The organism is Natrinema hispanicum (genome assembly GCF_900111485.1).
GTDB classification, from domain to species: Archaea; Halobacteriota; Halobacteria; order Halobacteriales; family Natrialbaceae; genus Natrinema; species Natrinema hispanicum_A.
The window spans coordinates 56693-110953 of sequence record NZ_FOIC01000010.1 but is presented as its reverse complement, the minus strand read 5'-3'; the positions used below and the strand labels follow the sequence as shown (position 1 = coordinate 110953).

At 62.6% G+C, this 54261-nt stretch carries 62 protein-coding genes and 1 tRNA gene (2 of these 63 only partly in view); 23 read left to right on the top strand and 40 right to left on the bottom strand.

From position 1 onward, the window contains the following. From BSG09_RS11290 to BSG09_RS11280, 3 genes are all read right to left on the bottom strand, one after another. Nucleotides 1-709: the 5' portion of a pyridoxal phosphate-dependent aminotransferase gene (locus BSG09_RS11290; protein WP_092933153.1), read on the bottom strand. 449 nt of this gene lie to the left of the window's left edge; the window shows 709 of its 1158 coding nt (coding positions 1-709); it begins with the start codon at nt 707-709; the stop codon falls past the left edge of the window. A 2-nt stretch (nt 710-711) separates the two neighbouring features. Further along, nucleotides 712-1197, bottom strand: a complete 486-nt coding sequence (locus BSG09_RS11285) for an Lrp/AsnC family transcriptional regulator (protein WP_092933151.1) — start codon at nt 1195-1197, stop codon at nt 712-714. 133 nt (nt 1198-1330) lie between these two features. After that, nucleotides 1331-2026 carry a hypothetical protein gene (locus BSG09_RS11280; protein WP_092933149.1) on the bottom strand — a complete coding sequence of 232 codons (696 nt, stop codon included), beginning with the start codon at nt 2024-2026 and terminating at the stop codon, nt 1331-1333. A 266-nt stretch (nt 2027-2292) separates the two neighbouring features. On the opposite strand from BSG09_RS11280, the gene BSG09_RS11275 reads away from it, so the two are divergent. Beyond that, nucleotides 2293-2520: a hypothetical protein gene (locus BSG09_RS11275; RefSeq protein ID WP_092933147.1), complete on the top strand. Its 228-nt coding sequence runs from the start codon at nt 2293-2295 to the stop codon at nt 2518-2520. 63 nt (nt 2521-2583) lie between these two features. Here the strand turns inward: BSG09_RS11275 and BSG09_RS11270 are convergent, their stop codons facing one another. Beyond that, nucleotides 2584-3033 (bottom strand): pyridoxamine 5'-phosphate oxidase family protein, encoded by a 450-nt coding sequence (locus BSG09_RS11270; protein ID WP_092933145.1) that lies wholly within the window; start codon nt 3031-3033, stop codon nt 2584-2586. Between the two features lie 202 nt (nt 3034-3235). Here BSG09_RS11270 and BSG09_RS11265 point away from each other — a divergent pair, with 202 nt between their 5' ends. Next, nucleotides 3236-3799 (top strand): thioredoxin family protein, encoded by a 564-nt coding sequence (locus BSG09_RS11265; protein WP_092933143.1) that lies wholly within the window; start codon nt 3236-3238, stop codon nt 3797-3799. Between the two features lie 162 nt (nt 3800-3961). Here BSG09_RS11265 and BSG09_RS11260 read toward each other — a convergent pair whose 3' ends face one another. Beyond that, on the bottom strand, nt 3962-5062 hold the full coding sequence (locus BSG09_RS11260) for an NADH:flavin oxidoreductase/NADH oxidase (protein WP_092933141.1): 1101 nt from the start codon (nt 5060-5062) through the stop codon (nt 3962-3964). 118 nt (nt 5063-5180) lie between these two features. Between BSG09_RS11260 and BSG09_RS11255 the strand changes: the two genes are divergently transcribed. Beyond that, a complete protein-coding gene (locus tag BSG09_RS11255; protein WP_092933139.1) occupies nt 5181-6020 on the top strand; it encodes a BtpA/SgcQ family protein in 840 nt (279 codons plus the stop codon). Here the strand turns inward: BSG09_RS11255 and BSG09_RS11250 are convergent. The 4 genes from BSG09_RS11250 to BSG09_RS11235 form a co-directional block, all read right to left on the bottom strand. Then, the gene (locus tag BSG09_RS11250; protein WP_092933138.1) at nt 6003-7241 is read right to left on the bottom strand and encodes a tripartite tricarboxylate transporter permease; all 1239 of its coding nucleotides are present in this window, start codon (nt 7239-7241) and stop codon (nt 6003-6005) included. The genes BSG09_RS11255 and BSG09_RS11250 overlap by 18 nt on opposite strands. A gap of 147 nt (nt 7242-7388) precedes the next feature. Continuing rightward, a complete protein-coding gene (gene rpl12p / locus BSG09_RS11245; protein WP_092933136.1) occupies nt 7389-7733 on the bottom strand; it encodes a 50S ribosomal protein P1 in 345 nt (114 codons plus the stop codon). 21 nt (nt 7734-7754) lie between these two features. After that, entirely contained in the window at nt 7755-8795 is a 1041-nt protein-coding gene (locus tag BSG09_RS11240) for a 50S ribosomal protein L10 (protein ID WP_092933134.1), read from the bottom strand. A gap of 1 nt (nt 8796) precedes the next feature. After that, nucleotides 8797-9429 (bottom strand): 50S ribosomal protein L1, encoded by a 633-nt coding sequence (locus tag BSG09_RS11235; RefSeq protein ID WP_008010406.1) that lies wholly within the window; start codon nt 9427-9429, stop codon nt 8797-8799. 249 nt (nt 9430-9678) lie between these two features. Here BSG09_RS11235 and BSG09_RS11230 point away from each other — a divergent pair, with 249 nt between their 5' ends. Then, complete coding sequence (locus BSG09_RS11230) at nt 9679-10287, top strand: hypothetical protein (protein ID WP_092933132.1); 609 nt, start codon at nt 9679-9681, stop codon at nt 10285-10287. Between the two features lie 224 nt (nt 10288-10511). Here the strand turns inward: BSG09_RS11230 and BSG09_RS11225 are convergent, their stop codons facing one another. Both BSG09_RS11225 and BSG09_RS11220 read right to left on the bottom strand, forming a co-directional pair. Continuing rightward, complete coding sequence (locus tag BSG09_RS11225; RefSeq protein WP_092933130.1) at nt 10512-11597, bottom strand: signal peptidase I; 1086 nt, start codon at nt 11595-11597, stop codon at nt 10512-10514. A gap of 77 nt (nt 11598-11674) precedes the next feature. Then, nucleotides 11675-13060 (bottom strand): nitrous oxide reductase accessory protein NosL, encoded by a 1386-nt coding sequence (locus BSG09_RS11220; RefSeq protein WP_092933128.1) that lies wholly within the window; start codon nt 13058-13060, stop codon nt 11675-11677. Nucleotides 13061-13291: 231 nt separating this feature from the next. Between BSG09_RS11220 and BSG09_RS11215 the strand changes: the two genes are divergently transcribed. Beyond that, nucleotides 13292-13717, top strand: a complete 426-nt coding sequence (locus tag BSG09_RS11215) for a hypothetical protein (RefSeq protein WP_092933126.1) — start codon at nt 13292-13294, stop codon at nt 13715-13717. A 489-nt stretch (nt 13718-14206) separates the two neighbouring features. On the opposite strand, the gene BSG09_RS11210 is transcribed toward BSG09_RS11215, so the two are convergent. From BSG09_RS11210 to BSG09_RS20190, 5 genes are all read right to left on the bottom strand, one after another. Next, complete coding sequence (locus BSG09_RS11210) at nt 14207-14689, bottom strand: 50S ribosomal protein L11 (RefSeq protein ID WP_092933124.1); 483 nt, start codon at nt 14687-14689, stop codon at nt 14207-14209. An 82-nt stretch (nt 14690-14771) separates the two neighbouring features. Further along, nucleotides 14772-15074 carry a divalent-cation tolerance protein CutA gene (gene cutA / locus BSG09_RS11205; protein WP_092933122.1) on the bottom strand — a complete coding sequence of 101 codons (303 nt, stop codon included), beginning with the start codon at nt 15072-15074 and terminating at the stop codon, nt 14772-14774. A gap of 76 nt (nt 15075-15150) precedes the next feature. Continuing rightward, a complete protein-coding gene (locus tag BSG09_RS11200; protein WP_092933120.1) occupies nt 15151-15342 on the bottom strand; it encodes an HEWD family protein in 192 nt (63 codons plus the stop codon). A 167-nt stretch (nt 15343-15509) separates the two neighbouring features. Beyond that, nucleotides 15510-17021 (bottom strand): phosphoenolpyruvate carboxykinase (ATP), encoded by a 1512-nt coding sequence (locus BSG09_RS11195; RefSeq protein ID WP_092933118.1) that lies wholly within the window; start codon nt 17019-17021, stop codon nt 15510-15512. 554 nt (nt 17022-17575) lie between these two features. Continuing rightward, nucleotides 17576-17707, bottom strand: coding sequence for a rubrerythrin-like domain-containing protein (locus tag BSG09_RS20190; RefSeq protein ID WP_139246210.1), 132 nt, complete (start codon nt 17705-17707; stop codon nt 17576-17578). A gap of 289 nt (nt 17708-17996) precedes the next feature. On the opposite strand from BSG09_RS20190, the gene BSG09_RS11190 reads away from it, so the two are divergent. After that, the gene (locus BSG09_RS11190) at nt 17997-18179 is read left to right on the top strand and encodes a DUF7501 family protein (RefSeq protein ID WP_092933116.1); all 183 of its coding nucleotides are present in this window, start codon (nt 17997-17999) and stop codon (nt 18177-18179) included. Nucleotides 18180-18291: 112 nt separating this feature from the next. Here the strand turns inward: BSG09_RS11190 and BSG09_RS11185 are convergent, their stop codons facing one another. Then, nucleotides 18292-18762 (bottom strand): hypothetical protein, encoded by a 471-nt coding sequence (locus BSG09_RS11185; protein WP_092933114.1) that lies wholly within the window; start codon nt 18760-18762, stop codon nt 18292-18294. A 143-nt stretch (nt 18763-18905) separates the two neighbouring features. Here BSG09_RS11185 and BSG09_RS11180 point away from each other — a divergent pair, with 143 nt between their 5' ends. Continuing rightward, nucleotides 18906-19685 (top strand): HAD-IIA family hydrolase, encoded by a 780-nt coding sequence (locus tag BSG09_RS11180; protein ID WP_092933112.1) that lies wholly within the window; start codon nt 18906-18908, stop codon nt 19683-19685. A gap of 95 nt (nt 19686-19780) precedes the next feature. After that, nucleotides 19781-20008 (top strand): glycine zipper 2TM domain-containing protein, encoded by a 228-nt coding sequence (locus BSG09_RS11175; RefSeq protein WP_008010388.1) that lies wholly within the window; start codon nt 19781-19783, stop codon nt 20006-20008. Nucleotides 20009-20023: 15 nt separating this feature from the next. Here BSG09_RS11175 and BSG09_RS20185 read toward each other — a convergent pair whose 3' ends face one another. Further along, a complete protein-coding gene (locus tag BSG09_RS20185) occupies nt 20024-20179 on the bottom strand; it encodes a rubrerythrin-like domain-containing protein (protein ID WP_008010385.1) in 156 nt (51 codons plus the stop codon). 294 nt (nt 20180-20473) lie between these two features. Between BSG09_RS20185 and BSG09_RS11170 the strand changes: the two genes are divergently transcribed. The 3 genes from BSG09_RS11170 to purM all read left to right on the top strand — a co-directional run bounded on the left by BSG09_RS11170 (nt 20474) and on the right by purM (nt 23961). Further along, the gene (locus tag BSG09_RS11170) at nt 20474-22243 is read left to right on the top strand and encodes a TraB/GumN family protein (RefSeq protein ID WP_092933110.1); all 1770 of its coding nucleotides are present in this window, start codon (nt 20474-20476) and stop codon (nt 22241-22243) included. Next, entirely contained in the window at nt 22243-22896 is a 654-nt protein-coding gene (locus BSG09_RS11165) for a zinc metalloprotease (protein ID WP_092933108.1), read from the top strand. The genes BSG09_RS11170 and BSG09_RS11165 overlap by 1 nt, the downstream gene beginning before the upstream one ends. An 81-nt stretch (nt 22897-22977) precedes the next feature. After that, a complete protein-coding gene (gene purM / locus BSG09_RS11160; protein ID WP_092933106.1) occupies nt 22978-23961 on the top strand; it encodes a phosphoribosylformylglycinamidine cyclo-ligase in 984 nt (327 codons plus the stop codon). A 175-nt stretch (nt 23962-24136) separates the two neighbouring features. On the opposite strand, the gene BSG09_RS21290 is transcribed toward purM, so the two are convergent. The 6 genes from BSG09_RS21290 to BSG09_RS11135 all read right to left on the bottom strand — a co-directional run bounded on the left by BSG09_RS21290 (nt 24137) and on the right by BSG09_RS11135 (nt 27424). Then, on the bottom strand, nt 24137-24547 hold the full coding sequence (locus BSG09_RS21290) for a hypothetical protein (RefSeq protein WP_223174690.1): 411 nt from the start codon (nt 24545-24547) through the stop codon (nt 24137-24139). Nucleotides 24548-24575: 28 nt separating this feature from the next. Further along, on the bottom strand, nt 24576-25340 hold the full coding sequence (locus tag BSG09_RS11150) for an enoyl-CoA hydratase/isomerase family protein (protein WP_092933104.1): 765 nt from the start codon (nt 25338-25340) through the stop codon (nt 24576-24578). Between the two features lie 141 nt (nt 25341-25481). Next, nucleotides 25482-26150, bottom strand: a complete 669-nt coding sequence (locus BSG09_RS11145) for a helix-turn-helix domain-containing protein (protein WP_092933102.1) — start codon at nt 26148-26150, stop codon at nt 25482-25484. A gap of 215 nt (nt 26151-26365) precedes the next feature. Then, nucleotides 26366-26500 (bottom strand): hypothetical protein, encoded by a 135-nt coding sequence (locus BSG09_RS21580; RefSeq protein ID WP_262488513.1) that lies wholly within the window; start codon nt 26498-26500, stop codon nt 26366-26368. Further along, nucleotides 26497-27162: an MBL fold metallo-hydrolase gene (locus BSG09_RS11140; RefSeq protein ID WP_092933100.1), complete on the bottom strand. Its 666-nt coding sequence runs from the start codon at nt 27160-27162 to the stop codon at nt 26497-26499. The genes BSG09_RS21580 and BSG09_RS11140 overlap by 4 nt, the downstream gene beginning before the upstream one ends. Nucleotides 27163-27350: 188 nt before the next feature. Next, a tRNA-Lys gene (locus BSG09_RS11135) sits at nt 27351-27424 on the bottom strand. Nucleotides 27425-27581: 157 nt separating this feature from the next. Between BSG09_RS11135 and BSG09_RS11130 the strand changes: the two genes are divergently transcribed. Further along, nucleotides 27582-29039 (top strand): DHH family phosphoesterase, encoded by a 1458-nt coding sequence (locus BSG09_RS11130; protein ID WP_092933098.1) that lies wholly within the window; start codon nt 27582-27584, stop codon nt 29037-29039. A 73-nt stretch (nt 29040-29112) separates the two neighbouring features. On the opposite strand, the gene BSG09_RS11125 is transcribed toward BSG09_RS11130, so the two are convergent. From BSG09_RS11125 to BSG09_RS11115, 3 genes are all read right to left on the bottom strand, one after another. Continuing rightward, on the bottom strand, nt 29113-29406 hold the full coding sequence (locus tag BSG09_RS11125; protein WP_008010367.1) for a PRC-barrel domain-containing protein: 294 nt from the start codon (nt 29404-29406) through the stop codon (nt 29113-29115). A 199-nt stretch (nt 29407-29605) separates the two neighbouring features. Beyond that, nucleotides 29606-30742, bottom strand: a complete 1137-nt coding sequence (locus tag BSG09_RS11120; protein WP_092933096.1) for a phosphotransacetylase family protein — start codon at nt 30740-30742, stop codon at nt 29606-29608. Further along, nucleotides 30739-32850: an acetate--CoA ligase family protein gene (locus BSG09_RS11115; RefSeq protein WP_092933094.1), complete on the bottom strand. Its 2112-nt coding sequence runs from the start codon at nt 32848-32850 to the stop codon at nt 30739-30741. The genes BSG09_RS11120 and BSG09_RS11115 overlap by 4 nt, the downstream gene beginning before the upstream one ends. Before the next feature lie 171 nt (nt 32851-33021). Between BSG09_RS11115 and BSG09_RS11110 the strand changes: the two genes are divergently transcribed. Next, nucleotides 33022-33483: a hypothetical protein gene (locus BSG09_RS11110; protein WP_092933092.1), complete on the top strand. Its 462-nt coding sequence runs from the start codon at nt 33022-33024 to the stop codon at nt 33481-33483. Nucleotides 33484-33572: 89 nt separating this feature from the next. Here the strand turns inward: BSG09_RS11110 and BSG09_RS11105 are convergent, their stop codons facing one another. The 6 genes from BSG09_RS11105 to BSG09_RS11080 form a co-directional block, all read right to left on the bottom strand. Continuing rightward, complete coding sequence (locus BSG09_RS11105; RefSeq protein ID WP_092933090.1) at nt 33573-34592, bottom strand: metal ABC transporter permease; 1020 nt, start codon at nt 34590-34592, stop codon at nt 33573-33575. Next, nucleotides 34592-35329, bottom strand: coding sequence for a metal ABC transporter ATP-binding protein (locus BSG09_RS11100; RefSeq protein WP_092933088.1), 738 nt, complete (start codon nt 35327-35329; stop codon nt 34592-34594). Before BSG09_RS11100 ends, BSG09_RS11105 begins: the two co-directional genes overlap by 1 nt. Further along, a complete protein-coding gene (locus BSG09_RS11095) occupies nt 35326-36393 on the bottom strand; it encodes a metal ABC transporter substrate-binding protein (RefSeq protein ID WP_092933086.1) in 1068 nt (355 codons plus the stop codon). Before BSG09_RS11095 ends, BSG09_RS11100 begins: the two co-directional genes overlap by 4 nt. 195 nt (nt 36394-36588) lie before the next feature. After that, entirely contained in the window at nt 36589-37011 is a 423-nt protein-coding gene (locus BSG09_RS11090; protein ID WP_092933084.1) for a hypothetical protein, read from the bottom strand. 57 nt (nt 37012-37068) lie between these two features. Next, nucleotides 37069-38241 (bottom strand): YhjD/YihY/BrkB family envelope integrity protein, encoded by a 1173-nt coding sequence (locus BSG09_RS11085; RefSeq protein WP_092933082.1) that lies wholly within the window; start codon nt 38239-38241, stop codon nt 37069-37071. A gap of 81 nt (nt 38242-38322) precedes the next feature. Then, the gene (locus BSG09_RS11080; protein WP_092933080.1) at nt 38323-39279 is read right to left on the bottom strand and encodes a carbohydrate kinase family protein; all 957 of its coding nucleotides are present in this window, start codon (nt 39277-39279) and stop codon (nt 38323-38325) included. A gap of 127 nt (nt 39280-39406) precedes the next feature. Here BSG09_RS11080 and BSG09_RS11075 point away from each other — a divergent pair, with 127 nt between their 5' ends. Continuing rightward, the gene (locus BSG09_RS11075) at nt 39407-40567 is read left to right on the top strand and encodes a hypothetical protein (protein WP_092933078.1); all 1161 of its coding nucleotides are present in this window, start codon (nt 39407-39409) and stop codon (nt 40565-40567) included. Between the two features lie 74 nt (nt 40568-40641). Here BSG09_RS11075 and BSG09_RS11070 read toward each other — a convergent pair whose 3' ends face one another. Beyond that, nucleotides 40642-42111 (bottom strand): aldehyde dehydrogenase family protein, encoded by a 1470-nt coding sequence (locus BSG09_RS11070; protein ID WP_092933076.1) that lies wholly within the window; start codon nt 42109-42111, stop codon nt 40642-40644. Nucleotides 42112-42315: 204 nt separating this feature from the next. On the opposite strand from BSG09_RS11070, the gene dpsA reads away from it, so the two are divergent. Beyond that, entirely contained in the window at nt 42316-42861 is a 546-nt protein-coding gene (gene dpsA, locus BSG09_RS11065) for a DNA starvation/stationary phase protection protein DpsA (RefSeq protein WP_092933074.1), read from the top strand. 248 nt (nt 42862-43109) lie between these two features. Here the strand turns inward: dpsA and BSG09_RS20825 are convergent, their stop codons facing one another. After that, entirely contained in the window at nt 43110-43283 is a 174-nt protein-coding gene (locus tag BSG09_RS20825; protein WP_008010337.1) for a hypothetical protein, read from the bottom strand. Nucleotides 43284-43532: 249 nt separating this feature from the next. Here BSG09_RS20825 and BSG09_RS11060 point away from each other — a divergent pair, with 249 nt between their 5' ends. The 3 genes from BSG09_RS11060 (at nt 43533) to BSG09_RS11050 (ending at nt 44994) form a co-directional block, all read left to right on the top strand. After that, nucleotides 43533-43856, top strand: coding sequence for a hypothetical protein (locus BSG09_RS11060; RefSeq protein WP_092933072.1), 324 nt, complete (start codon nt 43533-43535; stop codon nt 43854-43856). 72 nt (nt 43857-43928) lie between these two features. Next, a complete protein-coding gene (locus BSG09_RS11055; RefSeq protein WP_092933070.1) occupies nt 43929-44468 on the top strand; it encodes a macro domain-containing protein in 540 nt (179 codons plus the stop codon). A 103-nt stretch (nt 44469-44571) separates the two neighbouring features. Beyond that, nucleotides 44572-44994, top strand: a complete 423-nt coding sequence (locus tag BSG09_RS11050; RefSeq protein WP_092933068.1) for a universal stress protein — start codon at nt 44572-44574, stop codon at nt 44992-44994. A 90-nt stretch (nt 44995-45084) separates the two neighbouring features. Here BSG09_RS11050 and BSG09_RS21575 read toward each other — a convergent pair whose 3' ends face one another. The 4 genes from BSG09_RS21575 to pyrB all read right to left on the bottom strand — a co-directional run bounded on the left by BSG09_RS21575 (nt 45085) and on the right by pyrB (nt 47851). Next, on the bottom strand, nt 45085-45207 hold the full coding sequence (locus tag BSG09_RS21575; RefSeq protein ID WP_277613171.1) for a hypothetical protein: 123 nt from the start codon (nt 45205-45207) through the stop codon (nt 45085-45087). A 68-nt stretch (nt 45208-45275) separates the two neighbouring features. Continuing rightward, nucleotides 45276-46121: a hypothetical protein gene (locus BSG09_RS11045; RefSeq protein WP_092933066.1), complete on the bottom strand. Its 846-nt coding sequence runs from the start codon at nt 46119-46121 to the stop codon at nt 45276-45278. A 307-nt stretch (nt 46122-46428) separates the two neighbouring features. Beyond that, a complete protein-coding gene (gene pyrI, locus BSG09_RS11040; protein WP_092933064.1) occupies nt 46429-46917 on the bottom strand; it encodes an aspartate carbamoyltransferase regulatory subunit in 489 nt (162 codons plus the stop codon). Next, complete coding sequence (pyrB, locus tag BSG09_RS11035) at nt 46910-47851, bottom strand: aspartate carbamoyltransferase (RefSeq protein ID WP_092933062.1); 942 nt, start codon at nt 47849-47851, stop codon at nt 46910-46912. The genes pyrI and pyrB overlap by 8 nt, the downstream gene beginning before the upstream one ends. Before the next feature lie 168 nt (nt 47852-48019). On the opposite strand from pyrB, the gene BSG09_RS11030 reads away from it, so the two are divergent. After that, nucleotides 48020-48646, top strand: a complete 627-nt coding sequence (locus BSG09_RS11030) for an RAD55 family ATPase (RefSeq protein WP_092933060.1) — start codon at nt 48020-48022, stop codon at nt 48644-48646. Between the two features lie 246 nt (nt 48647-48892). Here the strand turns inward: BSG09_RS11030 and BSG09_RS11025 are convergent, their stop codons facing one another. Then, entirely contained in the window at nt 48893-49858 is a 966-nt protein-coding gene (locus BSG09_RS11025) for an FKBP-type peptidyl-prolyl cis-trans isomerase (RefSeq protein WP_092933058.1), read from the bottom strand. A gap of 88 nt (nt 49859-49946) precedes the next feature. Here BSG09_RS11025 and cyaB point away from each other — a divergent pair, with 88 nt between their 5' ends. The 4 genes from cyaB to BSG09_RS11005 form a co-directional block, all read left to right on the top strand. Beyond that, nucleotides 49947-50489, top strand: a complete 543-nt coding sequence (cyaB, locus tag BSG09_RS11020) for a class IV adenylate cyclase (RefSeq protein ID WP_092933056.1) — start codon at nt 49947-49949, stop codon at nt 50487-50489. A gap of 84 nt (nt 50490-50573) precedes the next feature. Beyond that, nucleotides 50574-51779, top strand: a complete 1206-nt coding sequence (locus tag BSG09_RS11015; protein ID WP_092933054.1) for a methionine adenosyltransferase — start codon at nt 50574-50576, stop codon at nt 51777-51779. A gap of 215 nt (nt 51780-51994) precedes the next feature. After that, nucleotides 51995-53251 (top strand): MFS transporter, encoded by a 1257-nt coding sequence (locus BSG09_RS11010; protein ID WP_092933052.1) that lies wholly within the window; start codon nt 51995-51997, stop codon nt 53249-53251. 81 nt (nt 53252-53332) lie between these two features. Further along, a protein-coding gene (locus BSG09_RS11005; protein WP_092933050.1) for a tRNA sulfurtransferase crosses the window boundary here: on the top strand, nt 53333-54261 show its 5' portion. The gene runs 250 nt beyond the window's last position; only the first 929 of its 1179 coding nucleotides appear in the window; the start codon lies at nt 53333-53335; the stop codon falls past the right edge of the window.

The following is a 54261-nucleotide window of genomic DNA, read 5'->3' as shown; positions in this document are numbered from 1 at the left end:
CGTGGGCCTTCGAGAAGCCGTTGAAGACGATGGTCCGCTCGCGCATCCCCTCGAGGCTCGCGATCGAGATGTGCTCGCCGTCGTAGGTGAGTTCGGCGTAGATCTCGTCGGAGAAGACCGTCAGGTCGTGTTCGCGCGCGAACTCGGCGATCGGCTCTAAGTCCTCCTCGGGCATGATCGCCCCCGTCGGGTTGTTGGGATAACAGAGGACGAGCACGTCCGCGTCGGCCGCACCGGCTTCCTCGAGGCCCTCGACGGTGAGCCGGAAGTCGTCTTCCTCCTTGGTTGGGACCGACAACACCTCGCCGCCGGCGAAGATCACGCCGGGCTCGTAGGAGATGTACGCCGGCTGGGCGATCGCGACCGTGTCACCGGGGTTGACGAACGCTCGGAAGGCGAGATCGACGGCTTCGCTCGCGCCGGCAGTGACGATGATCTCCTCGTCGGGATCGTAGCCCAGTTCGAACCGGTCGGCGACGTAGTCGGCGATCGCCTCGCGGAGTTCTCGCTTGCCACGGTTTGCCGTATACGAGGTTTTGCCCTGCTCTAAGGAGGTGATCGCGGCGTCGCGGGCCGCCCACGGCGTCGCGAAGTCGGGTTCGCCGACGCCAAGCGAAATGACATCGTCGCGTTCCTCGGCGATTTCGAAAAACCGGCGGATGCCCGACGGTGGGACCGCCTGCACCCGGTCTGACAGTTCGAACGTCATGGTCAGGGTGAGAACGAAAGGCGGTCGTCGTCCTCGCCATCACCGAGTTCGATCCCGTTTTCCTTGTAGGAGGTCATCACGTAGTGGGTGACCGTCTGGGTGATCTCGGGGACGGGCGCGACCTTCTCGCTGATGAATTGGGAAACCTCGCGGATGGAGTCGCCTTCGACTTCCATATCGAAGTCGTAGTCGCCACTGACCAGCCGCAAGGCCGTGACCTGCGGGAACCGTGCGAGGCGCTCTGCGATGTCGTCGTAGCCCGTCTCGCGGTCGAGACGGACGTTCAACTCGACCTCGGCGCGGACGCGCTCGTCCTCGAGCCGATCCCAGTCGACGACCGCCTGGTAGCCACGTACCAGACCTGCTGCCTCGAGTTCCTCGATGGCTGCCTCGACCTCGTCTTCCTCGAGGTCGGTCATTCGCGCGATATCGGCCGCCGAGTATCGCGCGTTCTCACGAAGCAACTCGAGCACCTCGCGTTCGCTCATATCCCTTCGAAGCGCGAGCGTGAGTAAAGGTCTAACGTTCTTCTCGCGTTCGTCGCGCCGACGACAGGCTGCGTTCCCGCGTGACTGCCCGCCCGGGTGAGACGAAGACCGGACAGTACTCGTGGTCGAGGTATCAGCGGTAATTCTTGAACAGTAACGCCCGCACGTCGTCTTTCGTCTGGACCTGTTCGGTCGAGCCGTCGGGGAGGTCGACGGCGTACCGGTAGTCTGCTGAACTCGATTCCTGCCACTTGTCGTCGTGGGTCTCGAGCAGGCTCATCATCTCGTTTAACATATCGTCGTCGTCGGCCGATCCATTCCCGCCGCTGTCGTCGTCGGTCGAGCCGCTCGCATCAGTGTCATCATCAGTGCTGTCCGTAGTCGCGCCTGTGTCGACATCCGTCTCGATTCTGTCGGCTGCGTCCGATCCAATACCCAATTCGTCGTCTCCGTCGTCCGTCTCCGAGTCGTCCTCTACGGATTCGTCGTCGGTCGCCGTCGCGTCAGTCACCCCGGACTCGCGGTCGGCGTCGTCGTCCGGTTGCTCGTCGCCCGTCGCCTCATCTTCGATGTAGGAGACTTCCTCGAGTTCGTGGGGATCGTCGTCACCGTCGATGGCAGCGCCGACGGAGGCTGCGACGTCGTCGGTCGCCGAGGAGTCGAACTCGTCGGCATCGAGTTCGATCTCGCCGTCGAGATTGTCGATCAGGAACTGGACGGCGTCGCGTTCGCGGACGAAGCCGTACTTGCCAACGACGGATTCGGAGATTTCCTCACGGAGATACTGAATGCAGGCGTACTGTTCGTCGGTGACCTCGAGTGTCTTCATACCCCGTTGATGACCCTGAAGGTACAAATATGTGAGTCGTCGCAACCTGTGGGTCGGTGTCAGTAGATCGATCTCGAGACGATAGCTGCGTTGCCACGGCTCATACTGCCGGACAAAACGGTTCAGACCTCGATCGCACCCAAGACGCTGTCGCCGACGGCGACAGCCGTCGAGACGCGATCGAGTAGTCACTGACTGTTGTCCGGTAGTATCAGAATGGTCGAGCACTGGATTCAAGTGATGTGAGTTGACATATTCAGTCGGCTATGGACGATGTGCTCGAACTCGTCGATCTCGTCGCCGATTCGGAACTCGAAGGCGTATTCGTCTGGCTGCTTCGGCTGGTCGGATTGGTTGCGGTGGTAGCCGGCCTTGGACTCTGGCTGCTGACCGACATGGGGATACTCGTCTTGCCGCTCATCCTAATCGTCGTCGGGATCGCCTTGCTCGTCGTTCCAAGCGTCCTGCTCTCGATCGCTGAACTGTTCGGCTAGCACCGGGCTGCCGACTCGTCGGCTACTGCGTCGAGTTCCGGTTCGGGAGCTATCGCAGATCGATCAGGACCGAGATGGTACCTCTTTCCGTCCCGTCAGCGTGTCGGGATCGAGGCTGAAAAAGTGGAACGTGACCTCGTCTCGCGGCCGTTCGAAGATGTCGACGTGTGGGATCTGAATCGCCCACATCCCCTGTACCGCACTGGATTCGTACGGTTTCTCCTCGATATCGTCGAGCGTGCCCGTCGCGATGACACTTTCCCACTTGCCGTCGGATCTGCCGTAGACGACAAAAGAGACGGGCTGGTCGATGAGATCACTCTTCCGGCTGTCTTCGGGCGTCGACAGCTGATAGTACAACCGTTTCTCATCCGCGTTGTAGCCGTAGGACACCGGTATCGAAACCGGCGGCTCGTCTGACCCGGGGGCAAACGAAAGGACGCCTGTCCCACCACGACCGAGGAAGTCAGCGATCTCGTCATCGCTCATCTGGAGCCAGCGCAACCCTTGCATATCCCGGTTGACGATGCGAGCGAAGAAAAGAGGTTGTCACGACAAGCCTGACAGTCAGCACAGGCTGTCGATCCGGCTGCCACCCAGACGACGGCCCCGATCAGTAACGAGCAGCCAGTCACGTGCCTCCGTCACCGACTAGTTACTCGAGCCAGCCAAGCCGAGCGGGAGCGTTAAGGACGAACGACCCGAACAATCTGGCATGGTACTGACGGAATCCGAATCCGAACTCGAGGCCGGCGACGCCGCGCCAGACTTCGAACTCGAGGGTGTCGACGGAACCACCTACTCGCTCGAGTCGTTTGCCGACAACGAGGCGCTGTTGGTCGTCTTTACGTGCAATCACTGTCCATACGCACAAGCGAAGTTCGACCTGTTGAACGACCTCTCGACGGAGTACGACGACGTTGCGATTGTCGGAATCAACCCCAACGATGCCGAGGAATATCCCGACGACTCGTTCGAGGCGATGCAAACGTACGTCGACGACGGAACAATCGACTACGACGCCTATCTCCGTGACGAGAGTCAGGCGGTTGCCCGGGCGTACGGTGCAGTCTGTACGCCGGATCCGTTCCTCTTTGCTCGTTCGGACGGCGAGTTCCAGCTGGTCTATCACGGCCGCCTCGACGACGCGCTGAATCCCGACGACGAGCCAACCAGGTTCCACATTCGGGAGGCGATCGATGCCGTACTGGCCGGCGAGGAAGTCGACCTCGAGTGGCAGCCGTCACAGGGCTGTTCGATCAAGTGGAAAGACGACTAAGGGATAGCATACGGACCCCTGTCTATCAGTGCCGGCCGGCCGCGATCGTCCTGCGGTCGGGCCGGGACAGCGAGACAGCAGCCCGTCTCAGTCACCGACCGTCTCGACAGCTGTCCTGTCGGGATCCGTTGTAGCGTTCGACGACGGCAAGCGAGTACCGAGCTATTTGTGGACGGCCCGCCGGTACTGAACCGGCCACTGTTCTGTGATGTCGTCCGGGTCGCGCTCGAGATCGCCGACAGCACGGAGCCCGAAGTACGGATCGCGCAGGAACTCCCGTCCGACGAGCACAACGTCGGCGCGACCGTTGCGAACCAGCGCGTCGGCCTGTTCGGGCTCGGTGATCCCGCCGACCGCGCCGACGGCGACGTCGGTCCCCCTGCGGACGCGTTCAGCCAGTGGCACCTGGAAGTTTGGACCGCCAGGAGCCTCCTGTTCGGGGTGAAGTCCGCCCGAGCTAACGTCAATCAGATCGACGCCGAGGCGAGCAAGATCGTCGGCCAGCCGCATGGACTGTTCGATATTCCATGACTCTCGAACCTCGAGCCAGTCGGTGCCGGAAATGCGGACGAAAAGCGGCTTCTCTTCGGGCCAGACCTCGCGGACTGCGCTGACGACCTCGCGGAGCAGTCGGGTGCGGTTCTCGAAACTGCCGCCGTAGTCGTCCGTCCGGCGGTTCGTGACCGGCGAAAGGAACTCGTGGAGCAAGTAGCCGTGGGCTGCATGAACCTCGGCGATCTCGAAGCCAGCCTCGAGCGAGCGCTCGGCCGCGGCGCGGTAGGCGTCGATCACGCCCTGAATGTCGTCGGCGTCGGCCTTGCACAGTGCCGGCCGATCGCCATCGAACGGTGGATAGGCACTCGGCGACGGCGAGAGCACTTCCCACCCACCTTCGTCGAGCTGTTTCGGCACGTTACCCTCCCACGGCCGCGTTTTGCTCGCCTTGTGGCCTGCATGGGCGAGCTGGATCCCCGGCACGGAACCCTGATTGCGGATGAACTCGGTGATCGGCTTGAGCGCTGCCGCGTGCTCGTCGCTCCAGATCCCGAGGTCGTGGGGCGTGATGCGACCGCGTGGTTCGACTGCAGTTGCCTCAGTCATGACGATGCCAGCACCGCCGACAGCGCGGCTCCCGAGATGAACCTGATGCCAGTCGGTCGCCAGCCCGTCGGGCTCACAGGAGTACTGACACATCGGAGAGACGGCGATGCGATTCGGGATCTCCGTTTCGCGCAGCGATAACGTGGAGAGCAAGTCGGCCATCGGAAAGAGATAGCCACGGCGGAGAGAAAACAGCCGTGGTGGGGGAGGAGATTGCCGGCTCGAGCCAATCGGTCTCGCTACCATAGCACGTTACCCTGCTCGCGCTCTCAGCACTGGTATGACCACGCGGACAGCACTGCTCGAGCGCTTCGATACCCACCGGCCCGCCGTCGGCATGGTTCACCTGCCGGCACTGCCCGGCGCACCGGAGTTCGACGGCGACCGCGATGCCGTGCGAGCCCGTGCGCTTGCGGATGCACGCCGACTCGCAGCTGGCGGCATCGACGGAATCGTCCTCGAGAACTTCGGAGATGCACCGTTCTATCCGGATAACGTGCCGAAACACGTCGTCGCCGAAATGACGGCGATCGCGACGGACCTGACCGACGCTGTCGACGTGCCGGTCGGCATCAACGTACTTCGCAACGACGCTGAGGCAGCGCTGTCGATCGCCGCAGCCGTTGATGCCGCGTTCGTCCGTGTCAACGTCCACGTCGGCACCGCTGCGACGGACCAGGGGGTCATCGAGGGCCGCGCCCACGAAACGCTTCGGCTCCGTGATCAGCTCGCAACCGACGTCGCGATCCTTGCGGACGTCCACGTCAAACACGCGACGCCAGTCGGCGAACAACCGATCGACCGGGCAGCGCTCGAGACGGTCGACCGCGGCAAGGCAGACGGTGTGATCGTCTCCGGGCCGGGGACCAGCGTCGAAACGCCGCTTGCAGACGTCGAACGTGTCGTCGACGGACTCGCAGCACACGGTCACGACCGGGTCCCGGTGTTCGTCGGCAGCGGTGTGACGAGTGAAACGGTCGGTGACTGTCTCGCGGCGGGCGCGGACGGCGTCATCGTGGGGACCGCGCTCAAAGCGGGCGGGGAGACGACTGCACCGGTCGCCAGCGAGCGCGTCGCGGACCTCGTCGCTGCGGCTCGGAACTCAGAGCCCGAGCAGTAGCGGGCCGATCAAGACCCCCATCAGATGAACGCGACGGGCCCCCAGTTGAACCGGCACCATCCCAACCGCGGTCGCAGCGAGGAAGATCGCGATGCCCACCACGCCGGTAAACAGATACGAAAGGACGAGCAACAGCGCGAGAACGGCTACCGATAGCTGCCAGTAGGGAAGTCGACCGACGAACTCGAGATAGGCATCCCCAACGACGAGCACGAGCGCGAAACCGGCGAGTCCCGCGAGCACGACCGCGGCAAGCAGGATCGGTATCTCGAGTGGCACGCCCAGACTGTCGACGGCGACCAACACGCCGGTCCGGGGCTGGCCGATGGCAACCAGCGCAAAGAGCGCGAAAATCGTGTTTGCAGTGTCGACGCCGCTGGTCGCGACGATATACCCTCGATCGGTGGCTCCGTCCGGAACGACGACGAGAACCGCAACGGCCGCGATCGCCGCCGTGATACCAGGCAGATAGCCGACTGCGGCACCCGCGAGCGTCCCGGCAAGCGCCGTTATCCCGACGAGCCCGCGCGACATCGTGATCTCGCAGCCGTTCTGACGGGGAAGCCCGCTCCCACGAACGGCGTCGATCAACACCGGTGCGCCGAAGAGGCCGGCAAACAGCGGCGCGAGGGTGCCGCCGGCCTTGAGCGGGGCCGCTGGCGACAGATTCAGCGTGAGCGCACCGAGTCCGGCAGCCAGCGCAAACGAGAGTAGGCCGCCAAGGCGGCGTCGCCATGTCGGCTCCGACGCGACCAGCGCGGTCACGATCATCGCAAGTACCAGTGACAGCTGTGCCCGTATCGTCGGGTAGACGGCCGTTATCACCCGGGTTACGGGAACAGCAAGCGGCACCGCGGCGAGGACAGCGAGCAGACTGCCGAGCGCAGAGAGCCTGATCGCCTCGTAGCCCCGTCCCTCGAGGACCAGCCGATGACCCGGCAGCGCAGTGACGGCCATCTCCGCATCGGGAACGCCGAGTGCCATCGCCGGCACGGCGTTCAGGAAGGTGTGGACGACACCGGCGGAGAGCATCGCACAGCCGACGAACAGCGGTGGGCCGGGGACTGACGGTGCGATTCCCGCCAGCAGGAGTGCGAAGTTGTTGGCATGAAGTCCCGGAACGAGTCCGCTACAGGTCCCACACAGCGATCCGGCGAGCACCCACGCGAGCAACTGCAGTGTCAGCGCCGGCTTGACGATGACCTCGACCGGGGCAGGCATCGCTGACTCTGGCCGCGCCTTCACGTATAAGTACTCGGCCACGCGGAGCCGCGGGTCAGTGCCTCCAGCCGCGGGTGTCGCCACTCATCCGCGAGTCCAAGAAAAAATCGGTGTGTGCAACTCGTCGAAACCGGGTCGACGGAGACGTTATCCGAAGAGTTCGCCGAGGCCCTCGCCGCTGGCCTCTTCGTCCTCTTCTTCTTCGTCTTCGTCCGCCGTGTCCGGCACGTCGCTGGTCTCTTCAGCCTCGTCGCCGTCATCGTCGCCACCTTCCGCGGCTGCGGCACCGCCTGCGGCGGCTCCGCCAGCGGGAACGGCAGCGGCTTCCTCGACAGCCTCGTCGATGTCGACGTCCTCGAGCGCGGCGACGAGCGCCTTGACGCGGGACTCTTCGACGTCGACGCCGGCAGCGTCGAGCACGTTCGTGAGGTTGTCTTCGTTGATCTCTTCGCCCGATTCGTTCAGGATGAGTGCAGCGTATACGTATTCCATTGGTGTATCCTCCGTTAGTTGTTATCCGAACATTTCGCCGAGACCGGCCGCGCCGTCGCCGTCGTCTTCGTCGTCATCATCGTCGGCGTCGGCGTCCTCGGTCTCAGCCTCGTCTTCGGTCTGGTCGTCTGCCGATTCGTCCTCGTCGTCGGCTGCCGCCGGAGCGGCCGCCTCGACGTCCTGAAGCTCCTCAGGGAGTGCCTCCTCGTCGTCGATCTGAGTCGCAAGCGCACGCAGCTGTGCGTCGGCCTTGCTGACGAGGTCGGGCATGAGGGCTTCGTCCTCGATCGCGGCCTGCAGGCCGAGGCTCTTGGCCTCGCCCGTGGCTTTGGCGATGAGCGTCGGTGCGGTCGCCGCGGTCGGGAAGCTCGCGTTGATCGAGAGGTTCTGGGCGCGAGCAGCGGCCGTCGACACGTCGCTCTGGTAGGCCTCGACGTCGATGTCGAGGTCCGCGGGGTCGAACAGGACACCGTCAGCGATGACGGCGCGCAGGTCGAGTCCGACTTCCTTGGGCTCGATACCCAACTCGTTGAGGACGTTCGATAGATCCGCAGAGACTTCCTCGCCGGCCTCTAAGACCGTCGAGTCCTCCATGACCTGGATCGACCCCTCTTCGATGCGTGCGTTCGCGCCGATGCTCTGGAGTTCGCCGACGAACGGCCCCGGGTCGACACCGGTGTCCCCTTCGGGGATCACGATGTCGTTCGGAGCGACCTCGCCCTCGTTGATCGGAGCGGGCGTCTTCGACGCCTCGAGCTCCTTGTACAGCGAGAACGGGTTCTCGTTCGTGCCGACGATGCCGACCTGTCCCTCGATGTGCTCGACGAGGTCGCCAAGACCGGCGTCCTCGAGCGCACGCGTCTGCAGGGTGTTGCGGCTGACGCGCAACTCGGCGGTGCCGTGCAGGTCGCGGCGCATGTCCTGAAGCTGCTTCGAAGGAATGCCGGCGATGCCGACGATGCCGACGCTCTCGTACTCGCTGATGATCTCGGCGAGTTCGTCGACTTCCTCTTTCTTCCACTGGGGAAGGTTCTCGGTTTTGCGTTCAGCCTGTGCGCTCATTCTAGGCCACCTCCACGGACGGCCCCATCGTCGTCTTCACGTAGACGGCGTCGATGTTCTGGGGCCCCTTTTCGAGGTCGGCGTGCAGGCGACGCAGGATGACGTCGATGTTGTCGGCGATCGCTTCGGCATCCATGTCTTCGGCACCGACGAGGGTGTGGAAGGTTCGTCGGTCACCGGAGCGAAGCTGCACGGTGTTTTTGAGCCGGTTGACGGTTTCGACGACGTCGTCGTCGGGTGCGAGCGGGTCCGGCATCTTCCCACGGGGACCGAGAATGGTACCCAGGTGCCGGGCGATGTCTTGCATCATCGCCTCTTCGGCGATGAAGAAGTCCGTCTCGTCGGCCATGTCCTTGGCCTCGTCGTCGTCCAGATCGGCCACGTCGTCTCCCGAGAGGACCTCGTCCGCTGCCTCTTCGGCGCGGACTGCGGTTTCTCCCTCGGCGATGACGACGATGCGAGTTTCCTGTCCGGTTCCGGACGGAAGGACGATCGACTCGTCAACGCGGTTCGACGGTTCGTTCAGGTCTAAGTCGCGCAGATTAATCGCGAGGTCGACCGTCTCGGTAAAGTTCCGATCGGGCGAATCCTCGAGTGCGCGGGCTACTGCTGTTTCGATATCCGAATCTGCCATCGTTCACCTCCGTAGTACGCAGGAGTGCTCCTACGGGTCAGTGAAACAGGCGATGCCTGTCTCCGTTGAACCAAGTGTCATCGCAGACTTAAACCCGTCGAACTACCCGCGTGCTCGGGTGTGACCGCGTCTCATCACGATCGTCCCCCAAGTGAAGGCGGACCGATACGGACGACCGTCTCGATGTCAAACGGAATGTCATCCTGACAATCAAAAGTTCTATTATAAGATCCCGTGTAATATACGTCGATGTGGCCATTAGACTTATATACTATCGGTGGGCGCCCGGGGCTGGGGTCGGCCGTCTCGCTGTCCGGCGCGGGTAGCATGATCACAGCGTATCGATCGCTCGAGCCGTTCGTTCGGGTTGGAATCCAGTTCGCCGTCGCTGTGCTCGTCACGACGATCGTGCTCGGGTTGCTCCATCGTTACGGGAGCAAAGCGGTACGGAAATCGCGACGGAGTCCCGTCATCTCGATCGGGATTGGGGGCCCGAGTCTGCTCGTCGTCAGCGCTCTCGCGGGGACGGGCTATCTCATCGTCGACACCAGTATCGGGGTGTTCTTCGGCATCCCGCTGGTCATTCTCGGAGCGGCGGTCATTCCGGTGGTGCTTGCGATCGGGCTCACCGCGATCGGCCGGACGATCGCCTCACGGTTCGGAACCGACCGGCTGTGGGCCGGCATCGTCGTCGGCTCGCTCGTAAGCGGGGTCGCCGGGCTGGCGCTCCCGGCGACTGTCGCGGTTGCTGGCCTCGCCGGCGCGCTCGGGCTCGGTGCGAGCATTCGCGTGCTGTTTGGCAGTGCTGGGACGGCACGACCCGACGAGCGAACCGTCCCGCCCGCGAACAAAATATAAGGCTCTCGTGAATCGCGAGGCAGCACTGACGCACTCCGTTGCTGTTGCTTTGGTACTCTTTCTAATACTGTCGGACAGAACTATTTGAAGATCGCTCGCTCATATTCGGCCGTCATCGCCGGCAACAGCCGGTTTTCGCGAGCGACTTCTCACTGACTGCTGTCCGACAGTATAAGCCTTGTATTCGGTTCGCAGACGAATGTTGAATCTAGTAAGCGGGTGGTTCAGTCACGATCACGGATCTGCTCAATGACGAGGAGGCGACCGAAGACGTATGCGCCACCGCCAAGCGAGGCGACGATCATACCGTATGGCAGCCATGGGTGAACGTCGTAGAACCAGCCGATCACGGATCGCGGCAACACGTGGATATACCGTCGCTCGTAGATCGATCGCTCGAAGTGGCCCGTTTCTTCAGGTGCCTCGAGCGTTGCCTCAACGGCCGTGCTATCTTTCCCCGACACGACCACTGTCTCTCGTTCGAGGGTGACTCCCTCGCTCGACTCGAGGTAGACGACGATCGGCGTGAATCCGGTATTCGAGATGCGATACGTCGTCTCGGTAGTCCCACCGGGCTCAACAATCAGATCACCGTCGGGTGCCGGCTGTGAGCTTACGAGTGTCATCGATTGCGCTCCTGCGGGAACAAGCATCGCTGCCGCCGCACCGACCATCATAACGAGTGTGAACGCGATAACTAGCTGATGGAAACTGGGATCCAGCTCGTCGATTCGCTCTCGCGTGTCAAGCGCCGACTGATCCCTGTCGCGGACGGTTTCGACGGCGTACCCGACGATCGAGATTACGAGAAGCGCAGTGGCGACGCCGTTGATACCATTGAGCTGGCTGCCGGGCATGTTCCACACCCATTGCTGTGCGGTAATCACAGCCGCATCCAGGTTGGCCGCTGCCGCTCCTAACGCAGGGATCGTGAGAACCGTTCCGCCGAGTTGCATAGCCCTCGCAACGATTCGATCCTCGGTGACGGGTGGATCACCCTGGTCTTGATCGGTCACTGGGTTCGCATCGCCACGTGTTACGTAGCCGGCTGCGGTCTCATTGACAACACGATGGGTTACTAGTTGGCCGTCGGTTGCCTCGTAGACGATGACATCACCCGGACTCGGGTCCCCTGTGACGGCGGCCGGAACAGCGACAAAGCCGTCGTTGGCGTCGATTGTTGGCTCCATACTGTCGCTGGTGACGTAGCCGAGCAGGATCGGCTGGCCGAGTAACTGGCCGACAAGGAGCGCCGCAACTGCGAGAATCAAGATTATCTTGAGCAGCCGTGTGGTAGTTCGGAGTATCATGGTGTGTCGGTCTACGAGAGCGGCCAGCCGCCGACGAGCGGCGGTCGGCGCGGCTCGCGGTGCTGGAGCAGGTATGCTTAGTTGAATCTAGGGCGATATTTTTCAGCGATGCCGGCGTCGAAGTTGTCGAACGTGATTATAGCTTCCTCACCGAGGTCATCGTCGCTGTTGACGTAGCCGACGGCGTCGTCGTTGGTAGTAAACGCACGTGGATTTCCGCCCATCGCCCCGTATGAGGTGTCATAGTCGAGGACGAAGTACGCCTCGTGTGCGTTGATGAGATCAGTCCCGTCGCCGGCGCGCTCGCCACTGCTGTCAAGGTCGGTGTAGTCGACGACCCAAGCCCCTTCAATTGGTTCATCGGGGACATCAACATGGTTGCCGTCGTACTTCATGGGGTCGACAGCGTAGGTAACCAGACAGCCAGTGGAGCAAAACTCCATCCGGTCGCCGTTCACGTGGGTTAGTTGCGCGTGGGCAGTATCCCACATTTTCGTATCCATTCCGCAGACGGCACACTTTGCGTTGCCGAACGTGATTGGCGCGTCCTCAACTTCCAGAGTCCCGCTGGCCTCCGCCGTCGACTCGCCGTATTCGACCCCAGCCGACCAGTCGGTTCCGTCGAAGCGCAGTGGACCGTGGCGGCCGGTCACGATGTTCCCCTCCTCCAGATCGTTATAGACTGTCGGGACATCGAATGTCGCTTCCGCTGGTCCGTCTTCGGGTACCGTAACGGTCTGTTCATCGACAAGCTCGTCTTCCACATTGAGGGTCACGGTCGCCTCGCCGCTGTAGTCGCCGTCGGAGACGGTCGCCGTGGCGGTGAAGTGATTGTCCGAGCCGACGGTGACTTGACCGGGCGCGCTGACAGAGAGATTCTCGCCACCTTTGGTAACCTCCTCTTCATCGCTCTCGTCTCCAGTTCCTCCGTTAGCGTCACCGGGCGAGGCAACGAACATTACAGTTCGATCCCCATCGTCGGCTTCAGCGTCAGGTAAGGCCTGTTGAAGATCGTCGTGATCGGTCGTGTCGGCGCGAACAGTGATCGGCATGCTGTTGTCGCCCGAGACACCTTCGAGCGGGACACTGTTTTCCTTGCCAACGATCGAACTGCCGTCGTACCGATAATCGAGAACAGCGTCCGTATCGTCGCCGAGCCAGTCCTGATCCTTGACGTGGACGTTGATCGGCTGCGTTTCCGTGTTCGTCACCCGAAGCAGGTCGTCGAATCGAATCCAACCGTGCTTGTGAAGGTCGTCGAGAATCAGCCTGATTGGATTGGTGTCCACGACGTACTCGCTTGCGTCTCCCGCATAGTCGTCGTTTAGTTCGACGTGAAAGTGGCCGTCTCCGGTCCCGATCGAAACGGTGTGGCCGACACCGGACGCACTGAATGCACTTGTGCCGAACAGCAGTCCAGCGCCACCAGTCGCCGACCCAAACAGGAACAGACGTCGTTTCATGCTAGATCCCCCCGGTCGATCGTCCGCAGCGTTCCGTCGGTCGAGCCTGAATCGCCCGTTGACTGTCGTTTGTCGCCATGCTGTAATTGAGCGGTTCAGCCCATATTGATTAACAATTTGTGGTGTATATCTCGAATGAGTAGACTTTATTGTGAAAATATCTGGTTCTTCAAATGATTGTTCGACGGTTGGACCACAACGATCATAATAGACGAAGCGGCTCACTTCAGAATGATGAACCTAACACGACGGCGGCTGTTCGCTGCGCTTGCGGCCGGGTCATCGATTCCACTTCTCGTCGGGACCGGCAGCGTCTCCCGTGTCGGTGCCGGCCACACGGCCAGCATCGACACGTCTGAGAGCGAATCGTACCTCTCCGTTGCGGGTGCCGCCCTGCAGGAGCCGGTCGCCGAATCGGAGGCGACGGTGACGATGGATTCCCAACTCGAAGACATGACGGTAACGACACTTGACGCCGACGCGTTCGCATTTGATCCGGCTCCGCCAATTTCGCTCGAGGAGCCAGTCTCCGTGGAGGTCATGCTCACTGACGCGGAATCTGGTGTCGTCACTGATACCGTCACGATCGGTCTCGAAGGGCCAAGCGTTCGCGCTGTCGTCGAACAGGACCTTCACGTCGAGGGACAACAGGAATAGATTCGTCACAGCTTCTCCTCCTAGCCACCGAATCACTTTCCTAGCAGGTCAAACCGGGCGGACTGACCCCTTTCCAAAGCGGCTCAATCGCGTTCACCGTCGCTGAACATGGCAGAATGAAGACGAACGCGATGCCGAGTTGGCGGCCTGCTGCTTTAGGTCTCGTGCGTTCGACCTGTCTATCGAGCGGAACAGGTACTCGTGGCTAGTTGACGCCTAGCAACACGAACACGACGATTGAGTCCCTTACAGCCGGATGTAGTCACGACGCAAACCGAACCTCTCACCATCGCGGTGGGCTCTACAGGCGACACGCTCGGTCGTCGAGCACTGTGAAAACACGTTGTGAACTCGAGAGTGTGTTCAACGTGATGTGTCCGCACGTGCAAAGACGCTGCGACGTGCGAGGTATCCACCGTCGATGGTCGGTCGACTGTACGGGTACCATCACAAGAGAAGCAGGCACCCGCGTGCCGAACGGGGCCGTGATTAGGCGTCAGCTGCAAGCACGTCGTCGTACTCGCCGCTGTCGACGCGCTCTTTGAACTCGCGAGCGTCGTTGCCCTCGATGGTGACGCCCATCGAGGCACAGGTACCGACGACCTCCTTCGCGGCGTTGATCGTATCGTAGGCGAGCAGGTCGGGGTGTTTCTGCTCGGCGATCTTCTTGACCTGATCGACGGAGAGATCAGCGACGAAGTCCTCCTGGGGCTCGCCGCTGCCGGTCTCGAAGCCGGCCTCGTCCTTGACAAGCGCCGCCGTCGGTGGGACACCGACGTCGATCTCGAAGGAACCGTCGTCCTCGTAGTCGACGGTGACGGGGACTTCGGTCCCGTCGAACGCCTCGGTCTGATCGTTGATCTCCTGTACGACAGCCTGCACGTCGACGGGGGTCGGTCCGAGCTCGGGACCGAGCGGTGGGCCAGGGTTGGCCTGGCCACCCGGAACGAGCACTTCGATGGTTCCAGCCATACCCATCACAACCCGTGCGCGAGTTTTAAGGGTTGCTAATTCAGCCAATCATCGTCTGTGACCGTCTGTCGCACCCGCGTGACTACTCGACGCTGTCTGCTCGCCACGCCGCAAACGACTCGAGGACATCACACTCATCGAATCGCTCGATGCAGGGGACGTCGTACGGATGCAGCTCCTGAACGCGTGCGACGAGGTCGTCGGAGGCGTCGCCAGTCGTCTTCGCCAGCAGGATCACTTCCTCGTCGTGATGGACGTCGCCCTCCCAGCGGTACGTCGATGTCGTCTCGAACTGGTTGACGCAGGCGGCAAGTCGCGCGTCGACGAGCTGTTTGGCGATGTCGTCGGCCGCCTCTGGTGGGGCCGTGATGTAGACGGTTGGCATAGCAGGGGCTACGCTCGAGCCGGAGAAAAACGCACTGTCGTCGCGCGGCTATCGCTGTCGTGTGGGTTGTCGGCAGTTAGCTATCGGAATCGTCGACCGGGTTGAACGTGCCGTTGATGTCCCACTCGTGGAGGCAGTGTGGGTTGCCAACCTGTTTGTCGCCGTCTTCGCGGGCAAGTTGCCACGCTTCCAGGTCGTCATCCCATACTTCGCTGCGGCCGCAGATTTCGCAAACTCGTGCGGTCGGTGTTCGTACCTGTGCGCTCATTACCCACCCGTGAGAACTCGACACATATAACAGTATTCGTGTGCGGCAAGCACAGATCCGTCGCTCGCGGGTCGGTAATCCCACCAGAAATCAAAGTTCATGCGATCACGCAGGTCGGAAGACGTTCCGCAACGCATCTCCGCTCGGATAACCGAGTGCCCAGCAGTTCAGTAAACGGCGTCTTTGATCTCGTCGCGGAGTTGCTCGAACTGATCGAGATACTCTCGGCGTTCGGCACGCAGGTCTGCAAGCGCCTCGTCGTAGTCGTCGACGTGGTCCGGTACGTAGAACTCCTCGATGTCGATGCCCGGAACGGTTTCGGGGATCGTCAGCCCCATCTCTTCGTCGTCGGTCCACTCGATGGTGCCGCGAGCGGTCTCGGTGAGGATTGTCACGGACTCGGTGACACCGATATCCTGGGACTTCTGGCCGAGATAGCCCGTGTTGATCACGTAACAGTCGACGTCGAGGATGTCGATCAGTTCGTGGAAGATGTTGCCCTCTTCACCTTCGGAGCCGATGATGAAGGGGTTGGTCCCGACGACGCGGATCGACTCGCCGGCGCGGGAGGGATCGCCCGCGCTTGTCTCGATTGACTCGCCGAGCATGAACGCGACGGCGGCCTGCTCCTCGTTTAGTTTGGCGACCGGCGGCATCAGGGGGTTGCGCGTAATAAAGAAGACCTGATCCATGCTGCCGAGGTCGATCTCTTCGTCGGCGCTCTCGAGTTCGTCACGCTGGATGATCGCTCGGGAGTTCGCGGTATAGCGGTCCTCATCGAAGTGGACGGTCCCGTCGTCGTCGACGGCGACGTTCTCGAGAATGGCCGACTCGTCGGTCGCAGCCTCGTAGAGTTCGGGCTGTTCGTCTTCGCCGAGGCCGATCGTCTTGATGAACAGCCCCTGTCCTTCGCTACCAGCGACGGAGCCGTCCGAGAGCAGCCCACAGACGTCGTCTTGCAGCATGGACGCGTCTTCGGGGTCCTCGAGCCAGCAGCCGTGGGAGGTGAGCGTAGACTTGCCGGTCGCGGACAGGCCCATGAACACCTGCCCGACGGTCTGGAGGTCATCCTCGTCATTGCGGACGCGGACGCGTTTGCTGCCCGCGTGGAGACCGAGGCCGCCCTGCTGTTTGATCCGGTACATGAACAGTCGCAGGAACGACTTCTTAGCTTCACCGGTGTAGTCGCTGCCCAGGACGGCGGTAAAGCCGGTGTCGGGCAGGACGCGAATCGCAGTCTCGTCGTAGTCGGGGAGTTGGACGGTGTAGAGGTCGGGGTCTTCCCCGTCGGCGGGCTCGAAGAGGTTCGCCCACGCGTAGGCGATCCGAGCGTGTTCGACGGGAACGAACAGGCGACAGCAGAACGAGGCGTCCGGATGACGGCCCATCAGCCGGTCGACACAGACCAGTTCGACGTCGGAAGCCAGATCGACGGCATCGTCGATCAGTTCCTGATCGTGATCGGTGAATTCGTCATCGACGGCGTTTTTCGTCCGATCGGAACTCCGTGAGCGAAACTCGCTGACGTACGACGGCGACCCGAACTCGGTCGTCGTCTCGTCGGGTTTGGCAAGTTCGCGCAGCTCCTCGAGCGACGGGTTGTACCGGACGTTCGACGCTGCCGCTGGATCGGGAAGTTGCCGGACCAGCGGACGAGACTCCGTCCCGGTTTCAGACATACACATAAACCACCACCAGCCTGATAGATAAACGTGAGGATTTCGCTCTTTGTGTGGCATGGCGTACCCAGTGACGAGATGACGTACGGTGCGTAGACCCTGAGTAGCCGGCAATACGCTGGTTGCCACGCCACTGTGATACAGCTGCCATGACACCCCTCCACAAGTATTCAGATTCGAGATAATTCTGCTCGACACACCGCCGGATTTCTGAATCGAGTGCTGTTCGATAGCCGTCTATGACCGTCCGCTCACGCCTCGCCATCTCTCGCCGTCAGCGATTGTGCCTCGCAGCTCCTCCGTGCCGTCCGACCGCACTACATCTGGTAGTCCAGGTAAATCACAAGAGGGTGGTTTGGGTTGCCGAGAGCATACTGTCGAACAACAGTCTGTGAGACGGATGACTGTCGGTCAGTACCGGCCGGCCGCGACCACCCTACGGGCTCGCGGGACATCGGAACACTAGACCGTATGATGGCTCGATCGAACGTGGGAGATGAGCGATGTGTAAGCCGTGTTGTCCGGCAGTATGAAGAGGCGAAAGCCGAACCCGATTATCCGCGGATCGGGTCGGCGTTTCGCATTTCGGCCCCACACCGTTGGCAGGTACTGAGAAGCGCATCACCGACAGTCTCTTGATGGCTACACCGAACGCAGACGTACTCGCGCTCCCTCTTCTGTGTCATACAATAGCATATCTCACAATGTGTATTAACTCTTACTGTGGTAAATCACTGCTGGAGGCGACGATTGAGATGCCGAGTGTGATCAGTGCAGTAGCCGCCAGTCTGCGAATCCGTCGACTTCAGTTCACACCTGCGACTTCGACCGGTGCCCGTGTCGCTCCTGTCGGCATCGCCAACAAGCTGTGCGAAGACACTCTCGACAACATATGTTGTCATTAAATGCCATAATATTGTAATAGTCCTTAACAGGATGAGTTTATATGAAGGTTCCTGATAGACTATCGTACGAATGGCAACTAACACGACCACAGATTGGAGCGATCCAGTCGCCTGTCCGTTCTGCGGAGCCGAGCTCACATCGCCCGGTGCCGGGTTCGTCGATCACATCGACGACAACGCCGACTGTGAGGACGGATTTGAACACTGGCGAGCGAACATCGCCGGTGACCTCGCAGGCGAGTGGACCGGATAACGGACCCACCCTGTCTGCCGAACTCGCATACGGCCTACTGTACCGATGTCCCGGTAAGCCCGTAGGACGGGCACGGATGTACCGGCCCCTGCTGTGCTGACAGGTGTCCGTCTCAGTCGAAATCGGGCAGATCTTCAGGTGGCTCGTACTCGGCTTCCCAGTCGACGTACTCCTCTTTGAGTGTCACCGAGACGATCTGCCCGAACTCCGTCAGTTCGGCATTGATCGCCGAGACTGTCCCCCAGGTGTCGAGGTCGGGATGATATTCCCGTGCTTGCCAGTCCTCGGGAATCCCCGGCGCGTGATAGCCGACGCGGTCGGCAAAGTCGTCCCAAAAGAAATCGAACCCTCCGAAAAGCTCGAGGTCGCGGGCGATTTCGTACTCACGCTCCGTGAGATCGGTATCCGCGCGCCACTCGTCGAACGCTTCCGTCCACGCTCCCTCTTCGAGAAACGCCTGCAGTTCCTCGCGACGGTAGTCGATCTCGTCGGTCCCGTCGGCGCTAATCGTCGCGTCCTCGTACTCGTTCGGATCGACGAACTCCAGCGTCGGTGGCTCGGGGGGTTCGACCTCGAGTGTCATACGCGGCCGTAGGTCGGGTCATCGGATAAGAATTCCCACCGGTCGTACCGGCAGGCCGAGTTGGGTGTGCTGTCCCGCCGTGTCCTATCGACGGCCGTCTCTCAACCAAACACTCAATCGCCAGCCGCTCTTACTGTCGAGCAATGACAGCGTACGAGGCGGTGGTCCTCGATGTCGATGGAACGATCGTCCGGGGCGAGGAGTTACTCCCCGGTGTGATCGACGGCCTGCGAGCGCTCGAGGCGGCGGGCTGTTCGCGACTACTGTTCTCGAACAATCCAACGCGTGGGCCCGCCCACTACCGGGAGAAACTCATCCCTCACGGGATCGACATCGATCCGGAGGCTGTCCTCACCTCCGCGACCGTCTCGGCGGAGTATCTTGCAGCGACCCACCCCGACGAACGCGTCTTTCTCGTCGGCGACGGGCGACTCGAGGCGATCCTCGAGGACGCAGCCGTCGAGTTGACGAGCGATCCCGACGCGGCTGAGGTCGTCTTGGGATCGTTCGACAGGGAGTTTTCATTTAAAACGCTCTGGGAGTCGCTCCGAGCGCTCGAGGACGCAATTCCCTTTTATGGTACCGATCCCGACGTGACGATCCCGGTCGACGAGGGCGAAATTCCGGGGACGGGGGCGATCCTTGCTGCGATGGAGGCTGTCGCTGGCCGCGAACCGGATGCGATTCTTGGGAAACCGTCCTCGATCGCGGCCACAGCGGCGAGAGATCGGCTGGACGCCGATCCCGCGAACACGCTCGTCGTCGGCGACCGGCTCAACACCGATATCGCACTCGGGAACCGTGCCGGTATGGAAACGGCTCTGGTACTCACCGGCGTCACCGACCGGGCGGCGCTGGCCAGTTCGTCGATCGAACCTGACCACGTCCTCGAGTCGCTCGCCGCAGTCGACACGCTCCTGTAGGCCTCTCTGCCGATGCTGCTCGTTGACCCTGTTACCTTCGGCATTGCGCGCACTCGAGAGATATATTTATCACCGACAGTCACAACGTACGACACATGAGAGAACGTCTCAGCGAAGTGTTGCTGCGTGCGCGATATGCAGCCATTGGTGCAGCGATCGGTGCGGCGATCGGCAGCGTCTTCAGCCGGAACGCCGCGAGTACTGGCGGTGCGATCGGCGGCCTCGTCGGCGCAACCGCTGCCGACACCCGTGGAACCATCGAGGACCTGCTCGAGACTGTCGAGGAGTACGATCCGCGGTCTAAAACGGCTGACACGGAGTAACGGTCGACCGCGCGGTTACTCGAGCGATTTTGCTCGATTGTGGAATTCGCCACCACACTCACATGTCCCCGGATTGGTCGTGGCTTTGACGACAGTCCCACACTGGAGACATTCGTATGTCGACGCGGAGTCCGGATCGTTCGCACCTTCGACGTCTTGGTCGTGAGGCATACGGGAAAGTTGTACGTCCATTTTCATAAGTGTGGTTCCCGGCCCACGCTACGACCGAAACGGGATCCATCAGTAATATCGTCTGCTGTCCCGATGTCCCGGTAGGCCCGCATGACGAGTCGCGGGTGCGCCGGGACTGACAGTAGTCCGTCTGACTCCCGGCGCGTCCACGCGGTGGATCGCGGGGACGCCAGCACTGCCAGCGATCGATTGCTAACAGTCTGTTTGACAGTCACTGATTGGTTCGACTCCATGTCCGATACTGGTAAAAGTCGCCGCCGAGTTGAGCCTGTAATGAGCGATGCAGGCGAGGCCGACGTGCCGGAGCCGCCAGCACCACCCGATGGCGACAGCGGCTCCGTCGAAGTCCTCGGGACAGCACACGTCTCGCAAGCGAGTGTCGACGAAGTGCGCGAAACGATCGACCGGGAGGATCCCGATGTCGTCGCCGTCGAACTCGACGAAGGACGGTACCGCCAGATGCAAGGCGGCACGCCGGACGACATCGAAGCCGAAGACCTCCTGTCGGGCAACACCGTCTTCCAATTTTTGGCCTACTGGATGCTCTCGTACGTCCAGTCGCGGCTGGGCGATCAGTTCGACATCGAGCCCGGTGCCGACATGCGAGCCGGCATCGAAGCCGCCGAGGCAAACGGCAGCGGCGTCGCACTGGTCGACCGCGACATTCAGGTGACGATCCAGCGGTTCTGGAGTCGGCTGTCCGGTGTCGAGAAGCTGAAGATGGTCGGCGGACTCGCACTCGGGATCACCGAACCGCGGACGCTCGGGTTCACGTTCGGTGCAGTTGGCGGTGCGCTCGCTGGATTCGTCATCGGCGCGTTTCTCGCTCCACTGCTCGGTATCGGTGATCTGCTATTGGTCGGCTTGTCCGGTCCCACACTGCTGCAGTATGCCGGCGGCGGCGCGGTCGGCGCGCTCATCGGTGCGTTCGTCGGCCTCGCAGCGCTCCCCTCTCTCGAGTCTGCAGGCCGGTACGCCGGCGGCTATCTCTCGGGATTCACGATACGGATTCTCGCCGGGATCGGCCTCGGCATCGCTGGCGGGCTCACGCTGGTCGCAACCGGCACGTTCGTTGGCCCGTTCTCGGCTGTGACTCTCGAGAGCGTCGGTCTCTACGCGGTTCGCGGTACGACCGGGACCCTCGCCGGACTCGGTGTTGGCGTGACGGTCGGTATCCTGCTCGGGCTCACCCTCGACGCAGTAAGCGGTGACGTCGACGACATCGACGAAATCGCCATCGAGGAGATGACCGACGGCAACGTCGTCGACGCGATGATGGAGGAGTTTCGTCAGTTCAGCCCGGGCGGCGCAAACGCCCTGATCGACGAACGCGACGCCTACATCGCACACAATCTCCACGATCTGCGCGAGCAGGGCTACGATGTCCTCGCTGTCGTCGGTGCTGGCCACAAAGCCGGCATCGAACACTACCTGCGAAATCCCGACGCGCTGCCGGCGCTCGAGTCGATTTCGGGCACCGCCTCGAGCAGCCGATTTTCGCCGTTGAAGATCGGTGGCTACCTGATTATGGTGGGCTTTCTGGCCTTCTTCTTCCTGCTGATCATGGCGGGAGTCAGGAACACATTCCTGCTGAAGCTGTTCGCCGCCTGGTTCCTGTTCAACGGCGTCTTCGCCTTTGGGCTGGCGCGGCTGGCTGGCGCGCGCTGGACCAGCGCGGGTGTCGGCGGTGCGATCGCCTGGCTGACGAGCATCAATCCGTTGCTCGCGCCGGGCTGGTTCGCCGGTTACGTCGAGCTCAGGCACCGTCCGGTCAACGTCCGGGACATCCAGACGTTAAACGAGATCGTCGACGACACCGAACGGCCGATCGACGAGGCCCTCTCGGCGATGTTCGACGTCCCGCTGTTTCGGCTGATCATGATCGTCGCGCTGACGAACATCGGGAGCATGATCGCGACGTTCCTGTTCCCGTTCGTGGTACTGCCGTGGCTGGCTCCTGAGATCGGCGGTGTCGATGCGTTGATGGGGCAGCTCCTCCAAGGGGCCAAAAACAGCCTCGAGCTACTTCGGGGACTCCTCTAATGAGCCATCGCACGACGCACGCCCAAGAGCACGAGCTGACGTTTAGCGACAGGGAACTGCGCGATCTCGCTGTAGCCTGGGTCGCGCTCAGCGTGGCGTTCGCGCTGGTTCGCGCGCCGTTTCATCGCGGGCTCGCCAGCTTCGAGATGTTCACAATCTCGGTCGGCATCAGCTTCCTGACCGTCGGCGTCGGCTTCCTGCTGCACGAACTCGCACACAAGGTCGTCGCGATCGAACACGGTCAGATCGCAGAGTTCCGCGCAGACTACCAGATGCTCTTTCTGGCACTGGTCGGTGCAGTCGCGGGGTTCCTCTTTGCTGCACCCGGCGCTGTCTACCACCGGGGCCAGATCACGACGCGAGAGAACGGACTCATCGCCGTCGCCGGCCCGGTGACGAATCTCTTGCTCGCCGCACTCTTCGTCCCGTTGCTGATGTTCGCTGCGACGCCCGGCTTCCTGCCGAGCCTGCTGACAGCGATCGGGCAAATGGGGGTTGGGATCAACCTCTTTCTGGCCGCGTTCAACATGATCCCCTTCGGCCCGCTGGACGGGAAATCCGTCCTCGCGTGGCACAAGGGCGTCTTTGCGATGGTGTTCGTGCCGAGCGTGGTGCTTGCTGGCTACGTTCTCTTCTTCGTCGGGCTCTTTTGAGCCCCCACGAAACTCCCGTGCCGACCGTGATGGCTCCGCCGGACCGGTGACCTTTTGCTCGCCCCGAGAGGTCGTTCGAGTATGACCGACACGGACGATGCGGACCGACTCACCTACGCCGAGACCGGCGTCGACATCGAGGCAAGCGAAGACGCGACCGCGGCACTGCTCAAGGCCTTCGGCAGCGATCTGACGACCGAGTACGCCGGCCTGATCGACATCGGCGACCGGTATCTGGCGCTGGCGACCGACGGCGTCGGCACGAAGCTCATGGTCGCGGAAGCGATCGAGGACTTCTCGACGATCGGCATCGACTGTATCGCGATGAACGTCAACGATCTCGTCGCGGCAGGTGTCGAGCCCGTCGGATTCGTCGACTATCTGGCGATCGACGAACCCGACGAGGAACTCACGAATCAGATCGGTGAAGGGCTCGCGGTGGGCCTAGAGCAGGCCGATCTCACCATGCTCGGCGGCGAAACGGCGGTCATGCCCGATGTCGTGAAAGGGTTCGACCTCGCGGGCACCTGTGCGGGGCTGGCCGAGAAAGACGACATCTTCGCGGGTGAGGCCGAGGTCGGCGACGCGCTCGTTGGCTTCCCCTCGAACGGCATCCACTCGAACGGGCTAACCCTAGCCCGCGAAGCAGTGACTCGCAACTACGAGTACACTGACACGTTCCCGCTGGACCCCGAGCGAACGATCGGCGAGGAACTGCTGCGACCGACTCGGATTTATACTGATTTGCTCGAGCCGATGCGCGAGTACGGCGTCCGCGCGGCAGCCCACGTCACGGGCGGTGGCTGGACGAACCTGCTGCGAATGGGCGAACACGAGTACGTAATCGACGACCCGCTGCCTGCGCAACCGATCTTCGAGTTCATCCAGGAGGAAGGCAACGTCACCGACTCGGAGATGCACCGGACGTTCAACATGGGGACCGGCTTCGTCGTCGCGCTCCCCGAGGATCGCGCCGCAGAACTCGTCGCAGAAACCGATGGGCAGCTCATCGGCCACGTCGCAGACGGCGACTCGGTCGAGATTCGCGGCTTCTCGCTGTCCTGATACGGACTCCTGTCAGTCAGTTCGGTGGGCCCGCCACCCGCGACCGCCCTGCGGGCCACCGGGGAACTCGAGACAGCAGCCCGTATGAGCCATTTCGAAACGACGGGAATCCCGCGAACGCGAACGTATGTGACCGACTGCGGGCACTGAGCTCGAGACAGCGGGGAGAACGTTGCTATCGGGTTCGGTCGTCACGGCCGGTCGCTGTCCCGCCAGTCATGTCGCCACCGGACGGGTCCCGACTGAGGCGAATTTCGTCGTCAGTCACCCGGCCGACCGCCTCTTCCTGCAGTGGATACGTGTCTTCGCCGCTCTCGCTCCAGCCGAGTCTCGCTTTGATCGAGTCCGTGATTCCGGGATCCGGTTCGACGTGAGCGGTGCCGTGTTCGACATCTGCGACCATTCCGACTTCGTCACCGTCGGCGTTGACGACGCGCTTGCCGATGTCGTCGTCGGTAAACTGTTGAGACATTGCACTCGGAGTAAGGGGCGAGCCGTGCAAGGTCGTGGTGCTTGCTGGCGCTTGCGACCGGGTGTCGCCGCCGGCGACGATCCCGGGACGCAATCGACGGTCACTGGCTGCCATTCGATAGCGCCTCGCGGCTCGAATCCGGTTACTCGAACGCCGGGTCTCTGTCCTCGAGAAACGCGGTGACACCCTCTTCGTGGGCCGCTGACGTGCGGGCCTGTGCCTGCAGCAGGTTCTCGTAGTCCAGTCCGTCGTTCCACGATCGACCCAGGTTCTTGTGCATGGCTTGTTTCATCAGTCCGATCGTAGCCGTCGGACCAGCTGCGAGCTGTGCGACGATAGCTGCGACTTGATCGTCGAGTTCGTCGGCAGGGACCACCTCGTTGACTAACTCGAGGTCGGCCGCGCGGTCAGCGTCGATGAACTCGCCGGTAAACGCGAGCCGCTTGGCGGCACGGAGTCCGATGATGTGGGGGAGCATGACGGTGCCGCCGGTATCGGGAAGCAGCCCGAGCCTGACGAACGCACAGGAAAAGCGGGCGTCGGCGGCGGCAACCGCGATATCCGCGAGCGCGACGATCGACAGCCCCGCGCCGATGGCGTCGCCGTTTACCTTCGCGACGATCGGGACGGGAGACGCGAGCATCGCCTCGACGATGCGGCCGAACGTCGCAGTGACCTGTTCGTAAGCCGCCTGTGACGAATCGGGAATCTCGGCGAGCGCCTCGAGATCGCCACCGGCACTGAAGGTGTCGCCCGCACCGGTGATGACGATCGCGTCGTTCTCTTCGGGCGTGGCGGCGTCGATAGCGTCGGCCAGCTCGGTGGCCGTCTCGGTCGTGAGCGCGTTGTGCGCGTCCGGCCGGTCGAACGTCAATCGTAACACGCCATCATCGTGATGGATTTTCATACCACGACCGTTGTGCGCCCGGCTATTAAACGCGGGTTTCGATCCCGTTTCCGTTCAGGAGTTGGTACTCGACGGGTCGAGCGGTCGCAAAAATCACCGAGATGGCCGTCGATCGGGACTGTGGCTTCGGGCGGTCTGCGATCAGTTCGTCGGGATCGGCGGGGCGACAGTCTCCTCTTCAGTCACGTTGAGTTCAGACGTGACGAGTGCGCGATAGGCTCGGCGCAAGCGCTCGGAGAGCGCCTGGTGGGAGATGTCCAGCTCTTCAGAGAGTTCCTGCATCGAGACTTCGCGCGGGATCTCGAAGTAGCCGTGATCGATCGCTGCAACCAGCGTCTCGTACTGGCGGGCCGTCAGCCCGCACTGGGAGTGTGTCTCCGCTGCCAGGTCGAACAGCCGGACGATCGTCGGCGTGACGTCGGCATCGTCGAAGCGGTCGTACAGCGAGCTAACGCTTTCGCGGTCGACGACGCGGACGCTGAGCAGCCACGTCCCGTTCGAAGCCGACGCACTCAGTACCGTCCCGCCCTCCTCAAGGATGAGCTCGAAGGGGTCGATGGTGTCCGGTTCGAACTCGATGTCGTACAGCCAGCGGTCCTCGTCGCTGCTGATCTGCGTGTACGCTCCGATCGCGGTCGCCTCCTCAAGCGCGTCTTCGACGTCCGACTGGGACGGCCCCGAGAGCCAGAGTCCGTGGCCGCTCGAGGCGATCACTCGCTCCATCTCGCACGTCAGCGACGGAACGGCTTCGAATAGCTCGCCAGTTCCGGTGCCGTCGGCCTGAATCTCGATGTCTGCGATGGATGTCATAAGTCTCACCCAGGGATACAGCGACGATGTCCATAACCCCACTTCCAAACCACTTAGAAGAGATTCGAGCGAATTACAGCTCTGTTGATTGATTGGCTGGCGGCCCACTGCACACCGGGGAGTCATACTGCCGGACAGAACGACGTGCCACCGCTCGCGAATTCGCGGCCGTCCCTACAGGCGATGGGCGTCTGTCTGCGACCGGCGTCGTCGTCTCAGTATCGGCGAGACGTCCCGACCGCCGCGGCGGCAGACCCGATCGGCGTGTCATGGCCGACGACGGTCACCAGCATCGCGCCGGCCGACATCCGATCATCCGCCTCCCGGAGCGCCCACGACGACAGTGTCAAAACAGTTCGACGCGGATCCCGTCGGCCTCGAGGTCGGCCGCGAACGCCTCGGCATCGGTTTCGATCGGCTCGAACGTGTCGTAGTGCTCCGGTAAGACCAACTCGGCGTCGACGCTTCGAGCGAGGTCGGCAGCCTCGGCGCGGTTCATCGTGAAGTGGCCGCCGATCGGCGGGACGAGCACGTCCGCCGCAAGCGACTCGTGATGGGGGAGAAAGTCCGTATCCGAGGGACACAGGACAGTCGTTCCCTCGAGCGCCAACAGCAGACCGATTACCTCGCCGTCGGCATGAAATGGCTCTCCGTCCTCGTCGACGTGGTTTCCATCGGGATCGTTGTAGGCGGGGATCGTCTGCACGTCGATTCCCGCGACTGTCGTCTCGCCTTCATAGGGGAGGTCGACGACATCGAACGCGAGGTCGCTGGTGTCGATCGCCTCGTAGGTCGCGATGGTGACATCCGGCCCTGCGACGGCCGCGATCGCCTCTGGATCGTAGTGGTCGAAGTCGTCGTGGGTGACGAAAATCACGTCGCCATCACCCGGTTCGTCCTCGAGCACCTCGCTCCATGGATCGATATAGATGATCGTGCCATCCGTGGTCTCGAGACGCTTACTCGCGTGGCCAAGCCGTTCGAACGTCAGGCCCTCGTAATCGACGGACATGGTGGCTCGAAAGTACGGAATGGGTCGTCTTATAGGTCGGTCGTTCGCTCGAGATGTCGTCCCGAGCAGACGCAAGCCGGGCGCGATTTGAACATACGGTCGGACGTGTTCACTGCGTTGCGCGCGCCCTCCCTGCGTTCACATCACGCTGGCCGCGTTGCTCCGCACGAAGTTGTTCGTCGCAAAAGCGGGCCGGGCGCGATTTGAACACGCGACCGTCTGATTAAGAGTCAGACGCTCTGCCGGACTGAGCTACCGGCCCTGTACCTCCGACTTTCGCTCGGTCGTTCAAATACGTTTCCCTTGGGAGGCGCTGTGACAGCCATCCACGCGCAATTGCCCTCGAGCCACCGGCGCGAAACGTCAGGCGATGCCACGCTTCGGGACCATTAAGTGCGGTGGGTCCGACCACACGGGCAATGAGTACGGGGGTTACGATTTCGTCGATTTCTGACTACGCTATCTTGGGCTGTGGCAGCGTAGGGTACGCCGTCGCAGAGGAACTCGTCGAACAGGGCAAGGACGTTTCCATCATCGATCGCGACGAGAGCCGGGTCGAATCGCTTCGCGATCAGGATCTGGATGCCCGTTCGGCAGATATCCGTGACGCCGAGATCGCCGATCTCGTCGCCGACCGTGATGTCGTCCTCATCCTCGCGTCGGACGTCGAATCGAACAAGCAGGCCCTCGAGCACATCCGTGAGGCAAACGATGACCAGTTCGTCGTCGCCCGTGCGAGCGACCCCGTCTCCGGCGACGAACTCTCCGAGCTCGGGGCCGACATCGTGATCAATCCGTCCTCGGTCATCGCTGAGTCTGCGCTGCGAGCGCTCGAGTCCGGCGAACTCGAGTACAACGCGGGCCAACTCGCCGGGATCGTCGAGGAGACCGGGACGCAACTGGCGATCGTCACCCAGGACAGTCCCGATCCGGACTCGATCGCCAGCGCGGCGGCGTTGCAGGCGATCGCCGGCCACCTCGGCGTCGAGTCCGATATCATCTATCTGGGCGACGTCGGCCATCAGGAGAACCGTGCGTTCGTCAATCTGCTGGGGATCGACCTCGTTCAGTGGGACGAGATCGAAGACCACTCGATCTACGACACCGTCGCGCTGGTCGATCACGGGACCGCAGGCGAGATGGAGCTCCCCGTCGACATCGTCATCGATCACCACGAGGCGGAGACCGAGGAGGGCGTCGAGCCCGAGTTCGTCGACATCCGGCCGAACATGTCCTCGACATCGACGATCATGACGAAGTACATCCAGGAGTTCGACATGAACGTCTCCGAGGAGGTCGCGACGGCCTTACTCTATGGTATCCGCGCGGAGACCCTGGATTTCAAACGCGACACGACCCCCGCCGATCTGACGGCCGCGGCCTATCTGTATCCTTTCGCAAATCACGACACCTTAGAGCAGGTCGAGTCGCCGTCGATGTCCCCCGAGACGCTAGACGTGCTCGCGGAGGCGATCACCAATCGCGATGTCCAAGGCAGTCATCTCATCTCCAACGCTGGCATCGTCCGCGACCGCGAGGCACTGACCCAGGCCGCCAGCCACCTCTTAAATCTCGAGGGCGTCACCACGACGGCGGTCTTCGGTATCGCTGACGAGACGATCTTCCTCGCCGGTCGCTCGAAGGACATCCGCATCAACATCGGGAAGGTGTTAGACGACGCCTACGGCGAGATCGGCGAGACGGCCGGCCACTCCACGCAGGCCAGCGCGGAGATTCCGCTGGGCATTTTCACCGGCATCGAAATATCGGATGGCACGCGGGACACGCTGCTCGAGTTGACCGAAGAGGCGGTCAAACGGACGCTGTTCGACGCGATGGGCGTCGAGGGAAGCAGCGAAGGCTCGAACGGGAGCTAGTGGCGTTCCACGCCAGAATTATGGGTCGAACTCGCAGCTGCCGGTTCGACCCGCTGTCGACGCGTGGAAGGGCCTACACGACGAGTTCGTCTTCTTCTTCGTCGGGGTCGCGGACGCGCTCGACGACGTCGTTGATCAGGATGATATCACCGACAGAGCGGACCCAGCGGTAGGGGACGATGATGCCCTGGCCGCTGCGGGCTTCTTCGGCGAACAGTTCGCTGTTTAAGTTCGCGAGTGCGAGACCGGAGACGACCTGGCCGTCGATGTTCAGTCTGAGATCCTCGACTTCGCCCACGAAGACGCCGTTGTTCGAATAGACCTCGCGGCCGACGAGAGAGGTGATCTCTTGGGGTGTGTCGTCCATGTCTGGGTTCATGCGTGGTGGACTCTTAACTTTTGGTTAGACGTGACAGTCAGACTGTTGGACACCAATTGATCAAGGGCGATCGTACACGGACAGCCGTCGCTACGGCGGCGAGCGCTGCAGTGCGATCGGTGTGCCCTGTAGTGGCAGCCAGAGGAAGGAAACGCCAAACCGCCATAACGGTGTGTCTGCCGGGTTCTCACAGAATCTCGTCGACGGCGGCGTGATCGGACAGGAGCTGCTCCATTCGGTCAACCGTCTCCGCATCTCGCGTCCGCCCGCTCCGAATCACGTCCTCAGCGCGCTCGACGGTTGCGAGCGTATCCGTCTGCACGGAGAGGATCGGGACACCTTTCTCGCTTGCCTGCCCGAGGATCGTTCCCGATGGGCGGTGGCCACCGGTCAGGATGAGACAGCGGATACCGGGTGCCTCGAGCGCGGCAGTATGAATTTCGGCTCGGTCGCCGCCGGTGATGACGGCGGCGTCTTTCGTCCGGCGGAAGCGTCGCAGGGCGCTGTCGGCACCCATCGCTCCAACTGAAAACCGCTCGACGTAGCTGTCCTGTCCCTCGTCGACGAGCATCGTCGCGCCGAGTTCGTCGGCGAGGTCGGCGACCGTCACGCCCGAGAGTTCCCGTTCGCTCGGGAGAACGCCGTGGACCGGAATCCCCTGCCCCTCGAGAAACGGCACCACGTCGGTCTCGAGTTGGTCGTAGGCTGCGTCGGGGACGTCGTTGAAGACGACGCCAGCAAGCCGGGTGCCGAACTGATCGGCTGCGGCGAGCACGTCGTCGATGTCTGCCGGGATTTCGTACGAGGCGACCAGCAGGACACGAGCGTCGAACAGGGCCGCGATGTCGGCATCGGTGAGATCGACGATCTGGCCGATGTCGTAGCTGCCGCCACCCTCGACGAACAGTCGATCGTGGTCCGCCGCAAGCGTCTCGAACGCCTCGCGGACGCGCTCGCGGAGGTCGTCCGGGTCCTCGCGGCCGCGGATCACCTGCTCGATGAACGTCGGCGAGTAGACAACCGGCTCGAGATCGTGGATCTCCGCCTCCAACTCGAGCAGTTCGCGGGCGAGTAGCGGGTCCTCGTCTAACGTTTTGCCGACGTTGCTCTGGAGGCGGGTGCCCTTGGGTTTCATATAGCCGACGCTGTCGCCCGCACTTCGTGCGAGGCGGGCAAGCGCCAGCGTGATGGCCGTCTTGCCGGAGCTCTCCGCGAGCGAACTGACGAGGAGCGTGTCGGTGTCGTCAGGGACGGTCTCGGTGGTCGTCGTGTCTGTGTCACTGTCGGTCTCCGTGGATTCGGGGTCTGAATCGATGTCGGTCATGGGTTCTCCGTATCGAGTTCGTCGGTGTCGACGGTCAGTCGGAGATCGATCGCTTGGACGCCGTCGGGGCCCGCCACGAGCGGGTTGATGTCGAGTTCGAGGATCGACGGGAAGTCAGTCACCAGCTGTGAGAGTCGTTGGATCGTCTCGACGATTCCCTCGACGTCTGCGGGCTCGCGGCCGCGAGCACCGCGCAACAGCGGTGCGGCCTGAATCTCGTCGATCATCTCGCGGGCCTCGCGCTCGCCGATCGGCGCGATACGAACCGACGTATCTTCGATGATCTCGACGAAGATGCCACCGAGTCCGAACAACAACAGCGGGCCGAACTGTGGATCGCGGTTCATCCCGACGATCGTCTCGGTCGCGGCCTCGAGGTCAATCAGTTCCTGGACCTGCACGCCGACGATCCTCGCGTCGGGCTGGTAGTTGCGTGCCCGGGCGACGATGTCCTCGTAGGCGTCGTAGACGTCGTCGGTCGCGACGCCGACTTTGACGCCACCGATGTCGGATTTGTGTGAGATCTCGGGGCTGACGATCTTCATGACGACGTCGCCCTCGATCGACTTGGCCACCTCGCGGGCGCGCTCGGGATCGTCGACGATCTCGCCGCTCGGCGTCGAAATCCCGTAGGCCTCGAGGAGGTCCATCGACTCGACGCCGAGCCGGTTGTTGTCGCGTCGCGTCGCTCGCGAGAGGATCTCGTGGGCGTGCTCTCGGTCGACGTCGAACGTCTCGGGTTCGTCGGTCGGTTGCTCGTGAATATCGCGGAACCGAGCGAGCGCGTCGAGTCCCGACACCGCCCGTGAGGGATCGAAATAGTTCGGAATCCCTGCCTCGCGCAACGTTGTGTCGGCATCACGAGCGCGTTTTCCGCCCATCAGGCAGGTCACGACCGGCGTCTCGTGTATCTCGCGGATCTCGATCACTGTCTCGGCGAGGTCGTCGTACGACAGGACCGCCGTCGGCGCGGCAACGACGACCGCGCTGCCGACGTTGGAGTCAGCGAGTGCGATATCTAACGCCTCGCCGAAGCGGTCGACGTCGGCGTCGCCGATCGCGTCGATCGGGTTGTAGACGTTGGCTTCGTCGGGCAGTGCCTCAGTCAACGCCCCGACCGTCTCGTCAGTGAAGTCGGCGATCTCGAGGCGTGAATCGCCGACCGCGTCAGTCGTTAACACGCCAGGGCCGCCCGCGTTCGTCACGACGGCGACGCCGTCGGTGTCGGGTTCGGGCAGTCCTGCGAGTGCCCGCGCGTAGTCGAACAACTCCTGGACAGAGTGGGCCCGCAGGACCCCTGCCTGCTCGAGGCCGGCTTCGTAGGCCCGTTCGCTGCCGGCGATCGCGCCAGTGTGCGAGGAGGCCGCCTTCGCACCGGCGTCCGTTCGGCCGGATTTGACGAGGACGATCGGCGTCTCGTCGGTCACCTCGCGAGCGGTCTCGAGGAACGTCTGCCCGTCGTCGATGTCCTCGAGATAGCCGATGATGACGTCCGTTGCCGGATCGTCGTCCCACTCGCGGATGAAATCGGTCTCGTCGAGGACGGCCTTGTTGCCAAGCGAGACGACGTCCTGAAAGCCGATCCCCTCGTCGGTCGCCCAGTCGAGGACGGCAGTGATGAACGCACCTGACTGGCTCAGAAAGGAAATCGACCCCTCGAGCGGGGTTTGTGGGGCAAAGGAACCGTTCATCCCATTCGGCGTCGCCATGATGCCGAGACTGTTGGGGCCAACGACGTTGAGGTCGTGTTCGGCGGCAATCTCGCGCAGTCGACGTTCGCGTTTCGCGCCCTCGCTGCCGGTCTCGGCGAACCCAGCGGTGATAACGACGATATTCTCGGTGCCTGTCTCGGCGAGTTCCCGAATTGATTCGATGACGATGTCGGGCGGTACGACGACCACCGCTAGATCGATCGGCGGGGCGCTCTTCGCGTCCGGATAACACTCGAGCCCGAGCACCGTCTCGCGCGAGGGATTGATCGGGACGACCTCACCGTCGAACCCACCACGCAGGTTCTCGAGAATCGCCCGGCCGACCGCGCCCTCGCGGTCGGTTGCACCGACCACGCCGACGGTCTCGGGATCGAAGAGTGCGGATAACCGTCCCATCACTCGAGCGTTCGCTAAGTAGCGAGTTAAGCGTATGGCGTGTTCCAGCCGTCGGGGAGATCAGGGCGGGCGGGGTGTCGTCTCGAGCAGTCGGCAGATCGGTGCCGGTTCCCAACTGCGCCGGCAGCCAACGTGGAAGGCATATATGTTAGTATAGAAACCAATCGGGTGATGGTCGACTTCCGTCCCCGCTCCGTCGCCCTCGGCACCGCACTACTGGGTGCGGTCAGTCTTCTGACTGCAGTGGTGTTGTTGACGACGATTCCTGAAAACCCGCCCGGAACCGGGTTTGCGGCCGGCCTTACCGGTATTTTCGTGTTACTATACGCAGTCGTGGGACTGCTCGCACTCGTGGAAGCGGGGGTATTGGGTCTCGTAACGCGGCTGTGGGAGCCGGCCGAGTGGCCGCGTCGGCTGCTCATGGGCGGGGCCGCCGCTGGCGGACTTGCCGTCGTTCTGCTGGTCGGTCCCCTCCTTGTGAGCCGACTCGCCGCAACCCTATTCGGTCGGCTCGTCCCGGTTGGCAACGCCCTCGAGATCGGACTCGTGCTCGTCCCGGTCGGGATCGGCTCGACCGCGCTCGGTCTCGCTCTCCATCTCGTCGAGCACGTGCGGACGCGAGCCAGAACGTAACCGGCCGTCGGTCGGGCTGGTGTCATTGTGTTCCAGCGCAGCCACATGGCGTTGGTAATTGCGCTGGAACTGACGTCCAATTGACCGTCTCAATGCATCGAGATCGCCGGCGACGAGCGACTCGAGGCGAAGACCGCAAGCAGGTAGCAGGCGATGGCGACGACGACGATCGAGCCGCCGGTGGGCAGGCTCTGTGAGATCGAGAGGACGAAGCCACCGATGACGGCCACCTGCCCGAAGAGGATCGAGAGATAGATCGTCTCCCGGAAGCTCTGAGCGAGCTGGGTGCCCGCGGCGACGGGGACGACCAACATCGCGGCGACGAGGATCACGCCGAGGATCTGCATCGCGCCGACGACGACGACGGCTGTCATCACGATCAGCAGGGTGTTGTACCACGTAACGTTGAGCCGCGCGACGCGAGCGGCCTGCTCGTCGAACGTAATGAAGAGCAGTTGCTTGTAGGTCGCGACCGTGACGGCGACGACGACGACGGTAATAACGGCCATCAGCCGCGCGCCCGAGGGCGTGACGACCGAGATGCTGCCGAAGATGAAGTCCTGGACGTTGATGCCGGTCATCCCGCGGCCGTAGCTGATGATCAGCGTCCCGACGGCAAAGCTGCCGGTCAGCATAATCGCGATCGGCACGTCGCCGTAGGTGTCAGTACGCTCGGCGAGCCACTGGACGGCAAGTGCACCCAACACCCCGACAACGAGCGCAACGACCATCAGCGAGCCGTTCCAGCCGGTGATCGAACTCACCAGCAGGCCGACCGCGACCCCGGCGAAGGCCGTATGCGCCAGCGTCTCGCCGATCAGCGCCATCTCGCGGTGGACGAGGTAGGTGCCGACCAGCGGCGCGACGACGCCGATCAGGATTCCTGTCGCGATCGAACGCCACATGAACGGATGATAGAAGACGCTCGTCCCGAGGTAGTGATCGGCCCACCAGCCCGCGATGCGGGCCTGCTCATAGAGGACGCCGATACCGGGAACACTACGAAACGCGTCGATAGTGAGCAGCCCGATCATCGCAATCGCGAGGACAGCGGTCACGGCGATCCCGACGTGCTCGAGCCGCCGACGAAGGGAGCCGGTTGCAGTCATCAGTGATGGTGGTGGACGACCTGGCCCGTCGCGCCGTAGGCCTCGGTCAGGGCATCGCTTTCGACGAACGATTCGGTATCACCGTGGTGGTACAGCTCCGTGTTAATACAGGCGATTCGGTTCGCCCGATCGGTGACGACGCCGATGTCGTGTTCGATCAGGATGATCGTGATCCCATCGTCGTTGAGCGACTCGAGCAACTGGTAGAACGCATCTCGAGATTCGGCGTCGACGCCGACGGTCGGCTCGTCGAGTGCCAGCAGGTCGGCCTCGGAAGCCAGTGCGCGGGCGATGTAGGCCCGCTGGCGCTGGCCGCCCGAAAGCTGGTTGACCTGTCGATCTGCGAGGTCGGTGATGCCGACGGTCTCGAGTGCGTCGTCGACGATCGCGTGATCGTCGGCGGTCAGCCGGCGGTGGCCCGCGTGGGCGAACCGGCCCATCGTCACCGCTTCGCGGACGGTAACCGGCATCGAACCGCCGCCACTGGTAGCCTGTTGGGAGACGTAGCCGATGCGCTCGCCGTCGTCGAACGCCGAGACGGGTTCACCGAACAGCTCGATCGTCCCGCTGTCGGGCGTGCGCAATCCGAGCATGAGATGCAAGAGCGTGGTCTTTCCCGAGCCATTGGGGCCGATCAGGCCCAGAAAATCCCCCTCATCAACCCGCAGCGTGACGTCCTTGACCGCTGGCTGTTCGCCGTAGGCAAACGTCACGTCCTCGAGCGCGACGACGGTCACTGTGCGTCTAGTACCTCTCTGAACGCGGGGATGTTTATTTCTTCCATTTGCTCGAGGTACCCCCAGCCCTCGTCCTGCCACGTCGCAAGCGTCCCCGAGAGGTGCGTAATCGGCATCGTGTCGGTCGCGTCGCTCTCCGCGAGGATCGTCTCGACGAGTGGGTACGCGCCGTCGGGATCCTCGAAGGGGTCATAGAGGATCGTCTCGATGCCCTCCGAATCGACGAGTTCGATCGTCTCGGAGATGTCGCTGGCACTCGGCTCTTCCTGCGGGGAGACGCCGACCGGCGTATGAATATCGAACCCGTAGCGGTCCTGCAGATAGGTAAACGAGTCGTGACCGGCGAAGACGGCGACATGTTGATCTGCCGTCTCGAGCAGGTCTGTAAACTGCTGGTCGATAGACTCGAGGTCGGTCGTATACGATGCGGCGTTCTCCTCGTAGGTCTCGGCGTTGTCCGGATCGGCGTCGGCCAGTCCCGACGCGATCGTCTCGACGATCTCCCCTGCAAGCACGGGGTCGAGCCAGACGTGTGGATCGATCGACGCTTCGCCGTGATCGTGACCGTCGTGGGTCTCGGTGTGCTGATCGCCCTCGCTTTCGTGGTCATGGCCATCGTGAGTCTCGGTGCTATGATTGTCCTCGTTCCCGTGGCCGTGGCTGTCGGTTTCGTGGTCCCAGCCCAACAGCTGGTCGTCCAGTCCCTCGAGCCCATCGATTACGGCGACGGTGTCGTAGTCGGACTCGAGCGTTGCCGCGACGTCCTGTGCCCACGAAAACGCGGGCGTATCGAAGTAGACGAAGACGCCGGCGTCGGCGATGTCCCGGGTGAGGTCGCCGCTTGGCGACCAGCCGTGACCGGCCTGTCCGGTCCCGACCGGGTTCTCGAAGTCGATCGCGTCGCCGCTGACCTGCTCGGCCCAGTCCCACAGGGTAAAGAAGGCGGCGTAGCCGGCGTCGAGGTTCGCATCCGCCGCGCTGATATCATCGAGACAGCCGGCGACGGTACTCGCGGCGGCTGTGCCGGCAGCCGTCTGCAGCAGCGTCCGTCGTGTCAGTTTCATACTCGAGGTTAGTGCTAGCCGAGTATAAGTATTAATATCCAGTGTTGCAGTTTTGTTAATTATCGCCATCAGCTGTGCCTTCTGTTAATAACCACCGCCCGTATAGCGAACTGAGTTGTTATGCCATCGGATCGTCACGCAGCGGCGGGCGGCTTGGCGAGGGAGCGAGAAAGTAACGCAGCGAGCGCAATTGCCCTACTCGAGGGAAACCTCGAGTCGGGTGCCATCGAGCCGCCGGTAAGCCGGTGGCCGATCCGGAACTGGGTCGCGAACCACCTCGAACGTGTCGAACCGGATCACGAGCCGGCCCGGATCGATCGTCGCCCGGAGTATGGGACCCCGGCTGGTCACGACGACGTAGGGCGGTGCAGGGACGGGGGTTGCCCGAAGTTCGTACCCAGTTGCGTCGACCGCGTCTGCGAGCACTCTCGGCAGGGCCTCGAGAACTCCGGCGTCTGCGAGTGTCCGGTGGAGCCCGTCCGCGACCGTCTTCCTGTCGGTCGTTCGCGCGGTATCCCAGGGGGCAGCGACCGCGTCGGCACAGGCGTCGATCCCATCGACGATCGACGCGTGTGCCGTCCGGATCCGACGCCGCGCGTCACGGACTGGGTGGGACATGAATTCTGGTGGAACGGGCACGTACTAAGGCGTCACGACTCGAGCCGGCTCGCCGAGCTACTCACGCTGGGTTTTGAAAACACCGATGTTCAGCGTCCGAACGTACGTTAGGACGCCGCGAAACCGCTGTCGCCACGACGATCCGTGCCGGGCCGAACGCTCGCGCCGGAGCCGTTCGGTTTCGGTCTCGAGATCTCGATTTGCCGTCTCGAGTTCATCGAGTCGCGCCTCGAGCGTGTCGACCTGATCCTCGAGTCGGTACCGACGGCTGCGCTGTGCCGCGCGATCGTTTCGCAGTTGATCACGTTCGCGCCGGAGCGCAGCCAGTTCCCGCTCGAATCGCTCACGTTCGCGGACGGCCGAATCGAGGAACGGGGCGCGGTCGTCGTCCGCTGGAATCCCCTCGAGCGACGGGGTGTCGGTAGCCGCGTCGTCGGATTTGATCTCGATGTGGCCCGAGTGAGTGGCATTGACGACGGCTCCGACGAGTAGTATCAGGCCGCCGAAATACAGCCAGGTCAACAAGAGAATGATTGCGCCGATCGGTCCCGCCGAGTCGGAGCTACTCGAGATTGCAACGTAGACCTGAAATAACGACTGGAGGGCCGCCCAGCCGACGGCGGCGACGACGACGCCCGGCAGCACCTCGCGAACCGAGAGATCGATGTCCGGGAAAAAGTAGAACATCGGGAGGAAGGCGATCGTCAGGCCGACCACGAGCAACAGCGGGTTCAGGAGCCCGATAAATAGACTCTCCGGGAAGAACGCGAAGACGACGGTGGTCGCTGCAGCGGCGATCAGCGCGACGATGATCGCCCCGAAGACGACGGCCCCATCACGCACCTGATCGAGCAGCGAGTTCTCCGCGGTCGACGTATAGATCTCTGAGAATGCAGTGTCCAGCCCGCGGAATATCTTCAACGACCCCCAAACGAGCGCGACCAGTCCGATGAGAGAGGTACCGACACTACCGGTCGAGCCTTCGAGCCCTTGCTCGAGCATGACCTGACCGCTCTCGGGCAGGAACCCCTCGGTCATCGACGACACCTGCGTTGCGAGCCCCTCGTTACCGACGAACGACACCAGAAAGAACAGCAACACGAGCAACGGAATCAGTGAGACGAACGCCTGATAGGCGATGCTGGCGGCCATAAACGTCACGTTCTTCTCCTGAATCCCGGTCACGACCGATTTCGCGAACGGAACCGCTCCGCGAACGTTGCGATCCATACCTTCCATCCGTCACGGGGTCGGATACCGATCTGGCTTGCAGCCACGGGCCGTTTGAGACGGTTATGACCGGTGTTTGACCTACTCCTCGAGCAACTCGACTACCGCGTCGCGAGTCGGGAGTGCCGCCATCGCGCCACGAGCAGTGGTCGTCGTCGCCGCGACCGCGTTCGCGAACGCTATCGTCTCCGCGAGATCACGACCGTCCCGCAGGGCGTCGATCGCGCCGGCGACGAACGCGTCGCCAGCACCCGTCGTATCGACGGTATCGACCGCGAATCCCCGATGTGCAACTGTGGCTGCTGACCACGGCGCGTCGTCGCTCGCGACGGCGACCGCTCCCTCGCTCCCGCGCGTCACAAAGACCGTGTGGGCCGCCCCGCCGTCGATCGCCGCGCGAGCGATTTCGGTCGGCGACTCGCCCGACACACCCAACGTCTCGAGTTCGGTGACTGTCGCAAAACAGACGTCGACGTGGGCGAGTGCGTCGCCCACCGTACTCGCGAACGCCTCCTCGTCTGGCCACAGTTCCGGCCGCCAGTTCGGATCGAACGATACCGTACAGCCCGCGGTAGCGGCCCGCTCGAGCAGGTCCAGCGTTGCCGCGCGCGACGGGCCGTTCGAGAGGGTCACACCACCGGCGTGGACCCACTCGCAGTCGGCGAGCGTTTGGTCGTCGATCCGGCCAGGCTCGAGGCGTGTGTCGGCGGTCCCGTCGCGGTAGAAACTGAACTCGCGGTCGCCAGTCTTGTCGTGTGTGACGAACGCGAGCGTCGTCTTCGCCTCGGTGTCACGGGCGATGAATCGGGTGGGGAGGCCATCGTCGGCGAGCGTCCGCTCGAGGTAGCGACCGAACGGATCGTCGCCGACGCGGGTCCAGAACAGCGGCGGCTCATCGAGGCGGGCGAGTGCGACGGCGACGTTCGCGGGCGCACCACCGGGACGGCGCTCGAAACCGGCGACGTCCTCGAGCGGCCCCGCTCGCTCGGGGATGAAGTCGATCAGTGTTTCACCGGCGACGAGCACGTCGTGAATCATGGCCGATGCTCCACTGTCGAGGTGGGTAGGTCCTTCGGCGATGATTGGGGGCCAAACACCGATTCAGAGACGGCGATCGAAACGGGATCGGCATATATTATAGTGGTTGCAAGCAGCTAGTATCGCTATGAAAGACATTTCGAGGCGCAAACTACTCGCGGCCACGGGAGCGAGCACGGGCCTCGTTGTGGCCGGTGCAGGATGTCTCGGCGATCCCACATCAAGTGCCGGCAACAATGGTGAACCCGACGATACGACCAGTGAGACGGACGAGGGAGCGGCTGAGCTCACACCGCTCGAGCGATGGGTCCCTGCCACTGGAAGCGCGGAACTCCTCTTTCACTACCGGGACCTCACGACAGTCCGACAGCTCGAGGACACGCTGCAACCGGCTGTGACCGAGGCCGTTTCGACGCTACCCGACGGGGAAAGTGCCACGTTCGTCGAACAGTTTGCGGACGGTGAGTCGGCGGTGGATTCGGTTTGTAGGTTCGGGTCAAAAGGCGTCGCCGGGAACGTCGTCGTTGCCGGCTCGTTCGATCCTGACGCAGCTGATGCGGCACTCGAGCCAGCAGCCGGCGATTTCGGCACGTTCGAACGTGATGGCGTTTCGGTTGCTGTTTCGTCGGAGACCCTTATCGTGAGTCCGTCCGACGGCGCGGCACTCGAGGCCATCCTCGCAGCGGGTGTTGAGGGTGCGGATCGCCGCATCGATTCGGACGTGAATTTCGCGCCGCTGCTTGACCACATCGGACTGAGCACCTTCGTTTGGGGAGAACACGAACGACAGAACGAAGCCAACGCAGATGGTTATGGAGCCGCGTATGCGTGGTCGCTCGGACCGGAGACGACGACGCAGTCGATGGTCGCCGTCTCTGCCGACTCCCAGCGGATGGACGAATTCGAGGACACGATGGCAGACCGATTCGACGATGTGACGGTCGAGACCGACGGCACCGTTGGTGTCGCGACGAGAACTATCCCGACCGCGGACTACGAGTACCGTGATCTGTTCGCCGAACGTGGCAGCGAACCGCCACAACTGCAGGCGGGTGTGACCATCGACGCCGATTCAGTGGCGCGGACGGTGACGGTGACGTTCACGGCCAAAAGCGACGGAGTCGATCGACTCGAGATACGTGATCAAAACGGTTTGCGCGACGAATTAACTGAGGTCGGCCAAGCGACGACACTCGAGTACGAGTCAGGGGCGTCGGGAACGATTACCGCAGTTGCCGTCGGAGACGAAACTGAGAGAGTCGTTGCCACGGAATCGTTCTCGTTTTGAGAACAAACTGGCAGGACGAGGGGCGTGAGTCGACGAACCCCCATCAATAGTTGCTGACGGAACACACAGCCGTCCTACAGCACGATACTCTTCTTGCGCATCATTGCGTGGATCGAGGCGTCGAGCCCTTCGCGGCCGATGCCCGAGTCCTTGTTACCGCCGAAGGGGATGTCGCCGAGGCCGTGGCTTGGCGCGCCGTTGATGCGGACCGCACCGGCGTCGATGCGCTCTGCCATCCGCATCGCGCGCTTGTAATCGCTTGTAAAGACCGCTGCGTCGAGTGCGAGATCGGAGCCGTTGGCGATCTCGAGGGCTTCCGCCTCGTCCTCGAACGTCGTGATCGCTGCAATGGGGCCGAACTGTTCTTCGTCGACGATGCGGGCGTCGTGTGGGACGTTTGCGAGCAGCGTGGGCTCGAAGAACTGGTCGGCGAGTTCGTCCGGGACGCCCTCGGGGGCACGCCGTTCCCCGCCGCGGACGATCTCCGCGCCCTTCTCGACGGCGTCGTCGACGAGTTCTTCGACCCAGTCGGCTTGCTCCACGCTGATGAGAGGGCCGAATGCGGTGTTCTCGTCGAAGAGATCGCCAGCCTGCCAGGCGTCCATCTGGCCGTCGAGTATGTCGACGAGGTCGTCGTGAACCGACTCGTGGGCGAGCACGCGCGAGATGGCCGAGCAGCGCTGGCCGGCGTACTTGAACGAGCCTTTGGCACAGTTGCCCGCGACGTCCGTGAGGTCGGCGTCGTCGAAGACCACTGCTGGGGCGTTCCCACCAAGTTCCATATGCAGGTTGACCATGCCACTCTCGCGGGCGACGTGTTTGCCCGCGCCCGAGGAGCCAGTCATGGCGATCGCGTTGATGCGGTCGTCGCCGGCGAGGACGTCACCGATTTCGCTGGCTTCGCCTGGAACGAAGTTGAACGCACCGTCCGGAATCCCGTCGACATCGGCGATGATGTCGGTGAGGATCGCCGACGAAATCGGTGTCTTGCTCGCGGGTTTGAGCAAGACGCTGTTACCGGCCGCGATCGCGGGCGCGACCTGCAGTGCCGTCGTCGCGAGCGGATAATTGTACGGCGTGATACAGAGGACGGCACCGATCGGCTCGTGCTTGACGATCGCCTGCCAGCCCTCGTGGCCCGCTGTCGACCCCTCGCGGTATTCGCCGTTGCTGACGATGGTGCGTGCTTCCTCGGCCGCTCGGTCGAACCGCTCGGCCGCCTGCTCGACCTCGCCGCGAGCCGACGATATCGGTTTGCCGGCCTCGCGGACGATGACCTCCGTGAGTTCCTCCGTGCGCTCACGGAGTCTCTCGGCGATGGACTCACACCACGTCGCGCGCTCGACGACAGTCGTCTCCCGAAGCGTCGGCTTGCTCTCGTGGGCAGCTGCGAGCGCGGCCCGCGCCTCCGCCGGTCCCGCAGCGGCGACCTGTGCGAACGCTCCACCTTCAGCGAGATCCGAAACCGAGAGCACGTCTTCGGTCTCGAGCCACTCGCCATCGACGTAGAGCCGCTCTCGCCGCTGTGCAATTCTGGTTGCCATACTCCTCCCTTGGACCTCCATGTTGAAAATGTTTACTCAGCTCCGAAAAAATAAAGGGTATGCTAGCAGTGTCATTCGATAACAGGTCTCTTCAAATAGAAACTAACTCGATACAGTATCTCGAAAACAGATCTTTAGGCATACCAAAGAAATCTTTACTGATAGACTGGTTTTAAGTGAGTTGCGAGTCTATCCATAGAGAGGATGAGCACTCAAAAGACCGTCCGCCAGTCGGCTGACAGCGTCAAAGAGAACAGCCTTCGCCTCGAGCAGGACAAGGCCGAACAGATCGTCGACGCGCTAAACACGGAGTTGGCCAACGCCTACGTCCTCTACCACCAGTTGAAAAAACACCACTGGGTGGTCGAGGGAGACAACTTCCTTGCACACCACCGGTTCCTCGAAGAGGCGTACGAACACGTCGAGGACGGCGCAGATGAGATCGCTGAGCGCGCACAGGCGCTCGGTGGCGTCCCCGTCTCGGGCCCGACAGCCCAAGAAGAACGCGCCACCGTCGAGTTCGAGGGCGAAGACGTCTACGACGTCCGTACGATGTTCGAACACGACCTCGAACTATACGGCGACATCATCGAATCGATGCGCGACAGCATCGAACTCGCCGAGAACCTGGGCGACCCGGCGACCGGCGAGATCCTGCGTGAGATCCTCGTCGACCTCGAGGAAGACGGCCACCACTTCGAACACTACCTCGAAGACGACACGCTGGTCAGCAAAGACGCGACACACTAAGCACGACCCTCACAGCGACCGACGCAGACACACGGTCCGACGGCGCGTCGACGGCTGTTGGAGCGGAGGGCCGACCAGCAGAGACGGCTTTTTGACCAAGTCCAATAGAAGCGAAGCGCCGGGTGCGATCGAGACGCGTACAGCACTGTCAACGAGTCACACCGATCGCATAACGGCCACGCGATCGAATGTGCAGTAACTGGCAGTAGCGACGAGCGAGATGCTGGGCGTCTCGAACGACAGCGAGCTTAGGGCTCGAGGTCGACGATCAGATCCGTCGCGATCCAGCCGTCGCTGTTGTTTTGTTCGGTGAAAACAACTTTTCCGGGGCGGGTTTCGTGACTCGTCACGGCTACTGCTGGCTCCTCGAACTCTGGAGTATCGGCTGCGTCTGTGTCTTCCCTGCGAGCGGGCACGTCCATCACGATGAGTTAGGCGAGCCTAATTCTAAAAAGGTTTTGGTCGGCCTAAGACGTGGTGCTGGACAACGGCGTCCGGCGACCAGTCTCCTGTTCGATTGGTTCATACGGTCTGCTATCACTGTGTACCGGCGTACTCGCATGACGGGTCGCGGGTGTGCCGGCACTGACTGGGAGGAGTCCGTATCAGTCGTTGATGGATACCACACGAAGATAGTACCTTTTTTCGTACCGGAGCGATTTCATCGTCATATGAGTTCACACGAGAACAGGTCACAGGGGCCAATGGAACGGCGCGGTCGGGATTTGGTCGCCCACCTGTTCGACGTCGATATCGAACGCATCGAATCTCTGAGCTGGTCGCTTGGCAACCGAATCACCACCGAGGCGGATGCAGACCAGCGCTTTCGATTCGATCACCAGCGGTCTACCCGTTCCGTGACTGCGTTCGAGGTAACCGACTACACGTGCGTGCTCCGACTGCGGACTCCAGTCGGTCGCGAGAAGTTTTACGGGGTTGCAAGCGCCGATGTCGAGCCCAATCTGATCGCCACCGACTGGGTTCGGACGGCATGAGCCGCGTCGAAGCGGGTCCCACGGATCGGTCTCACGAGTAGCTTCATTGGGCTTGGTACGGAACGACCGCACATGGAGTACGACGTCGTCCAGGGTGATATCGCCGCACAGTCAGCCGACGCGCTCGTCAACGCCGCTGGCACGAGCCTCCGGATGGGCTCCGGTGTCGCCGGGGCGCTCCGACGCGGCGCGGGCGCGGAGATCAACGAGGACGCAATGGCGAAGGGACCGGTCGATCTCGGCGACGTCGCAGTCACCGACGCCTACGACCTCGACGCCGAATACGTCATCCACGCGGCTGCAATGCCCCACTACGGTGACGGTCAGGCGACCGCCGAAAGCATTCGGAACGCGACCCATCACAGTCTCGCAAAAGCCGACGAACTCGGCTGCCGGTCGCTCGTGATTCCGGCACTTGGCTGTGGCGTTGCCGGCTTCGATCTCGAGGAGGGAGCAGCAATCATCGCTGACGTGACCGCCGACTACGATCCGGACACGCTTGAGGACATTCGTCTAATCGCCTACAGCGATTCGGAGTACGACACGATACAGGCAGCGACTGCGACCACAGCGAACCCGGACCCGAACGGCTCACCTGATCCAGACCGGTAGCGATGTCTCCAGTGAGTGCTCGCGCCGACCGTCAAGACGGGAAACAGGTTTTGAGAAACGGTAGTAGTTTTTCCACGGGGCAGGTTCAATCATCATCTGAATAATGTACGATACGATCCTGATTCCAACCGACGGGAGCGAACAAGCCGACCGTGGCATCGACCATGGACTCGACCTCGCGGCGCAATACGATGCAACAGTGGTGTGTCTCTACGTCGTCGACGAGCGGCGATACGGCAGACCGCCAGCGCTCGGCACTGTCGAGGTCGACCACGAGAAACACGAAGACGAGGCCATGGAACTGCTCAAAGAGATCGAAGAACGTGGCCACACCCTCGGCGTCGAAGTCGAGCACGAGTGTCGACGTGGCAACCCCTGGGACGAGATCGTCACCTTCGCTGAACGCGAGGATGTCGATCTGATCGTGATGGGACGACGCGGTGTGACCGACGACCGCCGAACCTCGCTTGGCAGCGTCACCGAACAGGTCATGCGTCAGACGGAAATCCCCGTTCAGGCAGTCTAACTGGGCCAGACCATAGTAGCCACTGAACGTTACTGCACACGCGAGCGCACGAGGGCTGTGCGATCGGTGTGTTACTCGCTTCAGTTGTTACTAAAGCGCGTCCGTCACTCGCTCGAGCGCTGGTCGGATGCCGACCGGGTCGTTGTCGGGTTCCAGCTGGTGCCAGCCGGCTACGAAATCCCGCTCGAACGACGCCTGCTCTCCGGACTCCACTGACGGAGGTCCGTGTCAGAAAGCGACGCTGCACGCGATGGCCGCTTTCGCACTGATAGTCGCCAGTATCAGGAATCCGATTCCGAAGCCGGTTCACCGTGAGTGACACCCTCGCGCTCGTCGGCCTGCATCCGGCGGAGGGCCGCGCGGCCGCTGCCCGCATCGTAGCCGAAGAAGACTCCCTTGGCGTACTCCTGGGCGACTTCGCTCGCGTGGATCAGGTTGTCGATGTCGACGTTGACCGCGTACAGTTCGATGTTAAACGGCGTCTCGAGTGCGCTTTCGAACCCTTTGGCGATCGTCTCGAGCCAGTAGGTCGTCCCATAATTCGTGTCGTACAGCGGGACGACGAACTCGTCGACATACTCCTCGATGGCCTCGAGGTCGATGCCGGCGCGCTCGTAGAGGTGGCCGGGGTAGGGATCGGGGTAAAGGGTCATATAGACGGTCCCAGGAATGCGATCGACGGCTTCCTCGACGAACTCGGTGATGACGCTGGCGCGCCATTCCATGCGGTCGTCGAACTCGCTTGCCTCGAACGCCTGCTCGCAGACGCCACAGTGGCAGTATTCAGCGCGTGGGAAGCCGATATCGTCGAGACGCACGTCCTCGTTTTCGGCGACACAGTCGTCGATGACCTCGAACAGACCCTCCCGGTAGTCTTCGCGGGACGGACAGATGTAGGCCCAGTCGAAGTAGGGCTGTTGGCGGTCGGCTGGCCGACCCATGTCGTCGACGGGCATCAGCGACGGATCGGCGTCGGCAGCGGCGTTATCGCCGAAACAAGAGACCATATTGACCCCGTCGGCGATCGGGTCAGAAGACCGACCGGTCACGTCTTTGACCTCGTAGAAGCCGCGCTCGAACTCCGGCCATCGTACTTCTTCGGCGTTACGGGTGACGACGCCGTACATAATTCAGGGTACGCCGCCGTCACCGTAAGCCGTTCGGAATAGAGTGCTCTCCTGTCTCTCCACCCGATCGCAACAGGTGTGCGATCAGTCTCGATCGGGTTGTCCAGCAGTCGCCTATTCAGCCGGGTCGTAGTCGACTTCGACGTCGTCGGAGCCGCCGAACGTGACTTTGTAGAGGACGGCGACAACGAACAGGGCGAGTACGATCTTGACAGTACGTGACATGTACAGGTGGAGATTGGGTGGCAAATACTTAGGTATTCTGGATGATCGTCTCGGCGAGAAACCAAGGACAGTCGACAGCCGCTTACGTGTCGATCAGGGACGCGATTTCTTCACGGACGATCGTCCCACAGTACCCACAGCGCACGCCGTCTTCCAGAACCGCGAATCGAGAGGTGACGGGTTCACCGCTCGTCGTGATACAGCCGGCGTTGGGACAGGAGAGGACACCGTCGACGACGTCGGGCCGTTCGACGCGGTGTTTCTCGACGACGTCGAAGTCACGGACGATGTTGATGGTCGCATCGGGCGCGATCAGCGAGAGGACATCGACTTCGTCCTGGCTCAGCTCGCGGCCTTCGACCTTGACGATGTCCTTGCGCGCGAGCCGATCGGAGGGAACGTTCATCCCGACCGAAACCTCCTCGCCGTCGCTGCCGTCGATGCCCAAGATCGCGAGCACGTTCAGTGCCTGCCCGCCACGGACGTGATCGATCACGGTCCCGTCACGAATCTTGCTGACCCGCAGTTCGTGCTCGTCGTTGCCGTCGTGGTGGTCGTGATCGTTACTCATCTCCCTCACCTCCGATCGCCTTGTCGTCGCTCAACAGCAGATCCAGCAGCGCCATCCGAACCGGCACGCCGTTGTGGGCCTGCTCGAAGTACGCCGCGTGCTCGGTCTCGTCGATCTCGGGGGCGATCTCGTCGACGCGGGGTAGCGGGTGCATGATCGTCAGGTCGTCGCTTGCGGCCTCGAGCGTGTCGGAATCGATCTGGTACTCGCCGGCGACTTTCTGGTACTCGTTTTCGTCGGGGAACCGCTCGCGCTGGATCCGCGTGACATAGAGGACGTCCAGCGATGGCAGGATCTCCTCTAAGGAGTCGTGTTCACGAATTCCCGGCGCGTCCTGCTGGTGGAGGTCGTAGACGACCTCACGGGGCAACTGCAGGCTCTCCGGGCTGATGAAGTGCTGGTGGGCGTCGAAGTTCGTCAGCGCGTAGGCCAGCGAGTGGACGGTCCGGCCGTACTTCAGATCGCCCATGATGCCGATCGTCAGATCGTCTAAGCCGGCGTTCTCCCGGATCGTGTAGAGATCGAGCATCGTCTGAGTCGGGTGCTGGCCCGCACCGTCCCCCGCGTTGACCAGCGGGACGTCGACGAACTCGCTGGCCATCGTCGCTGCCCCCTCCTTGGGATGGCGCAAGACCAACGCGTCGGCGTATCCCTCGATGACGCGGACGGTATCTGCGAGCGTTTCCCCCTTCTTGACGCTCGAGGACTCGATTGAGCCCATATCGACGACATCGCCGCCGAGGCGTTTCATCGCGGTCTCGAAGCTCATCTTCGTCCGCGTGCTCGGCTCGAAAAAGAGCAGCCCGAGCAACGTCCCAGCGTGACGGTCGGCGACGGCCGACGGGTCGGCGTCGATCTCGGCCGCGTAATCGAGGACGGTCTCGATGTCCGCCCGCGAGAATTGTTTGCTCGTGATGAGGTGATCGTGGCGCATTCGTTCGTGTAGGCTGTGGCGTGCCCCTTGAATCTCTCCATTCGAGGCGGCGAGCCAGTTGACACGAGATGCGAACCGGGCGCGCGACATATCATGTTCCTTATTAACGGAGACCATGATACTAAGGCAAAGAGTTATACAGGCACTACAGCAATTGGTTACAATTGTATGGTCGGTCGGCTGGATACCGGAATCAGCGTGCTCGATCGCAAACTCGACGGTGGACTGCCGCCGGGGTGTCTCGTCGCGTTTGCTGCCGAGCCAGCCAGCCAGTCCGAACTCCTCCTCTACGAGCTTACGGCCGCGCGCGGAACGTTGTATCTCTCGACCGAACGCACCGACGATGCCGTCCGCCACGCCATCGAGACCTCGCCGTCCTCGGTCGGCAGCCCCACGGTCAGACACGTCGCCAGTGACACGCCCCTCGAGGAAGCGACACAGCTCATCGGCGCGCTCCCCGACGGTGCCAACCTCATCATCGACACGCTGGACGTCTTAGAACGGACCGACACGGACGACTACGTCGACTTTCTCAACGAACTCAAGTCCACGATGCTCGAGACCGGCAGCATCGCCATGCTCCACTGCCTGAAGGGCCACAATGAACCCGCAAACCGGATGCGGACCTACCATGCCGTCGATGCCGTGTTCGATCTCCGGACCGAGATCGCCGGCACCGAACTCGAAAATCACCTGACGATACCGAAGTTCCGTGGCGGCCGCCAGCCGACCGAGGCGATCAAACTCGAGTTGACCGAGGAAGTGGCGATCGACACGAGCCGCGACATCGCGTAACGCGTCGACAACGGCTTCAACTGAGACGGGCTGGTGTCCCGCCCGGTGGGCCCGCAGGCCGGTCGCGGTCGCACTGGCACAGACTGACAGGCGTCCGGCTGCCTCTCTCAGTCCCAGCGAGACTCAGCGACGGCTGGCCGGGCGCCATCGATGCACCGCTCTTTGCCCGCGGTGAAAACTGGAACCAACGCGCGTTCGAACTCGTCAGTATCGGTTTCGAAAAACAACAGAATTTGGCGGGCTGTGTTACTCCTCTGCGCCTTCGAGCTCTTCGACGATCTCGTCGGCATCGACGTCGGCGTCCTCGAGGGCGTCCTCGATGTCGCCGCCGCCCATACCGCCCATGCCGCCCATCATACCGCCCATGCCCATGCCACCCATGCCGTCGATGACTTCCTGGACGATGACGCGGTCGACGCCGACCTTCTCGATGATGTCCTGACCGATCTGCTGTTTGCCCATCATCCACTGCTGGTTCATCGTCATCTGGGGCGTGGACTCGAGGTAGAGCGTCTCCTTCTCGACGGTTTCGGTCTCGAATTCGGGTTCGGCGTCCTCGTCGTCTTCGTCGGGTTCGACGGGGACCTCTTCCTCGACTTCGTCCGTCTCGATCCAGAGTTCGGGCTCCATCCCGAGGTACATCTCGAAGAGACCGGCGGCCTGCTGTTCGCGGTCGTCGACGACCTCGAGGATCTCGTACTCGTACTCGACGTCGTCACCGGCCAGCGGGTGGTTGAAGTCGACACGGGCGCGGCCGCCGATGATCGTGCTGATGTAGCCCTGCTGGCCGTCGATCTGCACGTTCGCACCGGGGTAACGGTCGTCCTCGTCGATCTTGTCTGCGCTGACGGTCTGGACGTTGTCCGGGTCGTACTCGCCGAAGGCGTCCTCGGCGGGGATCGTCACGGAGCCGGAGTCGCCGGGTTCGGCACCGACGAGGGCGTCCTCGACGCCCTCGAAGATGTGGCCCTCGCCCAGGACGATCGTTCGCGGCTTGAACTCCTGGCCCTGGTCGTCGACGCCCTCTTCTTCGGCGACTTCGGGGTCGGTCGTGTCGACCAGTTGTTCGTCCTCGACGGTGTAGGCGGTGTAGTCGAGTTCGACGAAGTCGCCTTCCTGAAGCCCCTCGGCTTCGTCGGCGGCTTCCTCAGCTACTTCTTCGTCGACGTCATCGGCCTGCTCGTCGAGCTCGGCCTCTTGATCCTCAGTCATACGTTGTACGTCCGCCCGTCTACATTTAAGTACGACGTTTTCGGGCGAGAGCGACCGATACTTACGACCGTCGTCCGTTCTCGAGACTATGTACGAGGTCGAAGTGAAGGTACCCGCCGATCTCGAGGCCGTTCGTGACCGCCTCGAAACACGGGAGGCGACACGGCTGGGCTCGGTCGTCCAGGCAGATACCTACTACAACGCGCCACATCGTGATTTCGCCGAGACCGACGAGGCGTTGCGGATTCGCTCGGAGCGCCCCGCCGACAGTGCCGAAAAAACCCGCGTCACCTACAAGGGCCCGCTCGTCGACGAGGAGACGAAGACCCGCGAGGAGTTCGAAACCGGGATCGAAGACGCAGAGACGACCGACGCAATCCTGACAAGCCTTGGCTTCGAACCCACCGCGACCGTCCGCAAGGACCGCGAACGGTTTTCGCTCGATGGGTACACGATCACCCTCGATTCGGTCGATGACGTCGGCGAGTACGTCGAAGTCGAGACCGAAGTCGCAGCCGAAGCCGACCTCGAGGACGCTCGAGAGGGAGCCTACGAGGTCCTCGAGCGGCTGGAACTCGATCCCGACGACCAGTTACGGACGTCGTATCTAGGCCTGCTGCTCGAGTCCTGATCGACTCTCGAATAACCAGCAAGCATTTTCTGACTTGTATCTGTTTCCGCAAGTTATACGACCACGCTCGGTCAAGTGCCGCCAATGAGCGAGCGGAACATTCGAGTCGAATCTATCGACCGGCAAGCGGTCGAGGATCAGGAGGTCGAGATCGTCGAACGAAAGGGGATCGGTCACCCCGACTCTATCTGTGACGGAATCGCCGAGAGCGTCGCCGGAGCGCTCGCCCGCGAGTACATCGACCGTGTCGGTGAAGTCCTCCACTTCAACACCGACGAGACCCAACTCGTCGCGGGCGAAGCCGCACCCGCCTTCGGCGGCGGCGAAGTCGTCGACCCCATCTATCTGCTGATCGTCGGCCGCGCGACCAAACACTACGACGGGCAGGCCATCCCCGCCGAGACCATCGCGCTACGGGCCGCCCGCGAATACCTCGAGTCTGAGATTCCCCACCTGACCGTCGGTGAGGACATCGTCGTCGACGTCAAACTCGGTGAGGGCAGCGGCGACCTGCAGGAAGTCTTCGGCGAAGACGAAGTGAGCGTCCCGATGGCAAACGATACGAGTTTCGGCGTCGGCCACGCGCCGCTGACCGAGACCGAACAGATCGTCCGCGAAGCCGAGCGCCGACTAAACGGCGAGTACGCGGCCGAAAACCCCGAAGTCGGCCCGGACGTGAAGATCATGGGCAAACGCGAGGGCGATACGATCGACGTCACCGTCGCCGCAGCGATGGTCGACGAATACATCGCCGATCTCGACGACTACATCGAGGCCGTCGAGTCCGTCCGAGAGTTCGTCGATGGCGTCGCTCGCGAACACACTGACCGCGAGGTTGCCGTCCACGTCAACACGGCCGACGACTACGAGGAGGGCTCGATCTTCCTGACCGTCACCGGGACGTCCGCCGAACAGGGTGACGACGGCTCTGTCGGTCGGGGGAACCGTGCGAACGGGCTCATTACGCCCAACCGCTCGATGTCGATGGAAGCGACCAGCGGGAAAAACCCGGTCAACCACATCGGAAAGATCTACAACCTCCTCTCGACGGAGATCGCCGAGAGCGTCGTCAGCGAGGTCGACGGCATCCGTGACCTTCGCGTCCGACTGCTCTCCCAGATCGGCCGGCCGATCGACCAACCCCACGTCGCCGACGTCCAGCTCGTTACCGACGACGGCGTTGCGGTCTCCGACGTCGACGCTGACGTCGAAGCGATCGTCAACCGTGAACTCGCTAACGTCACCGAGATCACTCGCAGCGTGATCGAAGGCGAACTCACGACGTTCTAATCTCGATCGTCTCGCGTCGCAGCCCGGTCACACGCACTCGAGGTCCGTCGTCACCGTTGGATTGGGCGGCTTGACCCACGTCGAACCGTCGGCCCTTCGCCTGCGCCGGCCTCGACAGAGGTGTCGGAATACATAAGCACTGCTCATACGTACAGTCGTCCGAATCGAAACTCGTCGGAATCCAGTGATTGCTCCGAACCAGATCGTGACTATTCGTGTCTGACTCGAGTCGTGACTCCGCCCGCTCAGTCGTCTATGCCGTCGTCGCGAGTACCTTCTTCGTCGGCTTCGGCGGCGGCGTCGTCTTTCCGATCCTGCCGAATCTCGGCGAAGTGCTCGGGATTTCGGCGTTCATGGTCGGCGTCATCCTCTCGGCGAACCGCTGGACGCGGCTGTTCGCGAACGCGCCCGCCGGCGTGCTCGTCGATCGAATCGGTACCCGAACGCCGTTCGTTGCGGGGCTTGCCATCGAGGGTGCTGCGACCGCCGGCTACGTGGTCGCGATCACCTCTACGGTCCCCGAATTCTGGTTCGTCCTCGCGCGGATCCTGTGGGGCGTCGGCAGCGCCCTCGTGTTCGCGACGGCGTATACGATTACCGCCGACACCAGCGAGGCAGACTCACGCGGGACGAGCATGGGTATCGTCCGCGCCGGAATCACGTTCGGCTTCCCCGCCGGCATGGTCCTCGGTGGGATCGTCAGCGAAGTCTACAGCAACGTCGCTGCGTTCGTCCTTGCGGCCTCGTTTGCCGGTCTCGCAAGCGTCATTGCGTACGTCATCGTCCCCGAAACGCACGTCGACAGCCCCGACTCGTCGGTCAGACCGTGGGACGTCGAGACCACCCTGCCCGCGCTAACCATCGGGCTAGTCAACTTCGGACTCTACTTCGCGTACTTCGGCGTGCTGTTCTCGACGCTCGTGTTGTATCTCGAGGCCGAATCGATGACGCTCGCCGTCGAGGTTGCGAGAATTGGCATCGAATACGGCGAACAGGGTACGTCCGGCCTGCTGATGGCTGTCTCGGCACTTTCGGGAGCCGTTTTCACGATCTCCGGTGGAAAAATCAGCGACAGCGTCGGCGCTCGGGTTCCGGTCCTGCTGGCCTTTCTCGTGACGAGCTGTGCCGGGTTCGCGGTCCTGACGGTTGCACACTCGCTTGCGATCGTCGTCGCCGGCTGTACGTTGATCGGCGCGGGACAGGGCGGCGTCGGCGGCCCCCTGACCGCTCTGCTGGCGGATCTCACGCCCGAGGACCGTATGGGGCGGGCGATGGGGACCAACAACGTCTTCGGTGACGTCGGCGGTGCGCTCGGCCCATTGATCTCACTGCCCTTCGCGGACGCGATCGGCTTCGACGTGCTCTACGCGCTCAGTGCCGTCATTCCGCTACTGGCCGGTGTCGTGCTCGTCGTCGGGATTTACACCTATACTGGTAGTCTGAGTCCGACGGTCGACGAGTCCGCCGTCTGAGACGGTGGGTCTGCGCTCGACCGCTCGAGACCGATACGCACCTCGTAATCCCCTTATAGTCGCAACCATCTATCACAGCCCATGCATCCCCCGGGAGCCGACACCGTCCTCGTCCGTCATGGGGACGTCAACACCAAGAGCAACACCGTCAAGCGGTACATGGAGGGGCTCCTCGTCGAAAACATCGAGGCCCTTCTCGCTGACCGCTCGATTCCCGGCGAGGTCGAACGCCGGTGGAACCGGCCGTTGATTCACACGAGCGAAGACGCCATCGAGGACGCAACCGCGGCCGTCACGGACGCCTTCGGCGTTGTCTCCGCGAGTCCCGCCCTGGTCGTCAGCACCGAGAAAGCACGGATCATCGAAGCCCTCGAGGAGACCGCCCGCGCGTGCTACAACGGTGGGACGTTCGCCGTCGACGCTCGCCGCGCCGACAAGACCCTGCCCTACGACAGCGAAGATATCGCTCGCGAGGGCGGGACCGCCATCTGGGAGGCCGTTGACGACGACTTCGAACCCGAAGTCGATCTCGACGATCCCGACCTGACCTTCGGCGTCGAAGTCCGCGAGGAGCTGACTTTCATCTACCTCGAGACGGTTCCTGGCCCGGGCGGGCTGCCGCTTGGCTCACAGGAACCGGTCATCGCGCTGGTCAGCGGCGGGATCGACTCGCCGGTCGCGGCCTACGAGATGATGCGCCGGGGCAGCCCGGTCGTCCCGGCCTACGTCGATCTCGGCGATTACGGCGGCATCGACCACGAAGCACGTGCGATGGAGACTGTCCGGATCCTCTCGACGTACGCACCGAACTTCGACATGCAAGTCTACCGGATCCCGGGCGGTGAGACGGTTGATCTGCTGGTCAACGAGATGGAACAGGGCCGAATGCTTTCGCTGCGTCGCTTTTTCTACCGCGCCGCCGAAACGCTGGCCGACCGCGTCAATGCCAACGGTATCGTCACCGGTGAGGCAGCCGGCCAGAAATCCAGCCAGACCGTCCGCAATCTCGG

Bases quoted from the DNA above. Each gene is read 5' to 3' on its own strand.
- BSG09_RS11285 (WP_092933151.1), bottom strand. From the start codon at position 1,197: ATGAGCGAACGCGAGGTGCTCGAGTTGCTTCGTGAGAACGCGCGATAC.
- BSG09_RS11280 (WP_092933149.1), bottom strand. From the start codon at position 2,026: ATGAAGACACTCGAGGTCACCGACGAACAGTACGCCTGCATTCAGTAT.
- BSG09_RS11275 (WP_092933147.1), top strand. From the start codon at position 2,293: ATGGACGATGTGCTCGAACTCGTCGATCTCGTCGCCGATTCGGAACTC.
- BSG09_RS11270 (WP_092933145.1), bottom strand. From the start codon at position 3,033: ATGCAAGGGTTGCGCTGGCTCCAGATGAGCGATGACGAGATCGCTGAC.
- BSG09_RS11265 (WP_092933143.1), top strand. From the start codon at position 3,236: ATGGTACTGACGGAATCCGAATCCGAACTCGAGGCCGGCGACGCCGCG.
- BSG09_RS11260 (WP_092933141.1), bottom strand. From the start codon at position 5,062: ATGGCCGACTTGCTCTCCACGTTATCGCTGCGCGAAACGGAGATCCCG.
- BSG09_RS11255 (WP_092933139.1), top strand. From the start codon at position 5,181: ATGACCACGCGGACAGCACTGCTCGAGCGCTTCGATACCCACCGGCCC.
- BSG09_RS11250 (WP_092933138.1), bottom strand. From the start codon at position 7,241: ATGCCTGCCCCGGTCGAGGTCATCGTCAAGCCGGCGCTGACACTGCAG.
- rpl12p (WP_092933136.1), bottom strand. From the start codon at position 7,733: ATGGAATACGTATACGCTGCACTCATCCTGAACGAATCGGGCGAAGAG.
- BSG09_RS11240 (WP_092933134.1), bottom strand. From the start codon at position 8,795: ATGAGCGCACAGGCTGAACGCAAAACCGAGAACCTTCCCCAGTGGAAG.
- BSG09_RS11235 (WP_008010406.1), bottom strand. From the start codon at position 9,429: ATGGCAGATTCGGATATCGAAACAGCAGTAGCCCGCGCACTCGAGGAT.
- BSG09_RS11230 (WP_092933132.1), top strand. From the start codon at position 9,679: ATGTGGCCATTAGACTTATATACTATCGGTGGGCGCCCGGGGCTGGGG.
- BSG09_RS11225 (WP_092933130.1), bottom strand. From the start codon at position 11,597: ATGATACTCCGAACTACCACACGGCTGCTCAAGATAATCTTGATTCTC.
- BSG09_RS11220 (WP_092933128.1), bottom strand. From the start codon at position 13,060: ATGAAACGACGTCTGTTCCTGTTTGGGTCGGCGACTGGTGGCGCTGGA.
- BSG09_RS11215 (WP_092933126.1), top strand. From the start codon at position 13,292: ATGATGAACCTAACACGACGGCGGCTGTTCGCTGCGCTTGCGGCCGGG.
- BSG09_RS11210 (WP_092933124.1), bottom strand. From the start codon at position 14,689: ATGGCTGGAACCATCGAAGTGCTCGTTCCGGGTGGCCAGGCCAACCCT.
- cutA (WP_092933122.1), bottom strand. From the start codon at position 15,074: ATGCCAACCGTCTACATCACGGCCCCACCAGAGGCGGCCGACGACATC.
- BSG09_RS11200 (WP_092933120.1), bottom strand. From the start codon at position 15,342: ATGAGCGCACAGGTACGAACACCGACCGCACGAGTTTGCGAAATCTGC.
- BSG09_RS11195 (WP_092933118.1), bottom strand. From the start codon at position 17,021: ATGTCTGAAACCGGGACGGAGTCTCGTCCGCTGGTCCGGCAACTTCCC.
- BSG09_RS20190 (WP_139246210.1), bottom strand. From the start codon at position 17,707: ATGACACAGAAGAGGGAGCGCGAGTACGTCTGCGTTCGGTGTAGCCAT.
- BSG09_RS11190 (WP_092933116.1), top strand. From the start codon at position 17,997: ATGGCAACTAACACGACCACAGATTGGAGCGATCCAGTCGCCTGTCCG.
- BSG09_RS11185 (WP_092933114.1), bottom strand. From the start codon at position 18,762: ATGACACTCGAGGTCGAACCCCCCGAGCCACCGACGCTGGAGTTCGTC.
- BSG09_RS11180 (WP_092933112.1), top strand. From the start codon at position 18,906: ATGACAGCGTACGAGGCGGTGGTCCTCGATGTCGATGGAACGATCGTC.
- BSG09_RS11175 (WP_008010388.1), top strand. From the start codon at position 19,781: ATGAGAGAACGTCTCAGCGAAGTGTTGCTGCGTGCGCGATATGCAGCC.
- BSG09_RS20185 (WP_008010385.1), bottom strand. From the start codon at position 20,179: ATGCCTCACGACCAAGACGTCGAAGGTGCGAACGATCCGGACTCCGCG.
- BSG09_RS11170 (WP_092933110.1), top strand. From the start codon at position 20,474: ATGAGCGATGCAGGCGAGGCCGACGTGCCGGAGCCGCCAGCACCACCC.
- BSG09_RS11165 (WP_092933108.1), top strand. From the start codon at position 22,243: ATGAGCCATCGCACGACGCACGCCCAAGAGCACGAGCTGACGTTTAGC.
- purM (WP_092933106.1), top strand. From the start codon at position 22,978: ATGACCGACACGGACGATGCGGACCGACTCACCTACGCCGAGACCGGC.
- BSG09_RS21290 (WP_223174690.1), bottom strand. From the start codon at position 24,547: ATGGCAGCCAGTGACCGTCGATTGCGTCCCGGGATCGTCGCCGGCGGC.
- BSG09_RS11150 (WP_092933104.1), bottom strand. From the start codon at position 25,340: ATGAAAATCCATCACGATGATGGCGTGTTACGATTGACGTTCGACCGG.
- BSG09_RS11145 (WP_092933102.1), bottom strand. From the start codon at position 26,150: ATGACATCCATCGCAGACATCGAGATTCAGGCCGACGGCACCGGAACT.
- BSG09_RS11140 (WP_092933100.1), bottom strand. From the start codon at position 27,162: ATGTCCGTCGATTACGAGGGCCTGACGTTCGAACGGCTTGGCCACGCG.
- BSG09_RS11130 (WP_092933098.1), top strand. From the start codon at position 27,582: ATGAGTACGGGGGTTACGATTTCGTCGATTTCTGACTACGCTATCTTG.
- BSG09_RS11125 (WP_008010367.1), bottom strand. From the start codon at position 29,406: ATGGACGACACACCCCAAGAGATCACCTCTCTCGTCGGCCGCGAGGTC.
- BSG09_RS11120 (WP_092933096.1), bottom strand. From the start codon at position 30,742: ATGACCGACATCGATTCAGACCCCGAATCCACGGAGACCGACAGTGAC.
- BSG09_RS11115 (WP_092933094.1), bottom strand. From the start codon at position 32,850: ATGGGACGGTTATCCGCACTCTTCGATCCCGAGACCGTCGGCGTGGTC.
- BSG09_RS11110 (WP_092933092.1), top strand. From the start codon at position 33,022: ATGGTCGACTTCCGTCCCCGCTCCGTCGCCCTCGGCACCGCACTACTG.
- BSG09_RS11105 (WP_092933090.1), bottom strand. From the start codon at position 34,592: ATGACTGCAACCGGCTCCCTTCGTCGGCGGCTCGAGCACGTCGGGATC.
- BSG09_RS11095 (WP_092933086.1), bottom strand. From the start codon at position 36,393: ATGAAACTGACACGACGGACGCTGCTGCAGACGGCTGCCGGCACAGCC.
- BSG09_RS11090 (WP_092933084.1), bottom strand. From the start codon at position 37,011: ATGTCCCACCCAGTCCGTGACGCGCGGCGTCGGATCCGGACGGCACAC.
- BSG09_RS11085 (WP_092933082.1), bottom strand. From the start codon at position 38,241: ATGGATCGCAACGTTCGCGGAGCGGTTCCGTTCGCGAAATCGGTCGTG.
- BSG09_RS11080 (WP_092933080.1), bottom strand. From the start codon at position 39,279: ATGATTCACGACGTGCTCGTCGCCGGTGAAACACTGATCGACTTCATC.
- BSG09_RS11075 (WP_092933078.1), top strand. From the start codon at position 39,407: ATGAAAGACATTTCGAGGCGCAAACTACTCGCGGCCACGGGAGCGAGC.
- BSG09_RS11070 (WP_092933076.1), bottom strand. From the start codon at position 42,111: ATGGCAACCAGAATTGCACAGCGGCGAGAGCGGCTCTACGTCGATGGC.
- dpsA (WP_092933074.1), top strand. From the start codon at position 42,316: ATGAGCACTCAAAAGACCGTCCGCCAGTCGGCTGACAGCGTCAAAGAG.
- BSG09_RS20825 (WP_008010337.1), bottom strand. From the start codon at position 43,283: ATGGACGTGCCCGCTCGCAGGGAAGACACAGACGCAGCCGATACTCCA.
- BSG09_RS11060 (WP_092933072.1), top strand. From the start codon at position 43,533: ATGAGTTCACACGAGAACAGGTCACAGGGGCCAATGGAACGGCGCGGT.
- BSG09_RS11055 (WP_092933070.1), top strand. From the start codon at position 43,929: ATGGAGTACGACGTCGTCCAGGGTGATATCGCCGCACAGTCAGCCGAC.
- BSG09_RS11050 (WP_092933068.1), top strand. From the start codon at position 44,572: ATGTACGATACGATCCTGATTCCAACCGACGGGAGCGAACAAGCCGAC.
- BSG09_RS11045 (WP_092933066.1), bottom strand. From the start codon at position 46,121: ATGTACGGCGTCGTCACCCGTAACGCCGAAGAAGTACGATGGCCGGAG.
- pyrI (WP_092933064.1), bottom strand. From the start codon at position 46,917: ATGAGTAACGATCACGACCACCACGACGGCAACGACGAGCACGAACTG.
- pyrB (WP_092933062.1), bottom strand. From the start codon at position 47,851: ATGCGCCACGATCACCTCATCACGAGCAAACAATTCTCGCGGGCGGAC.
- BSG09_RS11030 (WP_092933060.1), top strand. From the start codon at position 48,020: ATGGTCGGTCGGCTGGATACCGGAATCAGCGTGCTCGATCGCAAACTC.
- BSG09_RS11025 (WP_092933058.1), bottom strand. From the start codon at position 49,858: ATGACTGAGGATCAAGAGGCCGAGCTCGACGAGCAGGCCGATGACGTC.
- cyaB (WP_092933056.1), top strand. From the start codon at position 49,947: ATGTACGAGGTCGAAGTGAAGGTACCCGCCGATCTCGAGGCCGTTCGT.
- BSG09_RS11015 (WP_092933054.1), top strand. From the start codon at position 50,574: ATGAGCGAGCGGAACATTCGAGTCGAATCTATCGACCGGCAAGCGGTC.